We start from the raw sequence: 57,671 nt of genomic DNA, 5'->3' as shown, positions 1-57,671 counted from the left end.
GATCAATACAGGTGGTGCCCGCGCAAAGGATGTCCGTGCTCTCATTGAGCATGTGCAGGCAGAGGTGAAGCGCCAGTTTGGGGTTGAGCTGGAGCGCGAGGTTAAGCTTGTTGGCGAGTTCTAGCCAAGCATTGCTTACATGGGCTTACATGGCAAGGTAGACCATCGCAATAATGAGCGCAAAGCCTACGATCTCAATGGGAGCAAAGATCGTGCCCAGCATGAGCGCGCTCGTGAGCGTGGCAGAAATTGGCTCGATGGTTCCTAAGAGCCCCGCACGCATCGCACCAATTTCCTTAACGCCATGCATATACAAAAAGTAGGCAAGGAAGGATCCAACAACAATCAGCACCGCAAAGGCAATCCAGCCCTCGGTATCAAGGGGAGGAATTGATTCCCACGGATGTGTGATTGTTGAGACCACAAGGCCTGAGAGCACCATGGCTGTTCCGGTAACGGCTGTAGAACCATAGCGGGGAAGGATGCGCCCCGGCAAAATCGTAATGAGCGCCGCTCCTAAGGCGGTAACAAGACCCATGACGAGACCAAGGGGTGGTATGGAAAGCCGGGATGGATCGCCGCCTGTGGCAATTAAAAAGGTGCCAGTAAGGGCAAGCATAATCGCCAGAACTTCACGACGACGAGGCACTCGTTTTCCGTGTACACATGAGAACGCCATGATGAACAAAAGCTGTAGGCACTGCATGATCGTGGCAGTCCCTGGATTGGTGAGCTGGACGGTCATCAGGTAGGCGAATTGGTTCATGAGAATTGCCAGAAGCGAAAAAATAAGCATATCAAGCCAGTGCTTGCGGTCTGTCCAGAGTCCGATGAGGCGCTTTCTATCAAAAATAAGGCCAACCAGTATGAACAGTGCACCTGCGAGTACTTGACGAGCTCCCATAAGCCAGATGACATCCACATGACAACGGGTAAAAAGATAGCTCGCTGCTGTTCCAGAAAATCCCCAACAAGCACCACCAATGAGTGTCGCGGCGGCACCTGCGATGAGCTTTTTGCTTGCCTGATCATTTAAGCGCTCACGCCATCGCCGGCGTGCTGCTCGTGCGGCTTGATTGGGATTTGAACTCAAAACATTGAGGGAGGCCTTGCTGGATATGTCCTGGTCACTGAGCACACCCGCTCCCTTCTCGTATAACTCGCCAGTGCAACCTTACCGCATAGGTGCGTTTTGGGTATCCTTGATCTCATGAACACAGATCCGCCAAGCGGTCGTTATGAAGGAGTGTCCATGTCTACTGCTATAGATTCGGCTGTTGAGGCCCGTGAGCGAGCAGCCAAAATACTTCAGAAGAATATGCACAACAATGAGCCTATCGCGGGCTTTATGATTGAGCGCTCAGAGGAGGTGCCCGAGTTTGACGCCGATGCCTATGTGCTGCGCCATAAAGCATCGGGTGCTCGCCTGCTCTATCTCGCCTGCGACGATGAGAATAAGGCCTTTGCCATTGCCTTTAAGACTCCGCCCTCAGATAGCACGGGAGTCTTTCATATTCTTGAGCACTCAGTGCTTTGCGGATCAGCAAAGTTTCCGGTCAAAGAGCCCTTTGTGGATCTCATTAAAAGCTCAATGCAAACGTTTCTCAATGCCATGACGTATCCGGATAAGACGGTGTATCCGGTGGCAAGTACGAACGAGCAGGATTTACTGAATCTGATGGATGTCTATATGGACGCCGTCCTAAACCCTGCTATCTATAGCAAGCCGGCTATTTTTGAGCAGGAGGGCTGGCATCTTGAGGTTGATGCGCCCGAGGGTGGCAGTGTGAGCGATGAGGGCTCCGTGCTTCGGTATAACGGCGTGGTATATAACGAGATGAAAGGCGCACTCTCAGATCCTATGAGCGTGCTTGATGGAGCGGTTATGGCTGCGCTCTTTCCCGATACCGCGTATGCTCATGAAAGTGGCGGGGATCCGTTGCATATTCCTGAGCTCACCTATGAGCAATTTCTCGATACGCACAGACGCCACTATGCGCTTTCAAATAGCTATATCACCTTGTATGGCGATCTGAATGTAGAGCGCGCTTTGAAGTTTTTAGATGAGCACTATCTTTGCGATCGTGCGCGTGAGCGAGATGCCGAAGCGCGTCGCCTGGCAGCGCCTGTAGCCTCGCTACCAGGGACTGCAGAGCACGCAGGCCCCAATCTTTTAGAGCAGCAAGCGCCGGTTATCTGTGAGTATAACCGCCAAGAGATGCAGACTGCGCCTGAGAATGCCATGGTTGGCCTCTCGTACGTGTTGGGCGGCTCAGGAGCTCTTGATCGTAAGCGCGTTATTGGTGCTGGTGTGATGTTTGATGCCTTGTTTGGATCAAACGAAGCTCCGGTTAAAAAGGCAATTCTTGCGGCTGGCTTAGGCGGCAATGTGGTGAGTGGTGTACAGACGGCCTATTTGCAGCCAGTTGCCAGCATTATTCTCATGAATGCGGACTCAGATGTTGCTCACGATTTGAGGCGTGTAGTAGAGCAGGAGTGCGCTCGGTTGGTACAGGAGGGCATTCCGCGTGACCGCTTGGAGGCTGTGCTTTCAAGCAGTGAGTTTGATCTTCGCCAGCGCGACTTTGGCATGGCTGACGGTGTGGTTGTTGCCTGTGAGGCTCTCAATACCTGGCTCTATGATGACGCAGCGGCTACGAGCGCCTTACAGTACGGTCCGATCTTTGCAGAACTTCGGCAAGAGCTTGAAACGAGCTACTTTGAGAATCTACTCAAGGAGCTGGTGTGCGAGAGTAAGCATTTTGCCTTAGTTGAGCTTGTGCCTACCGAAGATGCGGGCAGCGCAGCCTCAATCGCTCATGAGCTTTCAGAGCGCAAGTCGGCACTTGATGGTGAAGATCTCGCTGCGCTCGCCGCGCGCGTAGAAGAGCTGCGCCGCATTCAGGAGACAGAAGATAGCCCAGAGGCTCGCGCAACGCTTCCGCGCTTGCATGTCTCGGATATTGGAGCAGCTCCTGCTGAGCCACCCGTAACGTATGATGAAACAAGTCCACTGCCTTGCTTGATGCACGATATCCCTACGCATCGCTTGGCATATATGAAGGCTTATTTTGATCTGTCGCATCTCAGCTTTACTGAGCTTGCCTATGCGGTCGTACTCGCACGCCTCATGAAGCAACTCGGTACCGCTGAGCGGAGTGCCGCAGATCTTGATACCCTCATCACCTCTGAGCTCGGTTTTCTCTCTTTTAGTACCACCGTCTTGCGCCAGGGTGATTGGCGTTTAGCTCGTCCGATTCTGCAGGTCTCCGCAGGCGCTCTTTCAGAAAAGCTTGAGGCGTTAGCGGAGATTCCGCATGAGGTCTGGGCGCGCACGGTTTTTTCTGATGAGGGGCGCATTCGCGATGTGCTGACTCAAATGAAGATCTCAATGGAACAGTCCTTTATAAATGCTGGGCATCAAGCGGCGCTCTTGCGTGCTATGAGCTACGTTTCTCCGGCGGCCGTGGCAACAGACCAGATGGAAGGCGTGGGCTTTTATCGCTTCTTACGCGAGCTCATCGAGCATTTTGATGAGCGTAAAGCCGAGCTTATTGAGCGACTCGTGGATCTGCAGCAGCGCATCTTTACCTCAACGGATCTGGTGATGAGCTTTACCGGCTCCGATGAGGACTATCAGCGTTTTTGGCGTGTGGCAGGAAACCTTGGCTTGGCTCCGCGCACGGCTGCAGCCAAAGAGCTCATGGTGCCTTTGCCTGAGCCTCGCCATGAAGCCTTTATTATTCCGAGCGATGTGTGCTTTGCAGCACGGGCAACTGATCCGCGCGCCTTACACATTGCTACCGATGGCACCTGGCAGGTTGCATCTCAGGCTTTGACCTTTGACTATCTGTGGAATGAGATCCGTGTTAAGGGCGGAGCCTATGGCTGCGGATTTAAAACTTCAGTTGACCGCCGGATTGCCTGCTATACCTACCGCGATCCTGCCATTGATCCTTCTCAGGAGCGGATTGATAGGGCTGCCACATGGCTTTCTAGCTTTGAGCCAGCTCCAGAGGAGTTTGAAGGCCTCATCGTCAGCTGTGTGGCCGCCCTTGATGCGCCGGTCAAGCCTTATGGGCTGGCAGCGCGGCAGGATATTGAGTTCTTAGAGCGCAGAAGCGCAAGCTGGCGAGCTGAGGTTCGAGATCAGGTGCTTGCAACAACACCTGAGCGTGTGCGAGAGCTTGCAGGAGATCTTGATCGCGCGCTTGCAGCGGCTCCTCTGTGTGTCTTTGGCGGCAAGGAGATTATCGAGGCGAGCAACTTGGATTTGGTGCCCGTCGATCTCTTTGGCTAAAGCTGGTAGAGATCTGAGAACTTGTCCTCGAGATAGCGGCAAAAGACACGTGGATCAAAGGTGCTCCCGCAAGCTTGGTAGATCAGCTCGGGAGCATCTTTTGCTCGACCCCAGCGCCAGATCTTCTCTTTCAGCCAACTGCGAATGGGCTCAAGGTTTCCCGAGGCACAGGCCGCATCAAGATCAATGCCAGAAGCTTCCATGGCATCTACAAACTGGGCATCGTAGGCACTGCCCAGTGCATAGGTGGGAAAGTATCCAAAAGAGCCACCGCTCCAGTGAATGTCTTGCAAAGCGCCCTCGGTATTGCTTGGGACAGCAAGACCAAGGTAGCTCTGGGTAAGCTCTGCCCAGCGCGCGGGCACGGTTTCTGCCTTGAGTTCTCCGGCAAAGAGAGCTCGCTCAATCTCATATCGGATCATGATGTGCAGCGGATAGGTGAGCTCATCTGCCTCAGTGCGAATGAGTGAAGGCGTTGCAATATTCACAGCGTGATACAGCTCGTCTTCAGAGACGCTGCCATAGACCTCTGGCGCATGGATGCGCAAAAGACGAAGCAGCGGCTCCATAAAGGCGCGAGATCTGCCTAAGGTATTCTCAAACAGACGGCTTTGACTCTCATGCATACCCATCGACGTACCGCCTTCAAGGCAGGTATAGGCATAGGCCGGATCAACATTCAGCTCATAAATGGCATGCCCGCTCTCATGGATCACCGAATAGGTGTTAGACATGAGGTTGTTCTCGTAAATATGGGTAGCAACGCGGGCGTCTCCTTGAGCAAAACCCTCTGAGAACGGATGCTCGGTAAAGGCAAGGCTGGCACTTGAGTGATCGAGCCCCACTAGTTTCATCAAGTCATATGAAAGAGCGCGCTGAGCTGCCTCAGGTACGTGAGCATTCAAATACGGGCAGCTGGGTTGTCCCTTCTTAGTAATTGCTGCTACGAGTGGCACCACGGTCTTGCGAACCGTGGTGCAAAATGCGTCAAAGTCAGCAGCAGTTAGTCCGCGTTCAAATTGGTCAAGCCACACGTCGTAAGGGTCGCGTGTGGGATCAAGATACGCTGCCTGCCGCTTGAGTGCTGAGATGATGCGATCCAGATATGGAGCAAAGCTCTCCCAGTCGCCGGTGGGCTTTGCTTTGTGCCACACAGCGTCAGCCTCACAGATGAGCTTTGTCCAGGCAACGGCTTCATCGGTAGGGATGGCGAGCGCTTCTTTCTGGTCGCGCTCGAGCACGCGAATTTCATCGGCAAACTGATCGCTGAGCTCACCCGCATCAAGGGCGGCACGTGAGCGCCGAACGATCGAGCACGAAGCCCCGCTGGTGAGCAGCTGGTGGTGTTGCTCGGCTAGATAGCCCAAGGCTTCTCCTCGAGCTGCCGCTCCTTGCTCTGGCGCAGCTGTTGATCCGTCAAAGTCTGCAAGCTTCATGAGATATTCCTGGCTCCAGAGCTCGCGCTCAAGACGGCGAAGCTCGCTTGCGACGTTCGAGAGTTCAGAGTTGAGTGATGAGCTTGATTGATGGTCAGACATGGGTGCTCCTCAAAAAGTATCGGTGTCGCGTGCGCTGTCTGTATATTGAACCACGGCGACCCGTATGTAGGAAGCAATCGTTCTCTCATGCAGAGCTAACGTAGTTATTATTTCTTTTTGTTAAACAAGCGACAAAGTATGATAATCTGCATCGAAATTTAGTGCTTCTACCCACATTGGAGTAGGGGTGGAATTCGGTATGAACGAGCACACAAGACCGGGTGCTCTTGATCAAGAAATATCTGGCAACACACGAACTCAGAACCAATACGAGGACAAGAGGTAATGATGAGGGCTACGTTGAATACCAAAGCAAATAAGCAGAGCTCATTCGCACGCATATGCAAGCGCGTCATTTTAGTGGCGCTCGCTCTGCTGGTCATTGGCCTCATCGGTATTGCTGCGGTATTGAGGCACGAGATCAAAACCGTGGTTTCAATTACTGAGGTTGATTCCCATCCGCTCTATACGATGACCTATGACGGAGACTATGGTTTTGATGACTTCTTACAAAAGGGCGCATCAAGCGATACAGAGCTCATCAATTTTGTAGTTACACGACTGATGAGGGGAGTTCCGATCAAGCTGGATTTGCCCGATCTTGCCTGCGCCACCTTCAATGCAACATCACCGACAGGAGATGCGCTCTTCGGTAGAAATTTTGACCTGACATTCTCCCCAGCAATGCTGGTGCGCACGAAGCCAGAACATGGGTATGAGTCAATCTCTATGGTGAACCTAGCCTTTTTGGGCTATGGAAAAAACAAGCTTCCCGATAATCCGCTCAAAGCCGTGACTGCGCTTGCTGCCCCATATGCTCCCCTTGATGGTATGAATGAGAAAGGTCTTGCCGTTGGCGTCTTGCTCATTGATACCGACCCGACGCATCAGCAAACAGATAAGCCCGATATTACAACTACAACTGCAATCCGCATGATGCTCGACAAGTGTGCAACGGTGGATGAGGCGGTAGAGATGCTTGGCAAATACGATATGCATGCGAGCGCCAAGCGCAGCTATCACTTCCAGATCGCTGACGCTTCAGGCAAAAGCGTGGTTGTTGAGTATCTGGGCAATGATATGAACGTTATTGATCAGGGCAACAAGTCATATCTGGCAGCAACAAACTTCTTGCTCTCACCAGGGAACTTTGATTTTGGCGGTGGGTATGACCGCTACGATATTCTCATGAGTCGCCTGAACGCTACCGATGGTGTTATGACTGAGCATGAGGCCATGGATGCCCTGCAAGCCTCTGCTCAAAATGAGCGTCTGAATAAGAAGGGTGAGCCGCATATGACGCAGTGGTCGGTTGTCTATAACCTCGATCAGCTGACGGCAACGGTAGTCTGCGGCATGCAATACGATACGGCACATACCTTCTCGCTTAAGAAGTAGCCAAGAGAGCGGCGCGCCTGATGTGCTATGCTTTCATATACTGCGTTGACGGAGAGGTTGGTTGCCGCACGCTCATAACACAGAGAGGTAGGGTCTGAGGCTGGAAGCCCACCGTTATGAGGGGAGCCACGTTCACTTCTGAGCTGTGATCTGAACCGGTGGTGTGAACTGCTGCAGTAGGAGAGCCGTCTGCCTGAACGAGATCGGGTAAAAGCGGGTCTGCCGGGAGACATCCGGTGGCCAAGCGAGGTGGTACCGCGGATACAGCCGCCCTCGCACCAAACCCACTGGGGGAGGTGCGGGGGCGGTTTTTCATGGAAAGGGAGAGTATGAGTCTGCTAGAAGATCTTGATGCATTGGCTCAAGAGGCGCGTGAGCTCATAGCTGCGGCTGATACGCAAGAAAGGCTCGAAGCGGTGCGTGTGGCGCTGTTGGGGCGCAAAGGTCGGCTCACGGCACTCATGCGGATGATGGGAAGCCTGGCTCCAGAGGAGCGACCGCAGGTTGGTAAGCGTGCCAATGAAGTGCGCTCAGCTGTGGAGGCCTTATTATCCGAGCATTTTGGTCAAATGGCTCGCGAGGCGCAAAGCCAGCGCTTGCGTGCTGAGGCTCTTGATATAACCCTGCCTGGCATTCGGCCGCACTTGGGTCACCAGCATCTCATCAACCAGATTATCGAAGAGATTGAAGACGTCTTTTGTGGCATTGGCTACACGGTCGAATCTGGTCCTCAGGTTGAGACGAGCTACTACAATTTCACCGCTTTGAATGCGCCCATGGATCACCCTAGCCGCTCAGCTCGCGACACGTTTTATGTGGTAGATGAGGCACCGGGCTCGGTGGCTCATCCAGAGGCTCATGCCCAGGGCGAGTCTGATATTTTGCTTCGCACGCAGACCTCTGGTGTGCAGATCCACACCATGGAAAGCCGCCGTCCTCCGATTTATATGATTGCTCCAGGCAGGGTCTATCGCCCTGATACGGCAGATGCAAGTCACTTGCCTCAGTTTAACCAGGTAGAAGGACTTGTTGTTGATCGTGGGATCACCTTTGCGGATCTCAAAGGTACCTTGGATCACTTCGTGCGTTCTATGTTTGGCAAGGATCGCCGAACCCGATATCGCCCACACTTCTTTCCCTTCACTGAGCCTTCCTGTGAGATTGATGTCTCTTGTGGCGTATGTGGGGGCGAAGGTTGCGCCTTTTGCAAGCATTCAGGATGGATTGAGATCTTAGGCTCGGGGATGGTTGACCCCAACGTGCTTGAGAATTGCGGTATCGACTCTGAAGAATATACCGGCTTTGCCTTTGGCGCTGGTGTTGAGCGTATCGCTGCACTTCGTTACGACCTGCCCGACTTGCGCGCACTGATGACCGGAGACATGCGCCTGCTCTCCCAGTTCTAAGCCGAGAGATCCCACTGAAAGAGGTATGACATGCGGGTTTCATATGATTGGCTGAAATCCATGGTTGATGTTCCTGCAGATCCGCGAGATCTTGCAGCTGAGTTGATACGCACCGGTACTGAGGTTGAAGCTATTGAGGTTGTGGGAGAGCGTCTGGATCGGGTCGTTACCGGCCAGATCCTCTCAAAAGAGCCTCATCCCGATTCTGATCACATGTGGCTCACCCGAGTTGATGTGGGCAGGTGGAATCTGGGAGAGGATGGAAATCCTGAGCCCTTACAAATCGTTTGCGGAGCGCAAAACTTTGAGGCGAACGACCATATTGTGGTGGCGCTCGTAGGAGCTGAGCTTCCCGGCGGCGTGAAGATTAAGAAGAGTAAGCTTCGTGGTCAGCTCTCATGCGGCATGAATTGTTCTGCTCGTGAGCTAGGGATTGGGTCTGATCAGGCGGGCATCATGATCTTGCCGAGTGATGCCCCGGTAGGCATGCCCTTTGCTGAGTATCGTGGCATGTCAGATACCGTACTTACATGTGAGATTACACCCAATCGACCGGACTGCTTATCTATGATTGGCATGGCGCGCGAGGTAGGAGCCGTGCTTGACCGCGATATTACGGTTGATCTTCCGGAGCTGACTGAGGCTGTTGGGGATCCGGTGGCAAGCCAGCTCGCGGTTGAGATTGAGGATGAGCGTCTGTGCCGTCGCTATGTTGCGCGTGTGGTGCGAGGCATTACGGTTGGCTCTTCGCCTGAGTGGTTGCTTCGCCGCCTGACCGCCTTAGGTATGCGCCCTCATAACAGCATTGTGGATATTACCAACTACGTCATGATGCTCACAGGCCAGCCCTTGCACTCCTTTGATCTCAACAGCTTTGCCGAGCGCGATGGGCACCGCTTGGTTGTGGTACGCCCAGCTCACGCAGGTGAGCATATACAAACGCTCGACGGCGTTGACCGCGAGCTTTCGTTTGGGATGGCTCTCATTACCGATGGTGTACACCCCAAGGCCTTAGCTGGCGTTATGGGCGGTGCAGATTCAGAGATCTCTGATCAAACTGTTGACGTGCTCATCGAAAGCGCCTGCTTTGACGCTGGCCTTACGAGCCGTACCAGTCGTGACCTGTCGTTAATTTCTGATGCGAGTATTCGTTTTGAGCGCCAGGTTGATGAGACGGGCTGTAGACAAGCCGCCGATATTGCCTGCGCCCTCATTCAAGAGATTGCTGGTGGCGAGGTGGCAGAAGGTGCGGTTGAGATCTATCCTTCTCCCCGCGAGATTCACCCCATTCACCTGCGCCTCACTCGCGTCGCCGCGATTGTGGGTGCAGAGATTGATGCTGCAGCAATTGAAGGTATCTTGAGCCGCCTTGGCTGCATGCTCAATGAGACTTCTGATGGCTATACGGTGCTGCCACCTTCCTTCCGACCAGATCTAGTGCGCGAAATTGATTTGATTGAGGAAGTCTTGCGTATCTGGGGCATGGATCGGGTTGAGCCGACTTTGCCTGCTGCAAGAAACCATATTGGCGGCCTAACCGAGGAGCAGCATCTGTTGCGCCGCGTGGGATCAATTCTTAGAGCCTGTGGTCTGAATGAGGCGACGAGCTTTAGTTTCGCAGCCCCTGATGATTTAAAGCGCGCACGCATGACCGAGGTTGGACGCGGAAAGCCGGTCGTGCTCATGAACCCGCTCGTAGCTGAGCAAACTGAGCTTCGCCGTTCTCTTTTGCCTGGGCTCTTGCAGTCGGTTGCCTATAATCGCGACCATGGTGCGGTGGGAGTTTTGCTTTATGAACTAGGAACCTTGTTCCGGGGGCGCAGTGGTAAGAGCTTGCCGCGTGAGCTTCGTTCGGTAGCTGGTGTGCTCTCGGGTGCGGCAGCAAAGGATAGTTGGAATCAGCGCCATGAACCGCTGCGTTTCTTTGATGCAAAGGGCGTGGTCGAAGAACTCTTGGCGCAGCTGAGAATTCCGCGTCTACGCTTCCGCGAGCCGGGTGAGGGCGAGCTTGAGCACTTGCAGCCTGGCCGTGCCGCTGAGGTTCTCTCTGGCGGCGTCTCGCTGGGTTGGGTAGGAGAGATTCATCCTGCAGCCCTTGAAGCCTTTGATATTGATGAACCGGTTGCTGGCTTTGAGCTTGATTTGGAACAGCTCATAAAGCTTGCTCAGGGACATGGGCGCTACCAGGTACTGGCAAGCTATCCAAGCGTTGAGATGGATCTGGCAATTGTGGTTGATGAGTCGGTGACCTATCTCGATTTGGCTCAGCGCATTCAAAGTGCTGGCGGAAAGCTCTTAGAGGATGTGAGGCTTTTTGACGTATACCGCGATCCCAAGCGCGTGGGTGAGGGTAAGAAGTCTATGGCCTTCTCGCTAACCTATCGCGCAGCTGACCATACGCTGACCAGCGAGGAGGTTGAACGGGCTCATGAGCGCTTGGTTGGTAAGGTGCTCAAGGCTGTTGGCGGAGAGATCCGCTCGTAAGGGGGATGTGTGCCGAGCTGGAATATCCATTTTGCCCAGACCGAGCGCCTCTTTGGTGCCGATCAAACGCTGAGGCATAACCCCAGCTCGGCTGCTGGTGCTCCCGGGGCGCTGGCGCACTTTGTGCTCGATCGCAATGCCTTTTTGTTTGGAAATATTGTGCCAGATATTTTGGTCGGCTATATGGTTCCGGGCATTGAGCAGCCACTGCCCTATGTTGAGACGCATTTTGCAGAGCATGAACCCATTCCAAAGCCGCGCGAGGATGAGTTTTGGGATCGCTATGTTGTGCCCTTACTCACAGATGATGCGTTCAAGCAGCGGCGGGAGCAGGCCAGGCCCGACCTTATCGTTTCTTGGTTAACGATTGAGGCCGAGCGCAAGGCGGTTAGTCTTGTGCACCACCCTGCTTATGTGAGCGCAAGAACTTGCGACACTGAGCTCTCACCTGAGGCAGATCCGATACATGAAGAAGCCCTGAGTCAATCCGTGCTTGATCTCGTACTGGGAGCCTGGGCTCATTTGGTTGCCGATAAGCTCTGGAACACACGGGTGAACGAATTCTTAGAGGCTCACGGCGGGCGTCCAAGCGAGAGTTTCCGCATTAAGAAACAGGCTGATTTTGATGATTTTGGGCGCTTGCATCATCTCTCAGCCTTGCCCATTGCTTCGCCTCGTTTGTTGCAAACCGCTGAGCGCTTTCCTCAATATATGCTTGAGCGCCGCTATGTTATTGCTGCGATTGGTGTAGCTCATGAGATTGTTCGTGCAAATGGCGGTGACTGGCCGCGCCCTCAGTATCGGCTCCTCACGGCTGACTTCTTTGATGAGGTCTTCAATGAGGTGATTGTTGTAACCGAAGAGCTCTTCCAAGCTCGTATGCGTACGTATGGACATATGGACCGTGTTGGCTGACACGTGTTGTTCATACCATGGTGCCGCTTGCAAACTGCTTGTAATGTCTCTGCATATGTACAGTTTTTCGAGTTAGACAAATGCCGCTTGCTATAATATGCGCGACGTCAGATCGAATGCGAAAGAAACCACCGGAGGTCTTCATGTATAAACGCACTAAGATCGTATGCACTATGGGTCCGGCATGTGACAACGAGGACATTTTACGTGAGATGATGAAGGCGGGCATGAACGTAGCCCGCTTCAATTTTTCTCATGGCTCCTACGATGAGCATCGCGGCCGCATTGAGCGCGTTCGCAAGATTGCTCACGAGCTGAATAAGCCAATCGGAATCTTGCTTGATACGAAAGGCCCTGAGGTTCGTACGGGGCTTTTGAAGGATCATCAGAAAGTCTCTGTTTCTACGGGCGATAAGATCATCGTAACCGCTCAGCCCACAACTGAAGACTTTGCAGGAACTGCCGAGCATATCTCTCTTGACTACCTGGCGTTGCCTGGTGAGGTATTCCCGGGCGCTCGCATCCTGATTGACGACGGCCTAGTTGCTTTGCAAGTCGAGTCTGTTGATGGGCAAGACATTCACTGCACCGTTATGAACAATGGTCTCATCGGCGAGCGCAAGGGTGTGAACCTGCCCAATATCAATATTTCTTTGCCGGCGATTACCGAGCGCGATCGTGAAGACATCCTCTTTGGCCTCACGCAGAGCATTGACTATATTGCAGCTTCGTTCATCCGCGATGGTGCTGCGGTTGAGGAGATTCGGAGCCTTTGCCGCGAGCATGGTGGCGATCACGTAACGATCTTCCCCAAGATTGAGTGCGCCTTAGGTGTGGACAATTTCGACGATATTCTTGAGCACTCAGACGGCATCATGGTTGCCCGTGGTGATCTGGGTATTGAGATTGCACCCGAGTTGGTGCCTCATATTCAAAAGCAGATCATCAAGAAGTGCAACGATGCATATAAGCCGGTTATTACCGCAACGCAGATGCTCGACTCCATGCAGCACAATCCGCGCCCAACCCGCGCTGAGGTAGCAGACGTTGCAAATGCAATTTATGACGGCACTGACGCAGTCATGCTTTCTGGTGAATCTGCGGCTGGTTTGTATCCGGTTGAAGCTGTGCGCATGCAGGCTCAAATTGCTCACGAGACCGAGAAGCACCTGCCAGCTCATGGCAAGCTTGAGGTTCCTGCCGGAGCCCATGGCACCCGCGTCGTCAACAACGTAGTAGGTCTTTCTGCGGTGAATATGGCAACGACGGTGGACGCCAAGTGCATCACCGTTCCTACCACCACCGGTCGTACCGCTCGCTTGATTTCTCACTTCCGCCCAAGCATGCCAATTGTTGCCTTCTCTCGCCATGAGTGGGCAGTGCAGCAGATGATCATGTACTGGGGCGTTACCCCGCATCTCGCTGCCATTACTCAGGGCACCGTAAACGGCACGATCGTGAAGGCGATCGAGACCGCCAAGGAGCTTGGCTATGTGAAGAAGGGCGACATTACGGTCGCCACGGCAGGTGATCCTCGTATGTCAGTTCAGCTCGAGGACAAGATTTCTTCAACCAACGTTGCCTACGTGGCTCAGGTTCGCTAAGAGATTTTGAGTCTGCGTTTCATATGAGCGTTGCAAGCGCGTCGTCTGGTGGCGGCGCGCTTGTTGTGTGCATCGGCGAGGAGCGTGAAAAGCCTCTGTTCATATCAGGTCTTGTTTTGGAGTCGCAGCTTGCCGATCGTGCTCTCTCGTGTACCGAAGCCAGGCTGATTTGCAACGCCTGTTGTACGTTTATGGCGGATGAACTTTGGGATAGCTTGACTCAATCAGGCAGATCACGTGATGAGCCGATGATTCGGGTAATATAGCAAGCGTGGTACGACGTCATCTAGCATGGCAGCCTTGATGGGCCCTTGCCCCTCTCCTGGGGAATTATGATCGGGCATCAATCTGCTAGGTGACCATTCACTCCAGGAGGGGAAGAACATGCAAAAAGAATACCTGTTCTCGACCGAGGATGTCCTCGCCGAGCAGGGATCTGACGCGACTCAGGGTCTGACTGCTGCTGAGGCAGCTGCTCGGCTCGCGCGCGTAGGCGCAAATAAGCTGGATGAAGAAGAGAAGACACCGCTTTGGAAGCGCTTCTTTGAGCAAATGGCCGACCCGATGGTCATCATGCTCATTGTGGCAGCCATCATCTCGGCGATAACCGGGATCGTGCAGGGCGAGGGCGACTTTGCCGATGTCGTGATTATCATGATCGTCGTCATTATTAATTCTGCCCTAGGCGTTATTCAAGAGGCAAAAAGTGAGCAGGCGCTTGCCGCTCTACAAGAGATGAGCGCTGCGCAGTCTAAGGTGATTCGCGCGGGCAAACTCATCTCACTTCCGAGCTCTGAGTTGGTGCCCGGCGATGTGGTCTTGCTTGAAGCAGGAGACTCCGTCCCTGCAGATTGCCGCGTGCTTGAGTCTGCCACGATGAAGATTGAAGAGGCAGCATTAACCGGCGAGTCAGTGCCAGTGGAAAAGCACTCACGTCCCATCGAGATTGCATCGGACGCAGATGATGTGCCCTTGGGAGACCGCAAGAATATGGCCTATATGGGCTCGGTTGTGGTCTATGGTCGCGGTCGTGCTCTGGTGGTTGGCACCGGTATGAACACCGAGATGGGAAAGATTGCAGACGCACTGACCACCGCAAAAAAGGAGCTTACTCCGCTTCAGGTCAAGCTCGCCGAGCTTTCGCGCACGCTCACCATCATGGTGGTGGCAATTTGTGCGGTGATCTTTGCGGTTGACTTTATTCGCCACGGCGGCGAGATGATCGCTCATCCCAAGATGATCTTAGACACGTTTATGGTGGCTGTTTCGCTCGCGGTTGCTGCGATTCCTGAGGGCTTGGTGGCCGTGGTAACCATCGTGCTTTCTATGGGCGTGACCAAGATGAGCCGGCGCCAGGCCATTATTCGTAAGCTAACTGCGGTAGAAACCTTAGGCTCAACCCAGATCATCTGCTCTGATAAGACGGGAACTTTAACGCAAAATAAGATGACGGTTGTCCAGCATGAGCTGGCATCTTCTGAGGAACATTTCTTAGCGGGTATGGCGCTTTGTTCAGATGCTCGCTTTGATGCTGAGTTGGGCGAAGCAGTAGGCGAGCCCACTGAGTGCGCTTTAGTAAATGATGCTGCCAAGGCTGGCTTGACTGGGCTTGACGCTGAGCATCCGCGCGTGGGAGAGATTCCTTTTGATTCTGGCCGCAAGATGATGACGGTTGTAGTAAAAATGCTCGATGGCAGCCTGGAGCAGTTTACCAAGGGTGCTCCCGATGTGGTCATTGGTCAGTGCTCTCATATCTATGAGCAGGGCGAGATTGTTGAGCTCACTGCAGAGCGCCGCTCCGAGTTGCTTTCGGCAAATAAGGCGATGGCCGACGATGCCTTGCGTGTACTTGCTCTTGCAAGCAAGCATCTTGATCAGGCTCCTTCCTCCTATACCACCGAAGCGATTGAGCATGATCTGGTATTTTGCGGACTTTCGGGCATGATTGATCCGGTTCGTCCCGAGGTAACGCAAGCGATTGTTGAGGCTCGTGAGGCTGGTATTCGCCCCATTATGATTACGGGCGACCACATTGATACTGCGGTGGCCATTGCGAAGGAATTGGGCATTGTGCATGATGCAAGCCAGGCCATAACCGGCGCTGAGCTTGATCGGATCTCAGACGAAGACTTCCACGAGTTGGTAACCTCATATAGCGTGTACGCTCGCGTGCAGCCTGAGCATAAGACACGCATTGTGGATGCTTGGAAGAGCCGAGGCAATATTGTTGCTATGACGGGCGACGGCGTAAATGATGCACCTTCCATTAAGCGCGCCGATATTGGTGTTGGTATGGGCATTACCGGTACCGATGTAACGAAAAACGTAGCCGATATGGTTTTGGCAGACGATAACTTTGCCACAATCATTCACGCTGTAGAAGAGGGTCGGCGTATCTACGACAATATCCGCAAGGTTATTCAGTTCTTGCTCTCTGCAAACTTAGCCGAGGTTTTTGCAGTATTTATTGCTACCCTCATGGGCTTCACGATCTTCCGACCGGTGCAGCTCCTCTGGATTAACCTCATTACGGACTGCTTCCCGGCCTTGGCTCTTGGTATGGAGGAGGCGGAAGGCGATGTGATGAAGCGTCGCCCGCGCGCTGCTACGGATGGCGTATTTGCCAATGGCATGGGACTTGACTGCATCGTACAAGGTATTGTGATTACCTTGTTGGTGCTGGCCTCTTTCTTTGTTGGCGTGTATCTGGACATGGGCTATATCAATATTGCAGACATGGTTGCCGGTACCGCTGATGAGGTTGGCGTGACCATGGCATTCATTACGCTTTCAATGGTAGAGATCTTCCACTGCTTCAATATGCGGAGCCGCCGTGCATCCCTGCTGAGCATGCGTCGCCAGAATTGGTGGCTTTGGGGAGCCGCGCTGTTAGCGCTCGTACTTACGGTGATTGTTGTTGAGTTTGATCCTTTAGCCGAGATGTTTGGCTTTGTGCCCCTTTCAGTTGAGGCGCTGGGTGCAGCCTTAGGTCTTGCCTTCCTGATCATTCCGTTGATGGAGATCTATAAGGCCATTATGCGTTCGGTGGAGGCTGAGTAAGTGCAGAGCGATTCGGATGTGGAGGGCGCGCAGATGCGTGCGCCCTCGGGCGCGGCTTCGGGCGTGACTTCGGGCGTAGGCGAAGCGTTGGCTGCGGACGTTGCAGGCGAGAGCGGAACTATGAGCCCTGGGTCTTCTGAGGTAGAGGCTTTGCGCGATGTTCCGACACTCGCCGACATCCGAATCGATGACCAGCAGATGGCTTCCTTTGAGGAGTTTCGAGCTACGTTTGCAGCATCGGCCGGTGAGGCAGCTGCTGAGCGACTAACCCTCGGCTGTGTTGTGCGCCTCGATCGAGGCTTTCCGCTGGTGGCACATCAAGGTGGTGTCCTGCGAGCTGAGCATGCGGTTGCTTTTGCTAAGCGCGATCGAGGTTGTGGGGACGCACTGCCTGCCATTGGGGACATTGTTGCTGTGCGTATCGACCCCGCTCATGATTTTGGCGTGATTGAGGCTGTGATGCCGCGTCGTACCTCGTTTGCGCGCTGGCGCGGTAAGAATCGCGGTGAGCGCCAAGTGCTCGCTGCCAATGTTGATCGTATTCTTGTGGTTCAGCCCTTAGGGGGTGGACGTCAGACGGGATCCTTCCTGCGTGATCGTATTGCCCGCGCTCTGGTGCTCGTGCATGATTGCGGTGCTGAGCCTGCGGTGGTATTCACGAAGTCTGACCGGGCAAGCGATGATGAGATTGCAGATGCCCTGCGCGTTGCCCAAGCCTTAGCAGGAAGCGAGGCACGCGTGCTCGTGTCTTCAGCAACTGAGCGTGAGGGCTTGGCAGAGATTCGTGCCTTAGTGCCACCGCATACCTGCGCCATGATTTTAGGAGAGAGCGGTGCAGGTAAATCCACCCTGCTCAATGCCTTATTAGGCCATGATGCCCTCACGGTGGGCGCGGTGCGCGAGCGCGACGATAAGGGCAGGCATACCACGGTCGCCCGCGTGATGTGCAAGCTCCCTGGGGCATATGGAGTCATTGCTGATGCTCCGGGGCTAAGAAGCATGACCCTGTTGGGGCATGAGGCGGGTTTGGCGCGTGCGTTTCCCGATATTGCTCAAGTGGCAGAGGCTTGCAGGTTTCGAGATTGCACGCATACCCATGAGCCAGGCTGTGCGGTTCGCGCTGCCGGTGCATCCGGAGAGATTGATCCGATCCGCATTGAAGCAGCGCTTGCTTTGGCGTCTGAGATGCGCGTGAGTGCTCAGAGTCTCGATCCAGACGTACGCCTTTAGGGTGTAGGGACCGAGCTGGCTTTCTTTGCTTGCGGCTGAGTTTGTAGCTACAGATATGATCGCTGAGGGAACCCGCTACGACCAGTTTTCTCTACTTGCGGTTTAGCTTGTAGGGACAGGCTGTATGTATTCGCTGATGTGAGCGTGCCTTTTTCGGTCGCACGCTCGCTTGCGGCTTCTCTTAAAAAATCCTATTTCACCAGGTCAAACCCAATTATGTAGAGATCTGTGAGACATCCGTAAGGGTGGCGGGCACTTTCTTTTTTCGCCTGTCCACACCGATCAGTTCCCCTTGAAAATGGTGGTAGAGCAAACAGCCTCGAGGGGAGGTTCGGTGAAACCGAAAATGAGACTATTGATTAGTTTGGCAACAGGCGCAGCAGCGGCTTTGTTTGCCTTTGGCTATGCCACCTCGGTAAAAGCTGAGGCTGCACGCACGCAGCGTGAGACTATGGAGCGCTTTGGCGGAGAGCTCGTGCAGGTACTTGTTGCCACGCGTGATATTGAGCCAGGCGAGGTCATTGATGCTGCAAATGTGGTGTTAGAAGATTGGGTAGCGTCCCTAGTTCCCGCAGATGCTCAAACGTCAATGGCTGAGACACAAGGCAAGACCGCCACATCTCGAATACCGCGCCGGGCGGTCTTATGTCCGCAGTATTTTCTCGCGCGAGAGCGTGGGGCTGAGGTGCCAGCTGGCACGGTTGCCTTAGCAGTTGCAAGTGATGCAGAGCATTCGGTGGGAGGCTCGCTTGCTCGCGGTGATGCGGTTGATGTCTATGTATCACGCGATGGAATTGCTGATCTCATCTGTTCTGCTTGCGTGCTGGATACCAGCGCACGTGCAGAGGGCAATACAAAAATATCCTGGGTGAGCCTTGCGGTTGCGCCCGAGCATGTGCGTGAGGTCTTGCTTGCTGCATCTCAGGCACCGATCTCTCTTACCTTACCGGCAGTTGCTACAGGAAAGGAGGGATGATGGCTGGAATCTGGGCTATAAGCTGCAAGCCATGTGAGCTTGCATGTGTGCGTCAAGAGGTGCACGCACGCGACGCAGAAGCGCAGTTGGTGCGCCTTGCTTCTTCGGACAACGTGCTGAGTTTGATTGAGGCAGACGCTGGAGTTCTCGCGGGCATGCTGTGCTCAACGTCAGATCTTGCCGATGATGAGGCGGTTTCTTTGATTGAGCGTGTGGCAAAGCTTGTAACATGCCCGCTCATCGTGATGTGTGATCGTTTGGATCCGGGTCTGATTGCTCGGCTTTTTTATGCAGGTGCCACGGAGGTTGTTGCGGGCGGTAGCTCTAGCTCTTGTGAGCCGGTCTCATCAAAAGAGGCGTGTGCGAAGGGGGCTTTGCGGCAGGCTACGAGTGCTGGCGCTGTCGCCCACAGCAAGGAGCCAGCAAAGAGCGCATCTGGTATGGACGCTTATGCTGAACCGGCGAGGCAAGTTCATGATAGGACTGCTTTTCATTATGCGAGCAGCATGACGACTGCGCTTGACGAGCCTGATGGGCTCGATGAGCCCGACGAGCTTGGCAGGTCTGACGAGCTTGAAGAGCCTGATGAGATTGACGGGCTTGATGAGGTGGCTTCGCGTAAAGCCATGGGTGGTCGGTCGACATCTTCTGAGCCGGGAGCTCCGGTGATCTGCGCGATTGCTGGGCGAGGGGGAGTTGGCACATCAAGCGTTGTCGGGCTCATGGCAGCAACTGCTGCGCGTATGGGTTTGCGCACAGCCGTTATTGATCTTGATTTGATGCATGGCAATTTGCCTGCCTTGATGGGGATCGATGATCCGGTCGATTTAGCGCGGCTCCTCAAAGATTCAGACTCGGTATCTGAGACGGCAATTGAAGCGACGGCGATGATGGTGAGCCCCGGCCTCACCTTATGGGGCTCGCTTGAGCGCCCGGAGCTTGCAGAGTCTATGGGCACAGCTGTTGAGCAGCTCATCTTCGCCTTGCGTGATCCCGCTGATGTGATTTTTATCGATACATCGGTTGCCTGGGGAGATGCGGTGGCTGCTGCGGTTGCAATGTGCGATCGCTGCCTGGTCGTGGGAGCACCCGGCCCCACCCAGCCAGAGTCTGCGGCGCGCATAGCTCAGCTTGCTGCTCGTTTAGGCGTGGCTCGAACCAAGATGGTGAGCGTTTTAAACCGCTGCACAGCTTCGAGCTTAAACGAGGAGTTTGCCCTTCGCTTTGAAATGGCTCTCTCTTTGCACAGCCGGGTGCGCATCCCCGATGGGGGCAGTGAGGTATCAGGCCTCCTTTCATTTGGACGTCTTGAAGATTTGGCGCGAGGAGAGAGTCGTCTGACGAGCGCTATTCAAACATGTACGAGCTCGCTTTTGAAAGAGCTGGGCTGTGCCGTGCCTGAGGGTTTTGGAAAGCCAAGCGAGCAAGACTCAGGAGGCCTCAGAATTCGGCTTCCCTGGGACAAGGCAGGTGAGCCACGATGAGCTTAGCGAAGCGCGTGCATCAAGCTGGGCTCGAGATTCAAGACCCAGAGTTTGAAAACATGCGCGCCTTAAAAGATGAGGCAAAGCGTGCCCTGCTTGAGCGCGTTGGCCTGAGCGAGGTGGCTCGCATTGCTGAAGCGGAGCCTCAGAGTGCTCGAGAAGAGCTTCGGCCAGCGGTGGAGGCGGTGCTCAATACTGCAGCTCCGAGCACGATGGAGGCGCACCAGCGAGATGAGCTGGCTGATCGAATCTTGGATGATGTGGTGGGGCTCGGCCCTTTGCAGTCCTTACTTGAAGATGATGCGATTACAGAGATTATGGTGAACGGAGCCGGTTCAGCCTTTTTTGAACGTGCTGGTACGCTGCATCCCTTAGGTGCTCTCTTTGAGTCTGAAGAACAGATCAGAATCATTATTGATCGGATTATTTCTCCTATTGGCAGGCGTATCGACGAGCGAAGCCCCTTGGTAAATGCTCGGCTTTCCAATGGCTACCGAGTCAATGCAGTCATTCCTCCTATTGCACTTGATGGCCCGCTCTTAACGATCAGGAAGTTTTCGGATCGTATTGGCACGCTTCAGGAGCTTGTAGCCCTACGAGCTCTGCCTGAGTGGTACGCCCAGCTCCTTTCATTTGCGGTCAGACTGAGACAGGATCTGGCGGTTGCTGGAGGCACTGGCTCGGGAAAAACCACGCTGCTAAATGCCCTTTCATCTGAGATTCCGCTCAAAGAGCGGATTGTGACGATTGAAGACTCAGCTGAACTCAGATTTGACCATCATCCGCATGTGGTGAGGCTTGAGTCTCGTACCGCTTCCATTGAAGGAGAGGGAGCGGTATCTATTCGAGACTTGGTGGCAAATGCCTTGCGTATGCGGCCTGATCGGATTGTTGTTGGTGAGGTGCGCGGTGCCGAGTGCATTGACATGTTGCAGGCTATGAATACCGGGCACGATGGCTCGCTCACAACGCTTCATGCAGGAAGTGCTGAAGAGACGATTGTGCGGCTCACGTTGCTTGCCCGTTATGGAATTGATCTTCCGAGTGACCTTATTGAAGAGCAAATCGCTATGGCAATTGACGGGATTGTGATGTCGCTTCGGCGTGCAGATGGACGCCGTTTTGTAGCTGGATTTTCGGGAGTGAGCCGAGCAGCTGGCGGGGGCGTGCGCCTGACCGAGTACGTTTCTTTTCATCAAGCGGATGCAAGTTGGGCTCTCATACAAGAGCCGGTCTTTATTGAAGATGCTTGTCGTGCGGGTGCCCTGAGTTGGGAGGAGGTAGAAGCATGGAGACGTTCATGCCCATCGGCGTAGGCTTGTTTGCTGGCCTGTCAGTTTTTGTAGCGCTTGTAGACTTACAGCTCACCGGCTATGGCAAGTATGGCCGCTCTGGCTTTGGTGGTCTGCGTGGGGCGGGTAAAGCTGCCGGTACAAACGCTCGCTTTGCACGATCAGCTCCCTCTGGCCTCGAGGATCGATTCGGGGGAATGCGCCATTGGTTTGCAGCGCTTGCAACGCACCTGGGTGGTTTTGCCATGCAACTGGGATGCAAATCAGATGGAGACGGATTGCTTGCTCGAGTACTTCGCGAATTGAGCGAGTTGCCGCTGGTCAGTCGGATACTTGGGAGCTCACCTGCTCGTGCGCAGGAAAAACGCCGTATGGTCGCCCCCACACATCAGGAGTTTGATATTTCGGCAAGCCGGCGTATAAGACAGGGAGCCAGTAGCGCAGCTGATCAGATTTCAGGCTCGTCCTTTGTGTCATACATCGACCAGACGGCAGGTAGCACAGCCGGAGTGGTGAATCATCTACGTCTGAGCCAAGCCCATCTCGGGCTGTTCATAGTGGGATCGCTTGCGTCGGGCATGGTGGGGGTACTCATTGCGGGAGCGCCTGTTGTCTTTCTGCCCATGGCGGCTCTTCCTGGGGTGTTGCTCATAGCTAAAGGGCGCATGCGCGCCCGCCAGCGAAATCAGGAGCTTGAGGCTGCTATGCCTGAGGCCTTTGGTGCCCTGTCTGCTGCCTTGGGTTCGGGCTGTTCGCTCTCGCAGGCCATGCGTTTTGTAGGTGGGCATGCGTCTGAGCCAATTCGTCCGGAGTTTACCCGCGTGAGCCTTGCCATTGATTGTGGGATCCCGGCCACTCAAGCTCTCGATGCCTTGCTCATACGCTTGCCTGTTGCTGGATTGAACTTGGTGACCCTCGCATTAAAGGTATCTGAACGCACCGGTGCGCCCATGCAAGATCTTTTAGGGCGTGCAACTCAGCTCGTGGGCGCTCGCATTGAGTTACGGCGGCTCTTGGATGTTAAAACCGCTCAGGCACGAATGTCTGCTCGGATGGTAGGGCTGATGCCGGTGGCCATGGCCGGAGCGCTCTCGCTGCTTTCTCAAGACTTTCGTCGTGGAATAGCTTGCCCGGTGGGTGCGTTATCCATGGTGTTTGCTCTGTCACTCAATCTGGTGGCCTGGCTCATTATCAAAAAAATTATGCAGGTGAGGCTCTGATGAACGAAGCGATGGTTATGAGCCTGGCAGCACTTATGGTGGTGGCTTGCACAGGTTTTACTTGGAGGCTTACGGGAGGAGACGGAGTAGAGCTGATGGGAGCGGTACGCCATCTTGGGCAGCAGCTTCACCGCTTCGCTCTTCCGATCTTTGAGCGCTTGCACACCTTAGCTGGAGGTCATGCTCGCGCATCTGCACCAGGCCTTGCAGATGTAACAGAAATGATTGACGTTTTGCAGCTTGGCTTGCGAGCTGGCCTTTCTTTTGATGCTGCACTTGAGGTGTTTTGCGCAGAACGTAAGAGTGTCCTTGCGCGCTTGATGGCTGAGGCAAAACTCAGCTGGCAGATGGGGCTGACTACCCGTGAGGAAGCTTTGCATCAGGTGGCGGTTCAAGCCGGAGTTAAAGCGCTTGAACCCTTTGCTGCAGCAATTGGTCGTTCGCTGCATTTGGGTGCCCCGCTTGCAGAAACGCTCGCGGCGCAGGGCAAGGAGTGCCGTGCAGCTCATCGCTCAGAAGTGGAGCGCCAGATTGAACGGGCTCCTGTGAAGCTCCTGATCCCTACCGGCACCCTCATCTTGCCGGCACTTTTGTTGTCCATATTAGGTCCGCTATTTGCAGCGGGCGGAATGAAATGAGGTATCTATGTTTGAGGGCATGAGCACGGCATTAGCAAGAGGTATGAAACGGCTGGCTCTTTTGGCACAAGAAGAGCGAGCCCAAGGCACGACTGAGTACGCCATCCTTGTTGGCGTGTTGGTGGTGATTGCCATCATTGCGATCATTGCATTTAGAGGGAAGATCACAGAGCTTTGGGATGCCATTTCATCTGGGATCAATAGCTTATGAGCGGGCGTGTTCGTGTGTGGTTGCCGCCTGCTGCGGCACTCACCTGTGCGTGCGCCATTTTGGTTTGGCTACATCCAGGGACTGGAGACGATATTCCATCTACGCTTGAGCAAGATGTTGAGCGTGTACAAGAGGCTCTTGATGCACCTGCGCGTTCCAGTTCTCAAGCGAGCTTTTTGGACGATTTAGCACAGATAGAGTCAAGGCATGCGAGCGAGGCAGTTCCGCTTGGATGGGAGGAGGCTAAAAGCCTGCCTGAAACAGCGGAAATGCTGCTCACGAGCTACCGCGATGCCGGGGGTTACACCTTAAAGACCAGTGGCTATTTGGATATTCATGGCAATATCTGGGGCGCTTTGATTCGCGCCGCTACTGGTTCAGTCGACCTAGTGATGGTGCATGCGGATGAGGCTGATGAGCTTTCGAGCGTGCGTGTGCTGCGGATTGCGTTCCAAGGAGTTGGTGTGCAATGAAAAGCGGAGGGGAGTATGCAGAATGGCGCGCTCATACCGTTGGTCACTCCGAGCGCCGTGAGTACTTCAGAGGAGGGGAGTATGCAGAATGATGTGTTCACACCGTGCTCAAAGGTGTTGCGGTGCCTTAAGGCCTTTGCTGCTGAAGAGGCGGCTCAAGGAACGCTTGAGTATGCTCTGGCAACGATGGCGATACTCTCGATTGTGCTGGGGATTGCAGCGATCTGGCGTGCAGCTGAAGCAGGCGTGCTCGCTCGCTTGGTTGAACGTGCGACTTCTCATGTGCTTGGCGGCTCAGGGCTTTTTGATATTGCCCTGTACTAAGCGATGGACCCTGCGTTTGACACAGGTTGGGATACGTTCAAGAGATGTCTTTCGCGAAGATACTGCGCAGGCAAGTGTTGAGGCGGCGCTGTTGCTGCCTGCTTTTCTCATTCTGATCTTGCTCGCGCTTCAGCCGGTTTGTTTGATGCTTACCCAATCGGTTATGGAAGCAGCAGCTGCTCAAACCGCCCGCCTCATGATTACGGCTGAGCATGAAGGCGATGAGGCGTATCGAGCCTTTGCGCTGCGTCGCCTTGCTGCTGTGCCCGATCTCGCCATCTTTCATGCAGGCGGCCCACTCGCTTGGGACATTGAGCTTTCACGTGGTGGAGAAGCAGGTGAGGTTTCTGTTGGGATTACGGGTGCGGTACGACCCTTGCCAGTTCTCGGTGCATTTGTAGCCGCCTTTGGCACGCGCAATGCTCGAGGAGACGTAGAGCTGAGTTCAGAGATTGCCTATCGCGGACGACCATCGTGGTTGGAGGGAAGCTATGGATCCTGGGTATCTGTTTGGGGTGCGTGAACGGCCGTTTTGCACGAAGGATGCCAAGCGGCGGAAGCGTCTGCGGCCGCGATGGGGCATTGACCTGTTCTTGGAGGAAGGGGCATATACGAGTCTTACCGCTGCGGTATCCATGCTCATGGTGTTTGCCCTTACTTTTTCGGTTGCAAGCGCGGCGTGGGTGCTTGCACGTTCAGGAGATGTTCAAGTTGCGGCAGATGCCACAGCGCTCTCTGGTGCCAATGTTGTCTCCTCATATCACACGGCTGCTACGGTGGTAGATGCGAGCATTTTGACCTTGGGTTTAACCGGCATGTGTACCCTTGGTGTGGGTATGGCAGGCTTGTTTATTCCGGGAGCCGCAGCTGCGGCAGAGCAGGCGGTAGAAGCAGGGCTCAGAATGATTGAGCTGAGAAATGACTTCGCCGCTTCAGCATCTAACGGGCTTTCTACGCTCGAAAAAGCCCTGCCGTATCTCGTGGCAGCTGCAGCTACACGAACCTGTGCTGCTCAATCAAGCGAACGAATCTCATATGCCGGGACAGCTCTTGCAATACCACGAGCGTCTGCTTCTGAGTTTCCTGCCCTCGATGAGGTGGGAGTGCCGACCGATTCTTTGAGGGATGCCTCTCATGATCTGGGAGAAGTTGCCCGCGCGCGAGCAGAGGCCTCAAAGGAGGCTGAGCAGGATAAACGTCGCGCCTGGGAGGCAGATTGCGGGCGATCTGGCATGTGCATGTGGGAGCGAGCGGGGCATCTCTCTGGCATTTCCGAGGATCAAAATCCACGATATGCGTCCAGTCTTACTTGGAATCCAACAGTGGGTCTGAATCGAGCTCGCGCGTATTATCGCTGGCGAAAAGACCATGATCCCGTTTTGGGCAAGAGCGTGAAAGCGCAGGCAGATGCTGCGGCTCGTCGTGCGTTTTACGCCTTTGCATCCCAGGAAATGGAGGCTTCTGAGTACCAGGAAACCGATGAAGAGGTAATTGTACGCATACCGCTCTTGCCCAGAAATATCCGCGAGCTCAAGGAGTCAACGCTCTACTCAGAGGCGATGTGGCCAAGTACATACGAGGATGGAAAGCTCACCTTGCATTATGGATCTGATTGTCCGGGTGCTCCTGGCGCCCCTGGTGCTTTGCTACCCATTTCTGCAACTGATACGAGCGAGGCGGCGATCTGCTCTATCTGCTCAATGAGTACGGTTGATTTGGGACGTGTGCCTGCAGCTTCAACGAGCATAGAAAATGGTTTTGAGTATCACTTGCGCGAATTTACCGAGGCGCTGAAAGATTACGAGACATCTCGAAATAAGGAGCTTGCATTAGAACGGCAGGCAAAAAAGGAGGCAGAAGGTGCTGCAGATGCGTTTGAAGATGCACTCTCACGCTTAGCGGGTAAGCGCCCTCGCATTGCCCCTCCTGGTCGAAAAGGTTGTGTGGCCTTGGTGGGGTCGGGTGCACTTGAGGAGCCCTCTGTGTTTTCCGACGTTTTCGCTCCTACTCCTGCCATAGGCTCGCGCGGGGCGATTGCGGCTGCGGTCTTGGCTCCAGATCCAGCTACGCGTGAAAATAATATGCTGGGCTTATTCTTTTCAAATATCGAGCGCCAAGCAGGAGCTTCTCCAGTTGTTGGAATCGTAGGTAGCGTTTTAGATCTATGGGGAGATTTGCTGATTTCCTATGGGGATATTGCTCAAGGTGCCGATGCCTTGCTTGGACGCATGATGGGTGGCCTGGATATGCTTGGAGCCGGTCCGCTTGCGCGTTGGCTGGGTGATCGTGTGCGCTCGATTATGCGAGGTATTGGGCTTGAGCCGGTTGATCTTAGCTATCGAAAACCTGTGCTTTGCGATACGTCTCTTGTGCTTGCTCATGCTGATATGCCGGGACTTTCCAATACGCAAGATCTCATTCGGTCGATTCCTTTGAGCACTACGGATCCCTCAGCAATACTTGCTGCCTTAGGATACGAGGCAGAAAAGCACCTAGCAGGTGAAGAGATTGTACTGGCTGAGCTTCCTTTACCTGGTGGTGGCTCCATTCCACTTGCCGTCCGCGTTGGAGATGTGGTGGGTGGGCAAGCATGAGCGTGAATCAGATATGGCGAGAGAACCGAGGCCAGGCAACGGTGGAGATGGCTCTTGTCGCGCCTGTCTTGATCGTGTGTGCACTCATCGTGTGGAATCTCATGATCTTTGTATCGGCGGTGGCTCGTTTTGATCGGACGGCACCCGATTTGGTACTAGCTCACGGCGCTTCACCCGTAGGTGGCGAAGGCGCGGCACCGGCAGCTTCTGCCGATGTGATTCGCTCAGAGCTTGTACGTGCAATGGATGATGAGCGTGTTGAGATTGAGGTGTCAGTGGACACAGGAGCTGGCCAGGGAGCACATCAGGCGAGCGAGAGCATACTTGCCCTTGTGGGGACACTGCGAACGTATCGTTGCACGCTGCGGTATATCCCCTGGCCACAAGAACTGTCTATTGCCGGTGTCGATCTGGGAGCTCCGGCTGTGCTTTCGCATACACGAGAGATTGTTATTGATCCGTGGAGGCCAGGAGTGGTGATATGAGCAATAAGAGAGATAGAGCATGCTTTGGTTTTGAGCCCGCTGCGCAGGTGAAAAGTCTTTCTGCGCGGCGTCGAAGGGGTTGTTTGCATGAGTGTAAGCAGCGACCTCAAAGCCAGGCTGTGCCCTCGAGCTGTCTCGTTTCTCCTGCGCTGGTGAGAGGTAGAAAGCGAGCTCATAGCCAACATGAATTGTCGGCTATTGAGAGGGGAGTTGTTGAGCAAGCGCTTGTCTGTGTTGGCTGGGAGGGCTCGCATCTCATCGTGGCGGACACATTTTTTAAGCGGCTGTTTGGCATGATTTTTCTGCTAAAATCTGACCGAGCTGTATCTGGAGTAGCTTCGATAGCTTCTTCAGTATCTAACGCGCTGTTTGTTTTAGCATTTCCCAATTGTTCCGCAGTTCATACCTGCTTTATGCGCTCTGCGCTCGATATCGCCTTCTTTGATATTCAAGGCAAGCTCCTCAGATTGGAGGCAGCAGCTCAGCCGTGGCGCTTTATGACATGTGCGGGATCTGCTTTTGTGCTCGAGCGATTTTCCATCGCTGACTAGTGCCCAAGCTGTTAGCGCTTATGTCTCGCGTCGCTATGAGCAGTACGGAGCTTCAGAGAGATAGTGCGGGAAAGAACGCAGGCGCTCCGACTGGATACGTGCATCTTGATTGAGCCTTCAATTTGGAAAGTGAGGAGGAGGGTGACGTTCGTCAGAAAGGAAAGCAAGTTTGCCTCAGAATTGTACATACACGCTGAATGATTGATAATGTTAAGCGTGATAGTACGCACAGGAAAGGAGCTGCGATGGGCGCTCTAATGGACATTGCCTCAGCTAGCAATGGCTATGTTACTTCGATGCAGGCGACCGATGCCGGTATTCCCAGGCGGAAGCTGAGAGAAGCCGTAAGCATCGGTGATCTCGTTCAGCTAGATCGCGGACTTTACGCGCTTCCGGACGTGTGGGAAGACCCTCTTTTTATCCTGCAACATAGATTTTCTCGAGGAGTTTTTTCAGACGATACAGCACTCTTTCTTCTTGGTATGACCGACCGCGCACCCTTCGCTCCTACGATGACTTTTCCTCGGAGCTATAACGCAAGCTCTGCTAGGGAAGCAGGAGTTATTTCCCGTACCTGCGTCGATGATGTTCTCGACTTGGGCCTTTGTAATGTAGAGACTGAGTACGGAAACACAGTAAGGGCATATGACGTTGAAAGGACGCTTTGCGACCTCGTCCGGGGTCAAGGCACGCCTGATCTTCAGATCGTCTCTCCTGCGATGAAAGCTTATGTGCAGAGCAGAAATTGTGATCCTATGAAGCTGGTTTCCTGCGCTCGCGCTCTTGGTGTTGAGGTAAAAATCCGAAACTATCTGGAGGTGCTGCTTTGAGAACTAAGAATGCGATGCAGCTTAAGGCTCTCATACTGGCAAAAAGAAAGCGTCTGAACGTATGCGCAAGAAGAACGTTCAATTTTTTCTGCTTGACCCTATCTCCTCCTTTGGTATAGTGTTCTGGCTGCCGTCTGACGGCGGACATGATGGCTAGGTAGCTCAGTTGGTAGAGCAGCGGACTGAAAATCCGCGTGTCAGGGGTTCGACTCCCTTCCTAGCCACCAGTTGATCTGAAGGCGCTCGGCAGGCATGCCGGGCGCTTTTTTCATGAGAAAGGTAGAGGCGTGGCTTTCCGAGTGAATATTGCAGGCCTCACGAGACCTCGTTTAGGCTCCGTTACCACTGATCGTATTCGTGGTGTAAATCTTGCTGGCTGGTTTATTCCTGAGCCTTGGGTGAGTCCCTCGCTGTTTGAGGCGACAGGTGCTTCAAATGAGATTGAGCTGCAGCGAGCAGTGGGCTGCAGCCTCTATTCTGATCGCCTACGCAAACACTACGAATCCTTTATTACTGAAGACGATTTTCGTCGCATGGCTACGATCGGTCTCAACTCGGTGCGCTTGCCGGTGCCTTGGTATGCCTTTGGCGCACAGGGGGAGTGCGGTAGCCATATTCCGGTAATTGACTATATCGATCGTGCCATAGAGTGGGCTGAGAAATACAATCTTACAGTCTTGCTTGATCTGGCAACCGTACCGGGCGGACAGGGAGATTCCAGCGATCCTCCGGCTTCTCCCTCGTTCATTGCTGAATGGCATTCGAGCACCAGTGGACGCCAGGTTGCCCTCGATACGCTTGAGCGCTTGGCGGCACGCTATGGCACGCGCGAGGGTCTTTTTGGTATTGAACTTTTGGACTCTCCAGCCATGAGTGTTCGCCGTGATCTTTTTACGGTGACCGATGGCATTCCTATTCACTACCTGCGAAATTTTTACCGCGATGCCTATCAGCTGGTGCGTATGCATATGCCTGAAGAGAAGGCTGTTGTATTTTCGTGCTCTGGTTATCCGGGTCGGTGGCGCGGCTTTATGCGTGGCGCTCGGTATGTAAATGTCATTATGGATTTACATCTGTACCACTATCGAGATGAGACTGCCTGCGATATTACGTCGCCAGGAGGAATCTCTGGGGCTGTCACTCGCAATCGTCAGCTGATCAGTCGAGCTCACGGAGCTGGCTTTCCGGTCATTGTGGGTGAATGGTCTGGGTCTGCGGTGCTTTCGAGTAGTTCAGTTACTCCAGAGGGGCGCGCTGCCTACGAACGTGTTTTTGTAGCCAATCAGCTTGCGAGTTTTGAGACGACAAAGGGCTGGTATTTCCAAACCTGGAAGACCGAAAAGCGTATTCCTGCTTGGGACGCTCGCCTTGCCTTAGGTACGCTTGAGCGTGCCATGATTGAGTAGCTATGGTAAAACCTGGTCAAACTCAGGCAGGTATCCTAGACGATCAGCCCCGGAGTGAGTCGTTGCTCAAGGCTCAGCACATATCTGCTGGTGCTCATGCACGTCTGGATGCGCGGGAGGGATCTTCTCGAGGCTGCTTAAGCGTTGTGGGTACTCCCATTGGAAACTTGAGCGATCTATCCCCTCGAGCAACAGCGAGCTTTCAGGCGGCAGAGCTCATTTGCTGTGAAGATACGCGAGTGACGGGCAAGTTACTTGCGCTGCTCAAAATCTCTCGGCCGCTTATGCGCTGCGATGAGCACACGATTGCTGAAAAGACCCCAGCTCTCATCCAGCGCATGCTCGCCGGCGCGCACATTGCCTTTGCCTCTGATGCAGGTATGCCTGCGATCTCTGATCCTGGTCAGTATCTAGTAAATGCTGCGCTTGAGGCTGATGTGAAGGTAGAGGTTATACCTGGTCCGTCTGCTTGTGTAACTGCGTTGGTGGCAAGTGGTATTGCAACAGACGGCTTTTTCTTTGGGGGCTTTTTACCTCGCCGTCCTGGCGCGCGCCTCCGGCGGTTGGCTGAGCTTGCCGCCATTCCCGGCGCGCTGATTTTTTACGAATCTCCGCATCGGCTTATCGCCTCACTTGAGGCTCTGGCAGAAGGCTTGCCTAATCGCACGTGCGCAGTTTGTCGTGAGCTTACGAAGGTGTATGAGGAGGTTATTCGGGGTTCTGCCGAAGAGCTTGTCGAGCTCTTTTCAGCTCGTGGTGAGGTGAAGGGCGAGATTGCCCTTGTTGTGTCTCCTCCTACGACAGAAGAGCTGGCGCAACGTCTGAGCGTGTCTTCCGGCATGGTGACTTCCGCTCACGCAGATGCACAGGAGTTGTTGGCGCAAGAAATTGAAGAGGCGCTTGATGCAGGCGAGTCTGCATCAGCTACAGCAAAGCGTCTCGCTCAGCGTTATTCTATAAAAAAACGCGAGGTATACGATCAGATTATTGCCGCTCAAACAGCTAGGAAAGCGCCGCTCTAAGCCACGGCCTTCTTGTGAACACCTGTTTTTCAGATAGATATGTTGGCATTCGGGAAACAATAACGTACACGTGGATGATGATCGTGATGTGCCGTATAAGGGAGAGCAGATGCTGGCCGAAGGGCGTCATAACGCAATTGTTGATGAGGTAAGCGCCGTCGGCTCGGTGAAAGTTAAAGAGCTGGCTTTGCGTTTTGGCGTAACGGAAGACTGTATTCGCAAAGACCTAACACTGCTCGAAAAGCGTGGACAGCTAAAGAAAATCTATGGCGGTGCGGTTCGACTGCGCACGCATGCGACGGATTATCGCATTTCAGATCGGCTGGGTAAGCATATTGAAGACAAACGAGCGATTGCAACAAAAGCACTCGAGCTCATCAATGACGGAGATATGGTCTTTTTAGACATGTCTACTTCAAATATTGTGCTTGCTCAAATGCTTGCTGACTCAGGGCGAAAGATCACCTTGGTTACTAATTGCATCCAGGTCATCGGTGCCGTATCAAGTGCTCGCAATATCAAATTGATTATGCTTGGCGGCGAGACGAACGATCGGCGCGATGGCTTTATTGGTGCGCTTACGATTGAGCAAATGGAGCGGTATCGCTTTGACATTGCCTTCATTGGTGCTGTGGGAGTGGATTTAGAAAACGACCGTGTATCAACCTATATTCCGCAGGATGGAAGCACGAAGCATTGCGCGATTGCTTCGAGCAAGCGCTCGTATCTCATGCTTGAAACAAGAAAGTTTCAAGAGGATGGAACCTATTTCTTCGCTCGTATGAGTGACTTTACAGGAGCCATTATGGAGCGTTCGCCGGAAAAATCCCAGATAAAGCTATTAGAAGAGTTGAACGTAGACTGGATTGCCTGATCACCTAGGCGCTGCGGACGGTACGCTGAATCTTTCGCCCGTTTAATCACGCGGGGTGCGAGCTAGGATCAGCCGAGTCGCTTAGTTGCACGATCTTCTGATAGCGCAGATAGACGGCGTTCGTAAGCAGGGTCGCTTGATCTCCTCATTGTGCAGGGAAGCGATGAGTTGGGCCATGTGACACTCAAACTGGCAGTGAGTCAGATCTGAATACGCTTAACGCGCTTATGTCTTACCAGTGCGATGTTGACGTTGCATAGACCGCCGAGCCGCTCGCTGTCTTGGTAGTAACGTTTAAAGCAGTTCAAGCAGACGCACGTCCCGACGCAGATCATCAGAAACCTAACAAAACAATAAAAAGAAGATAAAACAATTGACACCACGTCCACCATGCCTATACTTACCTATATAACTAAGAAGAAATAATAAAAGAGATAATAAACAATAGTTAACGAGGACAGGAAGATGGAAGCAATGGCAGCAGAGCGCATTCAAACACTACGAGAGCATATGCTCAACGAGCCACGCTACGCTTCAATTGAGCAGGCTAAAATCATTACGGAATCCTATCAAAAGCATCCAAATGAGCCTCGTATTTTGCAGCGCGCTCATGCGCTTGCTGCAGCTCTTGAGCAGATGGAAATCACAATCGATCCGCTTGAGCTGATTGTTGGTAATCGCACGGCTGGCGTGCGTGCTGGCGTGGTTTTTCCAGAAGCTGGTAGCTCATGGGTTGATCGAGAGCTTGAGACCCTGCCAAGTCGTCCACAAGATACCTTCAATGTGCACGAGGAAGATATTGAATACTTCCGGCGGATAATTAAGCCCTTTTGGAAAGACGCTTCGCTTGAAGATCGTATTCGCATCGACCATGGTGAAGAGCTGAAAGAGATTGGCCGCGTAGCCAAGATTAACCAGACTGATCACGCCCAAGGTCATATCAATCCAAACTGCCGTACCTGGCTTTCCAAAGGACCTCTTGGCTTGAAGACAGAGGCGCTTTCGCATCTTGAGATGGCAGACTCAGAGAAGCGGCCATTTTATCAGGCAGTGGTTCTTGTTATGGACGGGGCAATTGCCTTCATGCGCCGCTATGCTGCCCTCGCTCGTACGCTCGCAACGAGCCATCCAGAGGCTGCAGAAGATCTTATGCAGGTAGCAACGATATGCGATGCCCTCGCAGAGCGACCGGCAAAAACCTTTCATGAGGCCCTGCAAGGCCTTTGGTTTTTATTCGTAATCCTGCAGATGGAATCAAATGCTTCATCGTTTTCACCTGGTCGCCTCGATATGGTGCTGGAGCCGTACTACCGCACGAGTATTTCGGATGGTATGAGCAAGGATCGCGCCTTAGAGCTCATCGAATGCCTCTTTCTTAAGTTCAACCAAATTGTGTATATGAGAAGTGCCAGCAGCGCGCGATATTTTGCTGGCTTTCCCATTGGTTTCAATATTGCAGTTGGCGGACAAGATCGCACGGGTGCCAACGTAGAAAATGACCTGTCCTATCTCTTCTTACAAGCGCAAGAAGAGCTGGGTTTGCCGCAGCCCAATCTCTCAGTACGCCTGCATGAAAACACGACAGATAGCCTGCTTAAAAAGGCAATTCGTGTGGTGGCAAAGGGTAGTGGCATGCCGCAGTTCTTTAACGATGAGGCGGTTGTGCCAGCTCTTGAGGAGTTGGGCGTGGATCCTGCCGATGCGCTTGACTATGCCATCGTGGGCTGTGTTGAGCTTACAACTCAAGGTGACAATCTTGGGTGGAGCGATGCGGCCATGTTCAACCTCAACAAGGCACTTGAACTCACGCTGACCGGTGGCGTCGATTTAGTGACCGGACGCGTTTTGGGGCCTGATTTTGGCAGCTTGGACACGTATGCAAGCTATGAGGAGCTTGAGGCTAGCTTTGCCAAGATGATCGACTACTACATGGATCGTATGGTTGAGGCCTGCGCGTGGGTGGAAGCGGCTCATATAGATCTGTTGCCCACGGCATTTTTGTCTGCCGTGATTGATGATTGTCTTGAGCGGGGTATCGACGTTACTGCAGGTGGTGCCCACTATAACTTCTCAGGCATTCAGATGATTCAGGTTGCGAATTTGGCTGATAGCCTTGCTGCCTTAAAGATGCTGGTGTATGACGAGCAGGTTGTAAGTGCACATGAGATGCTTCAAGCGCTGCGAGATAACTTTGAGGGTCACGAAATCCTGCATGCGCGGATTTTAAACAAGGTGCCTAAGTACGGCAATGATGTTGCTTGGGTTGATGAGTTGGGATGCCGTTGGGCAGAGTACTTCCAGACGCGCTTGCGTAGTTTTACCAATTATCGAGGCGGCCCCTATCACACAGGCATGTATACCGTTTCTGCTCATGTGCCTATGGGAGAAAATGTGGGGGCAAGCCCTGATGGACGCCTCTCCCAAACGCCGTTGGCAGATGGTGGCATGAGCCCCATGTATGGACGTGATTTAGATGGCCCGACCGCCGTGCTCAAGTCAGTCGCACGCCTGGATCCTTCGCTCACCTCAAACGGCGGCTTGCTCAATATGAAATTCTTGCCCTCATTTTTCGCAACTGAGCAGGGCATTGATAAGTTCGCCCTCTTCTTGCACTCCTTTGTGGATCTCAAAATTCCGCACATCCAGTTCAATGTTGTGCGACGCGAAGATCTCATAGCTGCTCAGCAAGATCCTGAGCGCTATCGGAGCCTGACGGTGCGTGTAGCAGGCTATACGGCGTACTTTACCGAGCTTGCCGGTAAGCTGCAGGACGAGATCATTGCTCGGACTTCCTATGCGGATATGTCGTAAATGAAAGGTGTTGTGTTCGATATCCGGCGCTTCTCTACCCATGATGGGTCAGGCTTGCGCACCAGCGTGTTTTTAAAGGGCTGTCCTTTGCGCTGTGTTTGGTGCCAAAACCCTGAGGGGCTGGATCCACATCCTTCTCCCGTATGGTTTGCCGAACCTTGTATTGGTTGCGGAACCTGCATTGCTCTCAGCGCGTCTGGGGGAGTGCGCGTGAGCGGTCATGGAATTGCACTTGATCCGCATGCCGATGAAGCTTGGGATGCTCTGATGCATGCGTGCCCAACGGGTGCGTTGCGCTGGGATTCCCAGAGTATTGAGGCCAGTGAGCTCGCAGACGAGCTTGAGCGCGACCGCGTGTTTTTTCGCGATCAAGGCGGGGTGACCCTTTCTGGGGGCGAGCCGCTTATGCAGGCGGATTTTGCCGCAGAGCTCTTAGGTATTTTGCGAGCGCGCGGGATTCATACTGCGATTGAGACGAGCCTTGCTGCGCCGAGCGCCAAGGTACAGCGCGTGCTTCCTTTGGTTGATGAGATATTTTGCGACTATAAACTGGCAGATGACGAGCTTCACCGCCGTCTTGTTGGCGCGTCGAACCAGCAGATCCTGAAAAACCTCTCTTGGCTTTTACACTCTTCTTTGCGGGATCGCGTCACTGTTCGCACGCCCTTAATCCCTACCATGACTGCCACAGAAGAAAACCTTGCCGCGATTGGTTCAGACCTCGTGGCGCTGTATCCCAACGTTCGCGTTGAGCTTTTGAATTACAACCCGCTTGCCGCAGCGAAATATCGAGACGGCCAGCGTAGCTACTGTTTTTCAGATGAGGAAAACCCTCAGCTGTATTCCAAAGAAGCCATGCATGCGTTTGGAGAGGTGATGAAAGACGCTGGCGTAAGAAACCTGATTATAGAGGCGTAGTGGCAAAGCGGTGAGCTACGGGTTTCGCGAGGGTTTCTTGGGATCCCGCGTGTGTTTGCGGGTGACACAAAGTCCGAAAGCACAAGCCAAACGACATGAAATCCCGAGGTCAACGCCTTTGCAGGTGTGGCTGTATGAGCGTAGTAAGACGTCGGAAGTCCGGCGTCTTAGCAAGATAAAGGAGGAAGCTATGAAGCTCTGTATCGACGATGCTGATGTAGAAAAGATCCGAAGGATCTATGAGCGCTTTCCGGTGGATGGCGTCTCAACGAATCCCTCGATTCTTGCGGCATCTGGGAGACCGCCGTATGAGGTCTTGCATGAGATTCGTTCCATCATTGGTGATGATGGCGAGCTTTTTGTGCAGGTGATCAGTAACTCTGCTGAGGGCATGCTTGCTGAGGCGAAGCGCATATGCGCTGAGCTGGGGGCATCCACCTTAGTCAAGGTTCCGTCTACGCCTGAGGGCTTTCGTGCCATGCGTATGCTGAAAGCAGCAGGTATTCGCTTTATTGGAACGGCTATCTATACCGCTATGCAGGGATTTCTTGCTGCAAAATGCGGCGCTGAATACGCTGCTCCGTATGTAAACCGCATTGACAATATGGGTTTTGATGGCGTGAAGGTTGCCTGTGAGATTCACGATTCAATTGTTGCTGCAGGTCTGCCGAGCGGTCTTTTAGCAGCAAGTTTTAAGAATAGCCAGCAGGTTCTTGAGCTCGTGCGTTATGGAGTCAAAGGAGTAACTGTTGCTCCTGATCTGATTGAGGGCTTGGTTAAAAACGCCGCTATTGATGCAGCGGTTGATGCGTTTACACAAGACTTTGAGACGCTGGTTGGCACCGGTGCCACCATGGCTGATTGCTGAGGTGATGGTAATGGAGCTCATGACCCCAGATCTTGTGTTATTTGACCTTCAGGCTACAAGCAAAGAAGACGTCATTCGAGCGCTTGCGCATGCCATGGATGCGAGTAATCGGCTTTCAGATCTTGAGGCCTATGTAGCTGATGTATTTGCGCGCGAAGCTATGGGCACAACTGCCTTAGGCTTTCGTGTTGCCACACCGCATGCCAAGTCGGAAGCGGTGAGTGTTGCTTCCCTTGGTTTTGCCCATCTTGCTCATCCGATTGATTGGGATGGGGAGCAGGTTGATTTGGTGTTTCAGATTGCCGTTCCGCTTGCTGAGGCGGGCGATCGGCATCTGGTTATTCTGGCGCAGTTGGCTCGACAGTTAATTCATGCGGATTTTAGAGAGCGGCTCGCTTCTACGTCGGCTCCCGCTGAGGTTGTTGACCTCGTGGGGATTGCGTAGAAAGAGGCGGCGATCTTCTCAGGCGTTGCTTTTGGAGCGCGCACCCGAGAGCGGTGCCGCAGCAGATCAATTCAGGTAATGACCGAGCTAATACAAGTCTTTGAGAAAGGAAACTGTCATGAGTGATCTTATTACGACGCTCAAAGGAACTCGCCAGCATCTGATGAACGGCGTGAGCCATATGATCCCGGTTGTGGTGGCGGGAGGCATTATTTTTGCTGTTGCTACCATGCTTTCTATGTCGAGCGTTCAGCAGGGAGCCGGTGTTTCATCCGAGGGTATCATAGGCATTCTCGCGCAGATTGGTGGCACGGGTCTTGGCCTTATGGTGCCGGTGCTTTCCGCCTTTATTGCGGCCTCTATTGCCGATCGTCCCGGCATTGCCCCCGGCCTTATTGGAGGCCAGCTCGCCGTTAATGTAGGCGCGGGCTTTATTGGGGGCATTTTGGCTGGCTTGCTTGCAGGCATCTGCGCATTTTTGCTCAAGAAGCTCCCTTTGCATAAGTCCATTCGCTCACTGAAGTCGATCATTATTATTCCGATTGTCTCTTCGCTGGTTGTGGGTTTCACCATGATTTGCGTTATTGGTGGTCCGTGTGCATGGCTGCTGAACGCCATGACTGAGTGGCTCACAACAATGGATGGCACGAGCGCAATTGCAGTTGGAGCTATTACCGGTGCCATGATCTGTTTTGATCTGGGCGGCCCGCTCAATAAGGTGGCATATTCCACCGGTGCGGCTGTTGTGGGAACGATGGTTGCTGCTGGGCAAAACAGCACCTTTATGGGACCGATCTCGATTGCTATTGCAATCCCTCCAATTGCCTTAGGTATTGAGTCGATGGTACTGCGCAACAAGTTTACGAACGAGGAGCGCGAGGCAGGCATTGGAGCCATTGCCATGGGCATCTGCGGCATTACGGAGGGTGCAATCTCGTATACCACCGCAAGTCCGATTCTCATCCCTATCAATGTGGTGTCTGGAGCCATCGGCGGCGCGATTGCTGGTGCGCTCGGCGTGTGGTGCAATGCGGCCTGGGGTGGCTTGGTCGTGTTGCCGGTCACTTCGGCGCTCACCTATGTGGCGAGCTTGGCGTTAGGCATTGCGGCTCATATGGCGCTCGTGTTCTTTTTGAAGCGCGAGACAAAGCCTGCTGTTGTTGAAGAAGAGCTTGAGATCGAGTTTGAGCTCTAAGGGGCGCGGCTGGTTAGTTGTTGTGTAGTGCCTGTTCGAGCAGCTGCGTGTCTTGTATCCACGTGTTTGAAGCAGTTGGCAGCGCTGCTCGTGTGCTACTCAACACCTTGGGATGTCACAGAACAAAGGAGAGTATCTGATGAAAATTTTAGCGGTAACGGCTTGCCCTTCTGGCGTGGCTCATACCTATATGGCAGCAGAGGCCATTGATGATGCATGCAAGCGTGTGGGGATTCCCTGCAAGGTAGAAACCCAGGGTTCAATTGGAATCGAAAACGAGATCACCCCTGCAGATCTTGAGGGTGCAACGGCGGTAATCCTCACCAACGATATGCCAATTAAACATGTTGATCGCTTTGAGGGCATTCCTAAGGTAAAGGTTGGTGTAGGTGCTGCAATTAAGCAGGCAGATGCCATTGTGACTAAGATTGTTGAGAAGCTCGGCTAGCACAGGTAATAGATGGTACGTGTGCAAGAGCCTCACGTTGCGGATGGAGCGGTGAGGCTCTGGCCGTACGTTGCTCACTTCGCACATATACCCGGGGCGTATGTCTAAGGCCTTAATGTGCCCGGTTGAGGTGTTGTGAGAGCATCTGAGGCTGTGTGAACACTGCGTTGCGCGCGCTCGTGCTCAGCAGGTTTATCTATTTTGGAAGCCCCCGCTTTGGGCTCTTATGAAGACCTGAGCGAGGGCTTCAGTTGTCTCTCTCCCTGCTTGGCCTTGCATGCGCTAGACTAATTGGGCAAAGAAACGTGCGAGAAGGGACCCGCGCAGATGGGCACGAAGCCTTCCTATTACATCACCACCCCCATTTACTACGTAAATGCTGATCCACACCTAGGTACGGCCTATTCCACTATCATGGCGGACGTTCAGGCACGCTTTCGCCGGGCGAGCGGCCAAGACGTGCTCTTTCTTACGGGTATGGATGAGCATGGTCAAAAGGTTGCTGAGGCTGCAGCGGCTCATGGTATGACCCCACAGGAGTGGTGTGACTCCCAGGCTCCACATTTTGAAGCGCTCTGGCAAGAGCTTGAGATTTCAAACGATGATTTCATCCGCACCACCGAGCCGCGTCAGTATCGAGCGGTTGCGTACTTGTGGGAGCGCATGCGTGAATCTGGCTATCTGTATAAGGGAAGCTATGACGGATGGTATTGCGTGCCAGAGGAAACCTTCTTTACTGAGACTCAGGTTTCTAAATCAGATGAAGCGCATGGAACGTCCGGCGCGCATCTCTGCCCAGATTGCGGTCGTCCGCTTGAGCGCGTGCAAGAGGAGAGTTGGTTCTTCAAGCTCTCTGCCTTCCAAGATCGCCTGCTTGCATGGTATGACGAGCATCCGAACTTTGTGCAGCCCGATTTTCGTATGAATGAGGTCAGAAGTTTTGTAGCTGGCGGCCTGAATGACCTGTCCGTTTCACGAAATACCTTTGACTGGGGCATTCCGGTTCCTTTTGATGAGGATCACGTTACCTACGTATGGTTTGACGCACTGCTCAACTATATGACCGCTATTGGCTTTGGTGAGGATACCGATGCCGCCCGTGCTAAGCTGGCGTATCGCTGGCCTGCACAAGACCATATTGTGGGCAAAGACATCATCCGTTTTCACTGCGTGATCTGGCCTGCCATGCTCATGGCGATTGGCGAGGCCTTGCCTGAGCGGGTCTTTGCTCATGGATTCTTGCTGGTGAGAAATGATGAAACGGGCAAGGGCGAGAAGATGTCTAAGAGCCGGGGCAACGCCATTGCTCCGCGCGAGGTCATTGATCTGTTGGGTGTTGAGGGTTATCGCTACTACTTTATGACCGACGTTGAGCCGGGAGACGACGGAGCTATTTCTTTCTCGCGCATGCGCCAGGTCTACAACGCTGATCTTGCTAATAGCTGGGGAAATCTGATTTCTCGCTCGCTCAATATGAGTGCAAAGTATTTTGAAGGTGCCTCCCCCGAGCGACCACAAGATCTTGCAGCGTATGAAAACCCGCTTGCTCGTATTGCTGAGGGCTTGGCAGAGCGCTACGCAAAGAAGATGGAGGCTTTCGCGTATGGGGAGGCAGCGGCTGAGGTGATGGCACTTGTTCATGCCGCGAATCGCTATATTGAAGACGCCGAGCCGTGGAGTTTGGCAAAAGATCCAGCCCGTGCTGATGAGCTTGCCTTCGTGATCTATACCTTACTTGAGGCAATCCGCATTGCGGCTCATTTGTTTGCACCCTTTATGCCTGCGACTTCAGCCGAGGCTCTGCGCCGCATTGGTATCTCCGACCAGATTGCAACCGATGACCTCTTCGCTACCTGCACGTGGGGCGGATATGTCGGCGGGCTTGCGGTGGAAAAGGGCGTGGCGCTGTTCCCGCGTCTGCAGGAGGCGTAAGCGCCGTGCTCTCTCAGCAGATGCTATGACTACATCACCCCTTGCAAGTCCTGCGGCAACTCGCGTCCTGCTTGAGGCTCATGGGCTTTTTGCCAAGCATCACCTCGGTCAAAACTTTCTCGTGGATAATCACGTGATTGAGCGAATCATGCGCTTAGCTGCTCTTTCGGGTTCCGAGCGCGTGCTTGAGGTAGGGCCAGGTATCGGCACGCTCACGTTGGCATTGGTACAAGAGGCTGCTCAGGTTGTCTCGGTTGAGATGGACTCAAGCCTTGAGCCAATTTTGGCTGAGCATGCGGCTTCGCACCCAAACTTTACGTATTTGATGGGAGATGCCCTTCAGGTATCTGCTCACGAGATTGCTCAAGCCGCTGGTGGAGAACCAACAATCTTGGTGGCAAATCTGCCTTATAACGTTGCAGCAACCATTATCCTGGCGTATTTTCAGGAGCGTCCAGCGCTCAAGACCGCCGTGGTGATGGTACAAAAAGAGGTGGCAGATCGTATTGGTGCGCACCCGGGAACGAAAGCCTATGGAGCCTATACCGCAAAGCTTGCCTTGTTTGGACGGGTTGCGGGTCGCTTTGAGGTGCCGCCGCGTTGCTTTATGCCGGCTCCACATGTGGATTCTGCGGTGGTGCGCATAGAGCGCTATGAGCCACATGAAAGCCCGCTGCCTCGGGGCTTGCACGCAAGCGATGTGGCTCAGGTAATTGATGCGGGCTTTTTACAGCGGCGAAAGACCATTCGCAATTCTATGGCTGCCGCTGGTTTTGACAAAGCCCAGCTCGATTGTGCGTTTGCCGCAGCGGGCATTCACCCGGGTGCACGTGGGGAGACACTTGAGGTTTCCGATTTTATTCGCCTCACAAAAGCCCTTGCACTGGGCGCTGGCGAGCATGCAAGTTGATTTCTGTGTTTGAGGACGTAGGTGAGCTGTGTGAATAATCTCAGTTCAGAGGAGCCGCAAGAGCGCGCTGGTGATGAGCGGGCAGATAAGCCTGCTATCAACCTCGCAGTACCGCTTACCTTTGAGAAGCGCATCAAGAAGCGGATGCGTTCCTTTGAAGTGCCCACGCTCGCCGCTCCTGCTGCCGATACGCATGGACACCTCACGTGTTTTTGGGAAAAGGATCCCGTTGCGTGCTTGCTGCGCGCAGCACAGGCTGGCGTGCAGTTCATCGTGACGCTCTTTGATCCGGTGGGAGATGATATGAAGCTCGATGCCTACCAGCGTGCCTTGCGCACGTGGTTGGATACGGCTTCAACTGAGCTGGAGGTATCTTCACCGGCTGTGCCTACACCGGCTGTGCCGCAGGTGCGCTATCTCGTAGGCGTCCATCCATACGGTGCTGCTCACTACACTGAAGAGTTGCGCTCCACCATACTGCTTGCACTGAATGATCCTCAGTGTGCAGGCATTGGCGAGATTGGCCTTGATTACCATGTGGATGCCGAGGGTGAGTATGCACCTGCCCCGCGTGAGGTGCAGCTTGCTGCTCTGGCAGATCAGCTACGTATCGCTCATGAATACCAGCTTCCTGTTGAGCTGCATGTAAGAAATGATGATAGTGACCCTGAGCGCCAGGCTCACGCAGATGTCTTTCAGCTTCTGAGAGAGCTGGGCGTGCCAGAGACGGGCTGTGTGTTGCATTGCTTTGGAGAAGATCGCACGACCATGGAGCAGGCGGTTGATCTGGGCTGCTATATCGCGTACGGAGGCGCTGCAACCTTTAACAGAAACGAAGCGGTGCGCGATGCCTTTGCCGCCACGCCACTGGAACGTATCGTGTTTGAAACCGACTGCCCGTACATGGCTCCGATGCCTTTGAGAGGCACTGAGTGTGAGCCTGCCATGATTGCCTTTACGATCGACGCACTCTCAAAAGATCGTGCATTGCGCACGGGGGAAGATCCAGCAATCATCCAGTACGCCGCGTGGGAAAATGCAAATCGTCTCTTTAGCTCGGCGGCTCTTATCGCTCCTGGCAAGCTTGAGCACCGCTTCTAGCTTGTATGGGAAAGTGCATCCGAACGGCGAGCTAGGTGGCGTCATGTGAGGTATCGTCTCTTCAGTCGCTTGGGAGTGCGCAATCGGCCTCCACTTGGGAGCGTGCAATCGACCCACGAAGCCTGGCTTCTCACAAAAAGTTGCCTGCGTGGCATAATAGACGGGGAGTTTGCACAAAACGATTGACCCGGAGGGTCTCTATGGATCAAATGTCTCACCAAGTTGCTCGCGCTCCGAAGGCAAGGCATACGTTTGCCGCCTGCCTGGCGTCTGCCCTCATAGCCCTTGCATTGCTCCTTGCCCTGCCTCAAACCGCAGAAGCGACGCGTCTCGATACCGATATGGTTTTGGGACAGACAGCCTCGGCGCAAGGTATTTCAGAGGTCGACATGCCCGATCTGGAATGCCACGCAGCTATCGTGGTTGGCAAGGATGGGACAACCTATTTTGAGCGCAATGCCGATGAAGAGATTAAGATCGCATCGATCACGAAGGTCATGACTGCAATTGTTGCCCTTGAGCATGCAAAGCTCGCCGATACGATTACGGTAGATGAGGCGGCGGCAAAGGTTGGTCAGTCTTCTGCCGATCTAAAAGAAGGCGATACCATGCCGCTTTCAACCGCGCTTAAGGCACTTTTGGTGACCTCGGGTAATGATGCGGCCATGGCAATTGCTACTACTATTGGAAAAAAGATTGATCCCGCAAGTGCCAACCCATACAAAACCTTTGTGGAAGCAATGAATACCAAGGCCGCTGAGCTCGGGATGGAGCACAGTCTCTTTGAAAACCCTCATGGTCTTGATTTTGACGGCTGGGAGGGGGAGTTGCACTCTTCTGCCCGAGACGTGGCCACCATGTACGCCTATGCCATGCAAAATGAGGACTTCCGCCGCATTGATGCAGACGGCGATCCCATGATGGTTGTGAAGGGAGCAGATGGGGCAGAGCGCAGCATCAAGATCTTGGTGAGAAATGAAATCTTGGGGCAGGGAGGCAATATTGGTGGAAAAACCGGTGGTACCTATATTGCCCTTCAATGCTTTGTTGGAGCTTTCTCTCAAGATGCTGGTGGCGAGATCTATACCGTTACGCTTGGCTCAGATGGTAGCGATCAGCGCTGGGCAGATACGCGAGCGCTTGCCAATTGGTACTACGGTCATACCGTGGACTATCCCTTAGTGGCTTCTGAGCGCACAACAGCGGATGGTCGGCCGCTGATTGCGCGTGTGCCGAACCGTGCATGGTCAGACAAGACGGTGGAGGTCACAGCTACAGATCCTGATGCAGCCGTTTCGCTCTTTAATCTTGCGGGCAAGGTAGAGCTCCACCCTGAGTACCGCGCAATCGACGGTGGCGTGCGCGCCGGAGATACTGTTGGTTCTTTAGTGGTTAAGCAAGCGGGCAAGGAGCTTGGCAAGGTTGACTTGGTTTCCGCAGAAAACCAAGATGGACCAGATCCTCTTTCTTACTTGCTTGTACTCATCGATCGCGCTATCCGCTTCTTTACGGGCGAGCCTGGGCAAGCGAGCGCTGAGGAGTTTTTTGAAACCCCAGATGCTCTTGCCCTGAGTGCTCACTAGAGAAGTTTCAAGCCCTTACGCCCTGCTTACAAAGCGGTTGTATTATGAGAACGTGATGTCTGCGTAAAGGAGGCACCGTGATTTACTACGTCGAGGATGACGACAATATTCGCAAGCTTGCGCTCTATGCCTTGCGCCAGCAGGGGATGGATGCTGAAGGTTTTAGCTGCGATAGCGAGTTTAAGGCAGCGGTTGCACGGCGGGTGCCCGATGCTGTGCTGCTCGATATTATGCTTCCTGATACCGATGGCTTAGAGATCCTCGCGCGCCTGCGAGCAGATCGAGAAACTGCTCAGGTTCCGATCATGATGCTCACCGCAAAAGATGCCGAGCTCGATAAGGTGATTGCCTTAGATGGTGGAGCCGATGATTATCTCACCAAACCTTTTTCACTCATGGAGTTTACGAGCCGATGCCGCGCCTTGCTGCGCCGGGGTGGCATGAATAGTCAAAAGGATTCCGATAGCGTAGAGATTGCTGGCGTTGCCTTGTCTCCAAGTCATCGCCGGGCTACGGTTGAGGGCGAGGAGCTTAAACTCACCCTTCGTGAGTTTGATCTGCTGGCCTTTTTGATGAGAAAACCCGGCATTGTGTTTTCTCGTGAGTCGCTTTTGCAAAGTGTGTGGGGCTGGGACTTTGATGGTGGCTCTCGCACGGTTGACGTGCATGTGCAGACGCTTCGTCAAAAACTTGGCAATCATGCGCATCTCATTGAAACCGTTCGTGGTGTGGGCTACCGCTTCGCTGAGGCCTCGGAGTAGTTCATGGCTGCACGTTCGGGAGGCCAATCCCTTGCCACCCGCGTTTTTAGAACTATGTTTGCGGTGGCGCTGGTGTCTATCCTGCTGTTTTCTGTGGTAGGAACCCTCTATATGCAAGGGCGACTTGCCCAGGTTATTCGTGAGGGCTTGGCAGATGAGGCCTCAATTGCTGCAGCTGCTTTGGATGACTCTTCAGATGATGAGGGACTGCTTGCTCGCTTAAAGAGCAATGGTACGCGCATGACCTTGGTGGATCCTGACGGCACAGTTTTGTTTGATAGCGCAGAGGATGCCAAAGAGCTTGGCAATCATGCACACCGACCTGAGATCGCAGATGCCCTGCGCGAGGGAAGAGGATCTTCTCGGCGATCGAGCTCAACCTTGGGCGAGGCCATGGCGTATGAGGCTGTTCGCTTGCAAGATGGGCGTGTGGTGCGTCTTGCAAAAGAGCAAGCAGGGCTGCTTTCTATCTTTTCTACGCTCATAGGTCCTGTAACAACCCTTGCCCTTGTCGCTGCCATAGCCGCGCTTATTACTGCACGTCGTGTTGCTGATTCAATTATTGCTCCTCTCAAATTGGTGGATCTTGATCATCCGAGGAGAAGCGTTGAGGGCACCTATATTGAGATGCGTCCCATGTTGGATCGTATAGAAAAGCAGCGCCAAGAGCTAAAGCGTCAGATGGCGGTGCTTGCCGATAACGATCGCATGCGTCGTGAGTTTACGGCCAATATTACCCATGAGCTGAAAACCCCGCTTACCACGGTTTCTGGCTATGCTGAGCTGATCGCCGAGGGTATGGTGGGCTCTGAGGCAGATACCAGAAAGTTTGCAGGTAGGATTCATCGCGAAGCAGGACGCTTGACTTCATTGGTAAACGATATTCTCACCCTTTCTAATTTGGATGAATCCGAGCATGCAGGCGCTGGAATATCTGATATCGACGGCGTTTTGGGACGAAGAGAAGAGATTGATCTGCCGCATTTGGTCAGAAGCATTTGTCAGCGTCTAGAAGATGTGGCCACTAAAAACAATGTGAGCCTGGCCGCCCAAGATGTTCAGGCTGCCTCAGTTCACGGTGTGCCCCGGCTTATGGAAGAGCTGGTGTATAACCTGGTGAGCAATGCGATCCGCTATAACAAGCCCGGCGGATCGGTGACGGTGAGCTCAGGCGTGCGCTCATGCGGCGAGCCTTTTGTGCGGGTGCACGATACGGGTATTGGCATTGCTGCTGAGGAGCAAGGAAAGATCTTTGAGCGTTTCTACCGGGTGGATAAGAGCCGTTCAAAATCTCGAGGTGGTACGGGCTTGGGGCTTGCAATCGTCAAGCATGCGGCTCTCTATCATAAGGCTGAGATTGAGCTGGAAAGCGAGCTGGGAAAAGGAACAACGATCACCGTTGTTTTTCCAGCTGTTTAGCCAAGAATGGGAATGCCTCGTTTCTCAAGCTCAGAAAGAATTGACGCATTCGTTGTGTCGGTGATAATTGCAGAGAAATCATCCACTGAGGCAAAGCGATAGCCCGACTCAATAGCAAATTTATCCTGATCGGCCAGCAAAAAACGCTCTGAGGCATTGTCGATCACTTTTCGCTTCACCATGCCATCATCCATATTGAATGACATAACGGCATTGCTGGGAATATGCACGCCATGAACGCCAATAAAGGCCTTAGAAAAGAGGAGCGGCTCAAGCAGACTTATTGAAGCAGTGCCAGTAAAGCCGGTTAGCTGAGGATTGAGAAAGCCTCCGGTTGCAAGGACGGTTACCTTGGGATTTGCTGCGATCAAGCGAGGAATCTCAAGCATATTCGTGGTTACAATGAGCCGCTTGTCACCTTCTGCAATTAAGTGTGCAAGCAAGAGATTGGTCTGAGAAATATCGAGAAAGATCGCGTCGCCCTCGTTGATTTCTTCCCAAGCGCGCTCAGCGACTGCCAAGCGTCCCGTTCGGTTGTCGGTGACTTGTAGCTCGGGGCTTTGAGCATGCGCTTCTGTTTCTGTTGCTGCTGGCTTGATGCGGGTCGCTCCGCCATAAGCTCGTATGCATAAGCCGGCATCGGCAAGCTCTCGTAAATCTTTTCGAATGCTATCAACGCTGACATGGAACAGCTTCGCCAGCTCTTCAACGGTTGCATGCCCAGTTGCATTGATGATCTCGAGGATCTTCTCTCGTCTCTGTCTGCGGAACACCTAAACCCCTCTCGATCCTCTCAATTATACGCACGAGGGCAAAGCGAATGGCTCGCACGTCGGCATCGAAAATAATACCGCTTACCGAATAACTAGATTGTATGTTCCCAATCCGGACAAAACAGGAAAGAACAGGAATAGACTTGATATGTTCCGAAAGGTCGGCGGAAGTGAGAACTGACGCCAGTTCGTAGAAACAGAGGTATGACATGGCAGTGCTCGACTTCATTGTCAACATCTTGTCAACACCGGCAATACTGGTCGGTCTCCTCGCCCTCTTGGGTCTTGCGCTGCAGCGCAAACCAATTGAGGAGATCGTCATGGGAACCATCAAAACGATTGTTGGTTTCTTGGTGCTCACCGCAGGCGCTGGCTTTTTGCAGTCAGGCTCGCTTTTGGCGTTTGGCGAGATTTTCAACTATGCCTTCAATATGCAAGGTGTAGTTCCAAATAATGAGGCAGTTGTCTCAATGGCGCTGACCGATTTTGGTCAGGCCTCTGCCCTCATTATGTGCATCGGTATGATTCTCAATATCGTGCTCGCTCGTTTTTCGCGTATGCACTATATCTTCTTGACGGGTCACCACACGCTGTACATGGCGTGCATGATCGCCGTTGTGCTTTCAATTGGCGGGCTTACCGGTTGGTCGCTCTACATTGCTGGTGCCTGCGTGCTTGCTCTGATCATGGTGATCTCTCCGGCATACTGCCAGCCAACATTTCGTAAGGTAACCGGTACCGATGGTGTGGCTCTTGGTCACTTTGGCGGTATTGGATACGCACTTGCTGGAGTTGTCGGCAAGCTGTTCAAGGGCTCTCGCTCAACCGAGGATATTAACTTCCCTAAGCGCCTGATCTTCCTGCGCGATACCACCGTTTCTATCTCCATCACGATGATGGTTCTGTTTGTGATTGTGACTGGTGTGGCTGTTGGGCGCGGCATTCTTGAGGCTGACCCTTCCCAGTTCCAGCACCTGAATGTTCTCCTCAATGTTGATACCGAGACCACAACCAACTGGATCGTTTGGGCACTGACTGCAGGCATGTCTTTTGCTGGCGGCGTGTATATCGTGCTTTCAGGCGTTCGCTTGATCGTGGGCGAGATCGTACCTGCCTTCAAGGGCATCGCAGAGCGCCTGGTTCCTGGTGCGGTTCCTGCTATTGACTGCCCGGTTGCTTACTCGTATGCGCCAAACGCAGTGATCATTGGCTTTTTGACCTCATTTGTTGCAGGCATTGCTGGCCTCTTCATCCTCTCGGCAATTGACTCCAACCTCACCCCTGTTGCCCTGATTCTTCCGGGCGTTGTTCCTCACTTCTTCTGCGGAGCTACCGCTGGTGTATTTGGAAACGCTGAGGGCGGCGTTAAGGGTTGCATTGCCGGTTCTGCCATTCATGGCTTGCTCATCACCATTCTTCCGGCCATCTGCATGCCGGTCTTTACCGCTCTGGGCTTTACGTCTGCAACATTTTCAGATGCAGACTTCTCCTGGATCGGAATCTTGTTTGGCAATCTGGCACAAACCATGCCGGGTATGCCGCTGTTGGCAATCTGCGTTGTCTGCTTCTTCATTCCTATCGTGTATAACTTTGTTGCTCCGAAGCGCACTAAGGCTGAGTAGTAGCCTGAGTTCTGCGTTGGGTGCCGAAAGGCCTGGGGTGTAAAACCCAACGTAGTACGCATTTGAGCTCTGTGTCATTGGGCGGGGAGTACAGATCCCCGCCCCGCTGCGAAAGGATTCACCAATGGATATCAAAAAGATTATGTGCGCCTGTGGCTCCGGTTTGGGATCGAGCCTCATGGTTGAGATCAATATTCAAGATGTTTTGAAGAAGATGGGGGTTGAAGGTGTGCAGGTTGAGCACACCACGGTATCGGACGTAAAGCCCGGTGCTGCAGACCTCTTTGTTGTTGGTCGCGACTTGGCCGATTTTATTAAGGGCGTACCTGCTGAGCAGGTAGTTGTTCTGAATAATATTGTTGATAAGGGCGAGCTTGAAGAGAAGCTTCGCGAAAAGATCGGGTAATGATCCGGGCGTCTCGCCTCGTTCTGGGCGTCTCGCCTCATGTGATAGGCAAAAGATGAGCGGACGGTTATCCGCCCGTTCGATTTGAGAGAGGAGAGCGGATGGAGCCCAATGAGCTTTTACAGCTAAAAAAGCTTGCTACCGCGATCCGTCGTGATGTGCTGGTTATGCTCGAGCGTGTTGGGTCGGGTCATCTCGGTGGCTCGATGTCCATTGCTGATCTGATGAGCGTCTTATATGGAAAGCGCCTTGCCTATGATCCAGAAAACCCAAGCTGGGAAGGGCGGGATCGCGTCGTCTTATCCAAGGGTCACGCCGGTCCTGCTTGGTATGCCGCCTTGGCCGAGCGTGGCTTTTTTGATAAAGAGGTGCTCTTGACGCTCAATGAAGGTGGCACGAACCTTCCATCACATCCAGACCGTACCAAGACGCCTGGTGTTGATATGACCACCGGATCGCTCGGCCAGGGCACATCTGTTGCTGCAGGAATTGCAACGGCACTCAAGCTAAAAAAGAACGACGCAAAGGTGTATCTCATTGTGGGCGATGGCGAGCTCAATGAGGGCCAGTGCTGGGAGGCGTTCCAGTATCTTGCTCACTATCGCCTCAATAATTGCATCGTGATCATCGACTGGAATAAGCGCCAGCTTGATGGAGCCTGCACCGAGGTCATGAATCCCTTTGATCTTGAGGAAAAGATGCGGGCATTTGGCTTTAAGACGCTGAGTGTGAACGGCCATGACATTGAAGCCCTTGATCAGGCCTTGGAAGCTGCTTCAGCGGTCAAAGACTCAGCGGTCTGCGTGATTATGGACACCATTAAGGGTGCTGGTATTCCATTTTTTGAGACCTATCCGGGCAATCATTCCGTCAAGTTTTCTGATCCAGCCTGTCGTGTGGCGGCAGATGAGGCAATTGCTGCGTTTGAAGCGCAGCTTGCAGGGGAGTGAGTGCCTATGTTTACATGCGTCATGAATCGCACACAAAAAGGCGCTGAGCTTCGCGACGTGATGGTTGAGTCAATTGGCTCTTTGATGGATGCTGATGATCGCGTGCTGGCACTTGAAGCCGACTTGGGAGATGCGAGCCGATTTACGCGCCTGGCAAAAACCCATCCTGGCAAGTTGATTCAATGTGGCATTTCGGAAGCAAACATGGTGGGGGTTGCTGCAGGTCTTTCATCCGAGGGCTTTCATCCCTTTTTGCATACCTTTGGGCCGTTTGCCACGCGTCGGTGCTTTGATCAGATATTCCTCTCAGGTGCGTACGCAAAAAATACGCTCACAATCTATGGGTCTGACCCGGGCTTTTGTGTAGGCACCAATGGCGGCACCCATACAACCTGGGAAGATATGGCGCTCATGCGCTCAATCCCGGGCGCTTTGGTATGTGATCCGGCAGATGAGGTGCAGCTGCGCTGGTTGGTTTCAGCGGTGGCTCAGCGCGATGGCATAAGCTATATCCGAGCAAATCGTAAGGCGGTACGTAATCTGTATGAGCAAGGCTCAACCTTTGAGCTTGGTCGAGCAAATTGCTTGCGCACAGGAGATGACGTGTTGCTTGTGGCCGAAGGTCAGCTCGTGAGCGATGCGCTCGATGCAGCAGAGGAGCTCAGTGCTGCCGGAATTGGCTGCACCGTGCTTGATATGTTTTGCATTAAGCCCTTGGATGAGGCGGCGATTCTTGAGCATGCCGAGAACAAGCGCCTGGTGGTGACCTTTGAAAACCATGGCGTGATTGGTGGTATGGGAGAAGCTGTTGCTGCCGTGATGGCTGAGCATGCTCTGCCAGCTCGTTTGGTTCGTATGGGCGTGCACGAGCGCTTTGGCCAGGTAGGTAATCCCGATTGGCTGCAGGCTGCGTATGGGCTTACGGCAACCGACGTTGTAAGGACTGTAAAGGAGGCGCTTGCATGAGCATTGCTTCAGTTATTGATCACACCCTGTTAAAACCAGAGGCAACGCGTGACCAAATTGTTCAGCTGTGTACCGAGGCAATTACCCATGGCTTTGCCTCGGTATGCGTGAACTCATGCTGGGTTTCTGAGGTGAGTGAGCGCCTCGTTGCCACCGATGTTCGCACGTGCACCGTTATTGGGTTTCCCTTAGGTGCGGCTTCAACGCATGCAAAGGCGGCTGAAGCTACCTATGCCGTACAAGATGGTGCCGATGAGCTTGATATGGTCATCAATATTGGGTGGTTGCGCTCGGGTGATTATGATGCGGTTCGAGATGATATCGCAGCAGTCGTTGAAGCAGCTCAGGGGCGCTGCGTAAAGGTCATTTTAGAGACCTGCCTGTTGAGCGACGAAGAGATACGGATCGCGGGCAAGCTGGCAGTGGATGCTGGCGCTTCGTTTGTGAAAACGAGCACTGGCTTTTCTTCGGGTGGAGCAACCGTTGAAACGGTAGCACTCATGGCTCAATCTGTTGCAGGTCGCTGCCAAGTAAAAGCCTCTGGCGGTATACATACCGCTGCTGAGGCCAAAGCCATGATTGAGGCTGGAGCTACGCGCATTGGCACGAGCTCAGGGGTTGCAATCGTAGAAGGTTAAGGTGTTCGGAGTAGCTTGCCTCTGGTAGCGCAGAAGGATTGAGTTGCGCCGTAGGCTGAGGTGGTAGATTGCCCGACCTGATAAAAACGCCCGCAGGATTAATCCTGTGGGCGTTTTGCTGGCAGACACTACACACGAGGCCTACTCAAGAACATTGCCGTTTCTCGTTCACCAACGAATCTCGCGTAATCCCGTCGCAGGGGTTCTTACGAGAGCTACTCCATGGCTGCTTCTTTAGCCTTTACCAGAGCTATGACCTCTTGGGGAGTTTGAGCCTGCTCAAGCTGGGTAAAGAAGTCCTCATCATTTAAGAGCTGAACCAAGGAGCGTAAGGCATCGATATGGCTATTACTATCGGTGGCGGCAAGGGGGAAGAGGAATTTCACGGGATCGTTTATTTCACTACCGAACTCGACCGGCTCCTTGAGGGTCACCATGCCAACGGCCGTTTGCAGAGCTCCACACTCAGGGCGGGCATGGGGAAAGGCAACATGTTCAGTGATGACGATATACGGACCGAGCTCATGGATGCCGGAGATGACAGCATCGATATAGCCTTCAGTTATCTTGTTTGCATCGACCATGGGGCGCATTGAAACGCGAACGGCATCTTCCCAGTTTGATGCCTCAGCATTAAGCAGAACCAGACGCTCATCAATCAAATCGCTTAGCATGTGTTCGAGCCGCCTTTCATAACCGGTGAAAGAGAAGCGCATACAGAGTAAACGTGCGCACCGTTAGAATAGCTCAATTGAGCAGGTATCAGCTGCTCTGAGAGCATTTATTTCGACATGATTTGTATATACAAACGCCCGCTCGCCTCATATACAGGATGCTCACGAAGATTCCGATATGTATGCATGGGTTGATTTCTAACCCTTGAAGCATTGCGTTTCAATAGGCTCTAAAAATAACGAAGCGATACTAAAAAAATATGATAATGGTGAAGTTATATTTCAAAAAAATATAGAGGAATAGTGATTTTAACCATTCGCCGAAAGAAATAGGGTGCTCAACTAATCATTCGTATAATGGTGCTACGGTATGCTAAAAAATAATACTAGCAAGCGATAGCGAGTAAGGAGACACGATGAATCAAGAGAAGTGGGAAGCATGCGTTACCTTTCACGGACACGAGTGTCCTGGCTTGGCGATCGGCTACCGTGCGGCAGAGATTGCCGAAGAGTTCTTTGGTAGGAAGCTATCCCCAAAAAGCGACGAGATGATTGTATGCATAACAGAAAATGATGCATGCGGGGTTGATGCTGTTCAGGTCATGACGGGCTGCACGATCGGAAAAGGTAATCTCATTTTCCGCCCAACCGGCAAGATGGCCTTTTCGTTTTTCGATCGAGATACCGAGAAAGCAGTGAGGGTGCTGCTGAAACCCTTGAACAACGACGAAGATCGTGAAGCGAAGACCAAGCAGATCCTGGAGGATCCTGTCGACGAAGTTTTTATCGTCGAAACGCCGCACTATGGTGTTCCTGAACGGGCTCGTATCTTTCATAACGTGGTTTGCGAGCTCTGCGGTGAGACCGCTATGGAGCAAAAAATACGCATACAAGATGGTAAAAAAGTCTGCCTTGATTGCTTCAAGGACTATAGTCGCGGCTGGTAGTGATAGCTCTTAGGCGGAATAGATGCATGGGTTTGTGCCGAGTGAGGGGTAGGGGGCAATCTGCTGTGAAACGTAAGATGAAGACAAACGTACAACTGCTCAAACGAATACTTGTTGTGGGATTAGCGCTACTTGTTGCACTCGTTGCCTTGCCTGGATGTATGCCAAATAAGCAAGAGCATCCAGGATCCGGATCAGGTGGTCATGAGCAGACGAGCACACGAGTTATTACCGACGCGGCTGGGCGTGAAGTTGAACTGCCTGCTCGTGTGGAGAAAATCGTGCCACTTGGCAATACGCCCCGGATGATCGTGTATCTTGGGCTTGCAAAGAAGGCCGTTGGCATAGGTGGTTTACAGCGGGAAAATATCACCCCGCTGACTGCGTATGCCTATGCAACAAAGGATCTTTGGGCAGATCTTACCATTGTGGGTACCGATGCTGCTGGTGCGACTGATTACTATCCTGAGCAGATTATGAGCGTTCAGCCTGATGTAATCTTGTGCACCTATACTGCCGAGCTGGCAGATGAGATTCAGAGCAAAACCGGCATCCCTACCGTTGCCGTTCCTCAAGGCACGCTCTATCAGAAGGACTATGAACAGGCATTTCGTCTGATTGGCGAGGTCTGTGATGTGAAGGATCGAGCAGAAGAAGTTATTACGTATATCAGTGAGAGTCTTGCTGACCTCAATAAGCGTACATCGAACGTTCCTGATGCTGAGAAGCCTTCGGTTCTGGGAGCAGCGGCAACGTTTAAAGGGCCGCATGGTATAGATGGTGTGTACATTGATTACCCGGTGTTTACCGCTATTCATGCTAAGAGCGTGGCAGACGGCCTGAAGGTCTCAGGTTCTGCAATTGCAACTATTGTTGACAAAGAGCAGATTCTTGGATGGGATCCCGATATTCTTTTCTTAGATGCGGGCAACCTTAAGCTTGTACGAAAAGATCTAGCTGAGAATCCGGATTTCTATACCAAGCTCAGTGCATATAATTCCGGGGAAATCTATCAGTATCCCAACTCAACGTCGTATTTCTCCAATGTCGAAATTTCTATTGCGAACAGCTATTACGTAGGATCCATTATCTATCCTGAGCAGTTTAGAGACGTTGATGTCAAAAAGAAGGCGAGTGAGATATTTGAATTCTTCCTAGGGGATCCAGATTATCTCTCTAAGCTCAAAGAAGCAGGTTATGGCTATGGCAAGGTTGAGCTGTAGTGACCGTAAAGTCTGATCAGCGCTCTGAGTATTTGAGCGAATATAACCGCTTCATTCAGCGCAAACGCTTGGCGTTGATACTTGCCGCCGGAGCTACCATTGTGGTGGCTCTGGTGGCAGTGAGCGCTGGCTCCTTGAATATTCCCATCCCAGAAGTTGTGCAAGCATTTCTTGGTAGTGGCAACCCCATCTATCAGACGGCAGTGCTGAATATCAGGTTGCCACGCGTGCTGGCTGCAATACTAATAGGCGCAATACTTGCAGCTTCAGGCTCGGTCATGCAGTGTGTGCTTCAAAATCCGCTTGCCTCTGCATCAACGCTCGGGGTATCGCAGGGCGCTGCCTTTGGAGCGGCAGTGGGATTGGTGGTATTTGGGGGAGGCATGGTCAATTCTGACTCTGCTGCCACAGCCATATCGATTAATAATCCGTATATCGTTACAACCTGTGCTTTCATCTTTGGCTCCCTCTCAACTGCAGTCATTATTGTGTTGTCGCAGTTCAGAAAAGATCTTGGCCCGACAGGTCTGGTGTTGGCGGGCGTGGCACTGAGCTCTCTGTTTGGAGGAGGGCTTACCTTGCTGCAGTACTTTGCAGACGAAACCAAGATCAGCTCCATTGTTTTTTGGACATTTGGCAATCTTGGATCTGCAGGCTGGATAGAAATAGGCATTCTGGTAGTTGTGCTTGCGGTAGCGCTCATTTACTACCTGGCTAATCGCTGGAACTACAATGCCATGGAAGGTGGGGTTGATACAGCAAAAAGCCTTGGCGTAAATTCTTGGGCAGTGATGCTCACAAGCCTTGCCATCTGTTCGCTTTCTGCAGCTGTTGCCGTTTCCTTCGTGGGCATTATTAGCTTTGTGGGCTTAATTGCTCCTCATATTATGCGCCGATTTGTAGGGAGCGACTTTCGGTATCTCTTGCCCGCCTCGGCAATCGCAGGCTCTTTGTTGCTGGTTCTTGCCGATACCTTTGGCAGACTGGTGATCGCGCCGGTCATTTTGCCCATCGGAGCGATTACATCGTTTCTTGGGGCACCAATGTTTTTGTTCCTGCTGCTTCGAGGACTCAAGTCACATGTTTGAAGTAGATGCACTCAGCTTCTCGTATGGACGAGAATCACAACGGATTTTGGACGAGATCAGCTTTTCGGTTCGCAAGAACGAATGCGTAGCGGTTCTGGGCAATAACGGTGCGGGCAAAAGCACCTTGCTGAAATGCATTGACCGCATATACCCTGCCGATGAGGGCATGGTTCGGGTGGATGGACAGAATCTCTACGATATGTCGAAGCGAGCCATGGCTCAGCATATTGCCTACGTGCCCCAAACAGCTGCAACCTCGGGTTCTATGACCGTTTTTGACACGGTTTTGCTTGGCAGGAGACCATATATTACTTGGGATGCGACTACTCAAGATAAAGAGATCGCCATTGATGTTATTGAGAAAATGGGCATGAGCTCCTTTTTACTGCGCAATGTTTCTGAGTTGTCTGGCGGAGAGACGCAAAAAGTTATGCTCGCACGAGCTCTGGCGCAAGAGCCAAAGATCTTGCTGCTTGATGAGCCAACCAGCAATCTTGACCCATGCAACCAGCATGAGGTGCTCCATCTTGTTCGAAGGATCGCCAAAGAGCATGACACCTGTGTGATCATTATCATTCACGACTTGAACCTAGCAATTCGATACTGCGATAAGTTTTTATTCCTAAAAGACTCAGGCGTTTACGCGTTTGGGGGAGTCGAGACCATGACTCCAGAAGCTATTGAGCAGGTATATGGGATTTGCGCTGACATTATTGAGCACAAGGGGATGCCGGTCGTTGTTCCCTATATCGGGTAGCGCTGTGCCGCAGATGTCCGAGCTGCGTCTGAGTGCCTATTCGCTGGCTTGACTGCGCTTCGCGTACTCCCAGCAGTGTCAGAACGCATATACGCTGGCTTGGCAACGTCTCATGCACGCCAAGCAGAGACGGAGCGCCTATACGCTGGCGCGGCTGCGTCTCGTGTGTGCCACGCCGCGTCAGGACATCTTTACGCTGGTTGAGCCTCGCCAAATAATTTCACAATCGAGGGCTTGTTGGTGCGTGCCGGGAATCTCGCTACGTTCCGCAGGGCTTCTGTGAGGAGAGCCTGAGCCGTGTTTGCCGGCATCGCCTTGAGCCTCGTTGCTCCGCGTACTGCTTCGATGTGCTGTGTCGCTCTCGGCTGGGGTAGTGCTTTCATCAATGTGTTTCTCGGAGGCATCTCCCTGCTGTTTGAGAATATTGAGCAGCATCTTACATGCCTGAGCGCCTTCGAGATTTACCGGTTCAGCTATAACGCTGACGGGAGGATCAACCAAATCAGTCCACTCGGTGCAGTTCAGCCCGATGAGTCCAATTTGCTTTGGCATGAGGTGCGCCATAGGCTTGAGCGCCTTATAGATACGGGGAAGCGCCCATTGGTTTTGAACAAAAATGAGGCTGCGACGTGCGGGGTTTAGCTTGTACTGAAAGTATTCTCTGAGTTTTGCCACCGAAGGTGTGTCATGCGTTATAGAAAGCATTTTGTATGTGCGCCTGCGCGCCGAGAGTGCATCGACAAAGCCTTGGAAGCGCTCAATGCGCGAGCGGATCGTCGTTGTATCGGCAGCAACGCAGATAAAGTCCTCGTATCCCGCGTCAATAAGCTCGGTTGTTGCTCGATAAAACCCGTCATACAGATTCGTTTTTATCCACGTTCCTTGCAGGTCATACGCAGCGAAGTCAAAACAGACCAGAGG

The 57,671-nt window shown here is 53.2% G+C and carries 51 protein-coding genes and 1 tRNA gene (2 of these 52 cut by a window edge); 47 read left to right on the top strand and 5 right to left on the bottom strand.

Annotated elements, in window-relative coordinates:
* A protein-coding gene (gene murB / locus K6V98_RS02530; RefSeq protein ID WP_222198968.1) for a UDP-N-acetylmuramate dehydrogenase crosses the window boundary here: on the top strand, positions 1-124 show its 3' end. Its footprint begins 821 nt before the window's first position; only the last 124 of its 945 coding nucleotides appear in the window; its start codon lies beyond the left edge, outside the window; it ends in the stop codon at positions 122-124.
* 21 nt (positions 125-145) lie between these two features.
* Here the strand turns inward: murB and K6V98_RS02525 are convergent, their stop codons facing one another.
* Complete coding sequence (locus K6V98_RS02525; RefSeq protein WP_222198967.1) at positions 146-1,138, bottom strand: DMT family transporter; 993 nt, start codon at positions 1,136-1,138, stop codon at positions 146-148.
* Positions 1,139-1,252: 114 nt separating this feature from the next.
* Here K6V98_RS02525 and K6V98_RS02520 point away from each other — a divergent pair, with 114 nt between their 5' ends.
* Complete coding sequence (locus K6V98_RS02520; RefSeq protein ID WP_222198966.1) at positions 1,253-4,300, top strand: insulinase family protein; 3,048 nt, start codon at positions 1,253-1,255, stop codon at positions 4,298-4,300.
* Here the strand turns inward: K6V98_RS02520 and K6V98_RS02515 are convergent.
* Positions 4,297-5,838, bottom strand: a complete 1,542-nt coding sequence (locus K6V98_RS02515) for a carboxypeptidase M32 (RefSeq protein WP_222198965.1) — start codon at positions 5,836-5,838, stop codon at positions 4,297-4,299. The genes K6V98_RS02520 and K6V98_RS02515 overlap by 4 nt on opposite strands.
* Positions 5,839-6,126: 288 nt before the next feature.
* Here K6V98_RS02515 and K6V98_RS02510 point away from each other — a divergent pair, with 288 nt between their 5' ends.
* The 36 genes from K6V98_RS02510 (at position 6,127) to K6V98_RS02335 (ending at position 46,706) form a co-directional block, all read left to right on the top strand.
* On the top strand, positions 6,127-7,236 hold the full coding sequence (locus K6V98_RS02510; protein ID WP_306792677.1) for a C45 family autoproteolytic acyltransferase/hydrolase: 1,110 nt from the start codon (positions 6,127-6,129) through the stop codon (positions 7,234-7,236).
* 329 nt (positions 7,237-7,565) lie between these two features.
* A complete protein-coding gene (pheS, locus tag K6V98_RS02505) occupies positions 7,566-8,642 on the top strand; it encodes a phenylalanine--tRNA ligase subunit alpha (protein WP_222198963.1) in 1,077 nt (358 codons plus the stop codon).
* Between the two features lie 30 nt (positions 8,643-8,672).
* Entirely contained in the window at positions 8,673-11,126 is a 2,454-nt protein-coding gene (pheT, locus tag K6V98_RS02500) for a phenylalanine--tRNA ligase subunit beta (RefSeq protein WP_222198962.1), read from the top strand.
* Between the two features lie 9 nt (positions 11,127-11,135).
* Complete coding sequence (locus K6V98_RS02495; protein ID WP_222198961.1) at positions 11,136-12,041, top strand: hypothetical protein; 906 nt, start codon at positions 11,136-11,138, stop codon at positions 12,039-12,041.
* A gap of 143 nt (positions 12,042-12,184) precedes the next feature.
* On the top strand, positions 12,185-13,645 hold the full coding sequence (gene pyk, locus K6V98_RS02490) for a pyruvate kinase (protein ID WP_222198960.1): 1,461 nt from the start codon (positions 12,185-12,187) through the stop codon (positions 13,643-13,645).
* A 384-nt stretch (positions 13,646-14,029) separates the two neighbouring features.
* Positions 14,030-16,705, top strand: coding sequence for a cation-translocating P-type ATPase (locus K6V98_RS02485; RefSeq protein ID WP_222198959.1), 2,676 nt, complete (start codon positions 14,030-14,032; stop codon positions 16,703-16,705).
* Positions 16,706-17,935, top strand: a complete 1,230-nt coding sequence (rsgA, locus tag K6V98_RS02480; RefSeq protein ID WP_371734504.1) for a ribosome small subunit-dependent GTPase A — start codon at positions 16,706-16,708, stop codon at positions 17,933-17,935.
* Between the two features lie 334 nt (positions 17,936-18,269).
* Positions 18,270-18,911: a Flp pilus assembly protein CpaB gene (gene cpaB / locus K6V98_RS02475; RefSeq protein ID WP_222198958.1), complete on the top strand. Its 642-nt coding sequence runs from the start codon at positions 18,270-18,272 to the stop codon at positions 18,909-18,911.
* Complete coding sequence (locus K6V98_RS02470) at positions 18,911-20,395, top strand: CpaE/TadZ family protein (RefSeq protein WP_222198957.1); 1,485 nt, start codon at positions 18,911-18,913, stop codon at positions 20,393-20,395. Before cpaB ends, K6V98_RS02470 begins: the two co-directional genes overlap by 1 nt.
* Positions 20,392-21,711: a TadA family conjugal transfer-associated ATPase gene (locus tag K6V98_RS02465; protein WP_222198956.1), complete on the top strand. Its 1,320-nt coding sequence runs from the start codon at positions 20,392-20,394 to the stop codon at positions 21,709-21,711. Before K6V98_RS02470 ends, K6V98_RS02465 begins: the two co-directional genes overlap by 4 nt.
* Positions 21,684-22,907, top strand: a complete 1,224-nt coding sequence (locus K6V98_RS02460) for a type II secretion system F family protein (RefSeq protein ID WP_306792676.1) — start codon at positions 21,684-21,686, stop codon at positions 22,905-22,907. The genes K6V98_RS02465 and K6V98_RS02460 overlap by 28 nt, the downstream gene beginning before the upstream one ends.
* Positions 22,907-23,545: a type II secretion system F family protein gene (locus tag K6V98_RS02455; RefSeq protein ID WP_306792675.1), complete on the top strand. Its 639-nt coding sequence runs from the start codon at positions 22,907-22,909 to the stop codon at positions 23,543-23,545. The genes K6V98_RS02460 and K6V98_RS02455 overlap by 1 nt, the downstream gene beginning before the upstream one ends.
* Before the next feature lie 43 nt (positions 23,546-23,588).
* Positions 23,589-23,756: a hypothetical protein gene (locus K6V98_RS02450; protein ID WP_306792674.1), complete on the top strand. Its 168-nt coding sequence runs from the start codon at positions 23,589-23,591 to the stop codon at positions 23,754-23,756.
* Positions 23,753-24,229: a hypothetical protein gene (locus tag K6V98_RS02445; protein WP_222198955.1), complete on the top strand. Its 477-nt coding sequence runs from the start codon at positions 23,753-23,755 to the stop codon at positions 24,227-24,229. Before K6V98_RS02450 ends, K6V98_RS02445 begins: the two co-directional genes overlap by 4 nt.
* Positions 24,230-24,310: 81 nt before the next feature.
* Positions 24,311-24,553, top strand: a complete 243-nt coding sequence (locus K6V98_RS02440) for a hypothetical protein (protein ID WP_222198954.1) — start codon at positions 24,311-24,313, stop codon at positions 24,551-24,553.
* Between the two features lie 16 nt (positions 24,554-24,569).
* Positions 24,570-25,076 (top strand): TadE/TadG family type IV pilus assembly protein, encoded by a 507-nt coding sequence (locus K6V98_RS02435; protein ID WP_306792673.1) that lies wholly within the window; start codon positions 24,570-24,572, stop codon positions 25,074-25,076.
* Complete coding sequence (locus K6V98_RS02430) at positions 25,045-27,147, top strand: hypothetical protein (protein ID WP_306792672.1); 2,103 nt, start codon at positions 25,045-25,047, stop codon at positions 27,145-27,147. The genes K6V98_RS02435 and K6V98_RS02430 overlap by 32 nt, the downstream gene beginning before the upstream one ends.
* Positions 27,144-27,632: a TadE/TadG family type IV pilus assembly protein gene (locus K6V98_RS02425; RefSeq protein WP_222198952.1), complete on the top strand. Its 489-nt coding sequence runs from the start codon at positions 27,144-27,146 to the stop codon at positions 27,630-27,632. Before K6V98_RS02430 ends, K6V98_RS02425 begins: the two co-directional genes overlap by 4 nt.
* An 83-nt stretch (positions 27,633-27,715) precedes the next feature.
* Positions 27,716-28,183, top strand: coding sequence for a DUF192 domain-containing protein (locus K6V98_RS02420; protein WP_306792671.1), 468 nt, complete (start codon positions 27,716-27,718; stop codon positions 28,181-28,183).
* Positions 28,184-28,428: 245 nt separating this feature from the next.
* Complete coding sequence (locus K6V98_RS02415) at positions 28,429-29,013, top strand: type IV toxin-antitoxin system AbiEi family antitoxin domain-containing protein (protein WP_222198950.1); 585 nt, start codon at positions 28,429-28,431, stop codon at positions 29,011-29,013.
* Between the two features lie 151 nt (positions 29,014-29,164).
* Positions 29,165-29,240 (top strand) — tRNA-Phe (locus K6V98_RS02410).
* A gap of 60 nt (positions 29,241-29,300) precedes the next feature.
* On the top strand, positions 29,301-30,419 hold the full coding sequence (locus K6V98_RS02405) for a glycoside hydrolase family 5 protein (RefSeq protein WP_371734503.1): 1,119 nt from the start codon (positions 29,301-29,303) through the stop codon (positions 30,417-30,419).
* 2 nt (positions 30,420-30,421) lie between these two features.
* Positions 30,422-31,441 (top strand): 16S rRNA (cytidine(1402)-2'-O)-methyltransferase, encoded by a 1,020-nt coding sequence (gene rsmI / locus K6V98_RS02400; protein ID WP_222198949.1) that lies wholly within the window; start codon positions 30,422-30,424, stop codon positions 31,439-31,441.
* A 70-nt stretch (positions 31,442-31,511) separates the two neighbouring features.
* Entirely contained in the window at positions 31,512-32,315 is an 804-nt protein-coding gene (locus K6V98_RS02395) for a DeoR/GlpR family DNA-binding transcription regulator (protein WP_222198948.1), read from the top strand.
* A 465-nt stretch (positions 32,316-32,780) separates the two neighbouring features.
* On the top strand, positions 32,781-35,126 hold the full coding sequence (locus K6V98_RS02390; protein WP_222198947.1) for a glycyl radical protein: 2,346 nt from the start codon (positions 32,781-32,783) through the stop codon (positions 35,124-35,126).
* The gene (locus K6V98_RS02385) at positions 35,127-36,044 is read left to right on the top strand and encodes a glycyl-radical enzyme activating protein (protein WP_222198946.1); all 918 of its coding nucleotides are present in this window, start codon (positions 35,127-35,129) and stop codon (positions 36,042-36,044) included.
* 190 nt (positions 36,045-36,234) lie between these two features.
* Positions 36,235-36,912, top strand: coding sequence for a transaldolase family protein (locus K6V98_RS02380; protein ID WP_222198945.1), 678 nt, complete (start codon positions 36,235-36,237; stop codon positions 36,910-36,912).
* Between the two features lie 10 nt (positions 36,913-36,922).
* Entirely contained in the window at positions 36,923-37,357 is a 435-nt protein-coding gene (locus tag K6V98_RS02375; RefSeq protein ID WP_222198944.1) for a PTS sugar transporter subunit IIA, read from the top strand.
* A 118-nt stretch (positions 37,358-37,475) separates the two neighbouring features.
* Positions 37,476-38,552, top strand: coding sequence for a PTS fructose transporter subunit IIC (locus K6V98_RS02370; RefSeq protein WP_222198943.1), 1,077 nt, complete (start codon positions 37,476-37,478; stop codon positions 38,550-38,552).
* A 139-nt stretch (positions 38,553-38,691) separates the two neighbouring features.
* Positions 38,692-39,000 (top strand): PTS fructose-like transporter subunit IIB, encoded by a 309-nt coding sequence (locus tag K6V98_RS02365; RefSeq protein ID WP_306792670.1) that lies wholly within the window; start codon positions 38,692-38,694, stop codon positions 38,998-39,000.
* A 327-nt stretch (positions 39,001-39,327) separates the two neighbouring features.
* The gene (metG, locus tag K6V98_RS02360) at positions 39,328-40,932 is read left to right on the top strand and encodes a methionine--tRNA ligase (RefSeq protein ID WP_222198942.1); all 1,605 of its coding nucleotides are present in this window, start codon (positions 39,328-39,330) and stop codon (positions 40,930-40,932) included.
* Between the two features lie 25 nt (positions 40,933-40,957).
* The gene (gene rsmA / locus K6V98_RS02355) at positions 40,958-41,842 is read left to right on the top strand and encodes a 16S rRNA (adenine(1518)-N(6)/adenine(1519)-N(6))-dimethyltransferase RsmA (RefSeq protein WP_222198941.1); all 885 of its coding nucleotides are present in this window, start codon (positions 40,958-40,960) and stop codon (positions 41,840-41,842) included.
* Between the two features lie 30 nt (positions 41,843-41,872).
* Complete coding sequence (locus tag K6V98_RS02350) at positions 41,873-42,943, top strand: TatD family hydrolase (protein WP_371734502.1); 1,071 nt, start codon at positions 41,873-41,875, stop codon at positions 42,941-42,943.
* Between the two features lie 200 nt (positions 42,944-43,143).
* Complete coding sequence (locus tag K6V98_RS02345) at positions 43,144-44,526, top strand: D-alanyl-D-alanine carboxypeptidase family protein (RefSeq protein WP_306792669.1); 1,383 nt, start codon at positions 43,144-43,146, stop codon at positions 44,524-44,526.
* Positions 44,527-44,603: 77 nt separating this feature from the next.
* A complete protein-coding gene (locus tag K6V98_RS02340) occupies positions 44,604-45,287 on the top strand; it encodes a winged helix-turn-helix domain-containing protein (protein WP_222198940.1) in 684 nt (227 codons plus the stop codon).
* Between the two features lie 3 nt (positions 45,288-45,290).
* Positions 45,291-46,706 carry a sensor histidine kinase gene (locus tag K6V98_RS02335; protein ID WP_222198939.1) on the top strand — a complete coding sequence of 472 codons (1,416 nt, stop codon included), beginning with the start codon at positions 45,291-45,293 and terminating at the stop codon, positions 46,704-46,706.
* On the opposite strand, the gene K6V98_RS02330 is transcribed toward K6V98_RS02335, so the two are convergent.
* Positions 46,703-47,479, bottom strand: coding sequence for a DeoR/GlpR family DNA-binding transcription regulator (locus tag K6V98_RS02330; RefSeq protein WP_222198938.1), 777 nt, complete (start codon positions 47,477-47,479; stop codon positions 46,703-46,705). The two genes, K6V98_RS02335 and K6V98_RS02330, sit on opposite strands and share 4 nt — an antisense overlap.
* 209 nt (positions 47,480-47,688) lie before the next feature.
* Here K6V98_RS02330 and ulaA point away from each other — a divergent pair, with 209 nt between their 5' ends.
* From ulaA to deoC, 5 genes are all read left to right on the top strand, one after another.
* Entirely contained in the window at positions 47,689-49,101 is a 1,413-nt protein-coding gene (gene ulaA / locus K6V98_RS02325; RefSeq protein WP_222198937.1) for a PTS ascorbate transporter subunit IIC, read from the top strand.
* Between the two features lie 124 nt (positions 49,102-49,225).
* Complete coding sequence (locus K6V98_RS02320) at positions 49,226-49,507, top strand: PTS sugar transporter subunit IIB (RefSeq protein ID WP_306792668.1); 282 nt, start codon at positions 49,226-49,228, stop codon at positions 49,505-49,507.
* Between the two features lie 101 nt (positions 49,508-49,608).
* Positions 49,609-50,457 carry a transketolase gene (locus K6V98_RS02315; protein WP_222198936.1) on the top strand — a complete coding sequence of 283 codons (849 nt, stop codon included), beginning with the start codon at positions 49,609-49,611 and terminating at the stop codon, positions 50,455-50,457.
* Positions 50,458-50,463: 6 nt separating this feature from the next.
* A complete protein-coding gene (locus tag K6V98_RS02310) occupies positions 50,464-51,423 on the top strand; it encodes a transketolase family protein (RefSeq protein ID WP_222198935.1) in 960 nt (319 codons plus the stop codon).
* Positions 51,420-52,061, top strand: coding sequence for a deoxyribose-phosphate aldolase (gene deoC, locus K6V98_RS02305; RefSeq protein WP_222198934.1), 642 nt, complete (start codon positions 51,420-51,422; stop codon positions 52,059-52,061). The genes K6V98_RS02310 and deoC overlap by 4 nt, the downstream gene beginning before the upstream one ends.
* Before the next feature lie 215 nt (positions 52,062-52,276).
* Here deoC and K6V98_RS02300 read toward each other — a convergent pair whose 3' ends face one another.
* On the bottom strand, positions 52,277-52,735 hold the full coding sequence (locus K6V98_RS02300; protein WP_222198933.1) for a PTS sugar transporter subunit IIA: 459 nt from the start codon (positions 52,733-52,735) through the stop codon (positions 52,277-52,279).
* Between the two features lie 416 nt (positions 52,736-53,151).
* On the opposite strand from K6V98_RS02300, the gene K6V98_RS02295 reads away from it, so the two are divergent.
* The 4 genes from K6V98_RS02295 (at position 53,152) to K6V98_RS02280 (ending at position 56,750) form a co-directional block, all read left to right on the top strand.
* Entirely contained in the window at positions 53,152-53,682 is a 531-nt protein-coding gene (locus K6V98_RS02295; protein WP_222198932.1) for an FmdE family protein, read from the top strand.
* Between the two features lie 65 nt (positions 53,683-53,747).
* A complete protein-coding gene (locus K6V98_RS02290; protein WP_222198931.1) occupies positions 53,748-54,905 on the top strand; it encodes an ABC transporter substrate-binding protein in 1,158 nt (385 codons plus the stop codon).
* Entirely contained in the window at positions 54,905-55,993 is a 1,089-nt protein-coding gene (locus tag K6V98_RS02285; protein ID WP_222198930.1) for a FecCD family ABC transporter permease, read from the top strand. The genes K6V98_RS02290 and K6V98_RS02285 overlap by 1 nt, the downstream gene beginning before the upstream one ends.
* Positions 55,986-56,750, top strand: coding sequence for an ABC transporter ATP-binding protein (locus tag K6V98_RS02280; protein WP_222198929.1), 765 nt, complete (start codon positions 55,986-55,988; stop codon positions 56,748-56,750). The genes K6V98_RS02285 and K6V98_RS02280 overlap by 8 nt, the downstream gene beginning before the upstream one ends.
* A gap of 180 nt (positions 56,751-56,930) precedes the next feature.
* Here K6V98_RS02280 and K6V98_RS02275 read toward each other — a convergent pair whose 3' ends face one another.
* On the bottom strand, positions 56,931-57,671 hold the 3' portion of the coding sequence (locus K6V98_RS02275) for a LacI family DNA-binding transcriptional regulator (RefSeq protein WP_222198928.1). It continues 450 nt past the right edge of the window; only the last 741 of its 1,191 coding nucleotides appear in the window; the start codon falls outside the window, past its right edge; its stop codon occupies positions 56,931-56,933.

The organism is Collinsella ureilytica (genome assembly GCF_019795105.1).
Classification (GTDB): Bacteria; Actinomycetota; Coriobacteriia; order Coriobacteriales; family Coriobacteriaceae; genus Collinsella; species Collinsella ureilytica.
This window is presented reverse-complemented; position numbering and strand designations above follow the sequence as displayed.

Bases quoted from the DNA above. Each gene is read 5' to 3' on its own strand.
- K6V98_RS02520 (WP_222198966.1), top strand. From the start codon at position 1,253: ATGTCTACTGCTATAGATTCGGCTGTTGAGGCCCGTGAGCGAGCAGCC.
- K6V98_RS02515 (WP_222198965.1), bottom strand. From the start codon at position 5,838: ATGTCTGACCATCAATCAAGCTCATCACTCAACTCTGAACTCTCGAAC.
- K6V98_RS02510 (WP_306792677.1), top strand. From the start codon at position 6,127: ATGAGGGCTACGTTGAATACCAAAGCAAATAAGCAGAGCTCATTCGCA.
- pheS (WP_222198963.1), top strand. From the start codon at position 7,566: ATGAGTCTGCTAGAAGATCTTGATGCATTGGCTCAAGAGGCGCGTGAG.
- pheT (WP_222198962.1), top strand. From the start codon at position 8,673: ATGCGGGTTTCATATGATTGGCTGAAATCCATGGTTGATGTTCCTGCA.
- pyk (WP_222198960.1), top strand. From the start codon at position 12,185: ATGTATAAACGCACTAAGATCGTATGCACTATGGGTCCGGCATGTGAC.
- K6V98_RS02485 (WP_222198959.1), top strand. From the start codon at position 14,030: ATGCAAAAAGAATACCTGTTCTCGACCGAGGATGTCCTCGCCGAGCAG.
- K6V98_RS02470 (WP_222198957.1), top strand. From the start codon at position 18,911: ATGGCTGGAATCTGGGCTATAAGCTGCAAGCCATGTGAGCTTGCATGT.
- K6V98_RS02465 (WP_222198956.1), top strand. From the start codon at position 20,392: ATGAGCTTAGCGAAGCGCGTGCATCAAGCTGGGCTCGAGATTCAAGAC.
- K6V98_RS02460 (WP_306792676.1), top strand. From the start codon at position 21,684: ATGGAGACGTTCATGCCCATCGGCGTAGGCTTGTTTGCTGGCCTGTCA.
- K6V98_RS02455 (WP_306792675.1), top strand. From the start codon at position 22,907: ATGAACGAAGCGATGGTTATGAGCCTGGCAGCACTTATGGTGGTGGCT.
- K6V98_RS02450 (WP_306792674.1), top strand. From the start codon at position 23,589: ATGAAACGGCTGGCTCTTTTGGCACAAGAAGAGCGAGCCCAAGGCACG.
- K6V98_RS02445 (WP_222198955.1), top strand. From the start codon at position 23,753: ATGAGCGGGCGTGTTCGTGTGTGGTTGCCGCCTGCTGCGGCACTCACC.
- K6V98_RS02440 (WP_222198954.1), top strand. From the start codon at position 24,311: ATGCAGAATGATGTGTTCACACCGTGCTCAAAGGTGTTGCGGTGCCTT.
- K6V98_RS02430 (WP_306792672.1), top strand. From the start codon at position 25,045: ATGGATCCTGGGTATCTGTTTGGGGTGCGTGAACGGCCGTTTTGCACG.
- K6V98_RS02425 (WP_222198952.1), top strand. From the start codon at position 27,144: ATGAGCGTGAATCAGATATGGCGAGAGAACCGAGGCCAGGCAACGGTG.
- K6V98_RS02415 (WP_222198950.1), top strand. From the start codon at position 28,429: ATGGGCGCTCTAATGGACATTGCCTCAGCTAGCAATGGCTATGTTACT.
- rsmI (WP_222198949.1), top strand. From the start codon at position 30,422: ATGGTAAAACCTGGTCAAACTCAGGCAGGTATCCTAGACGATCAGCCC.
- K6V98_RS02390 (WP_222198947.1), top strand. From the start codon at position 32,781: ATGGAAGCAATGGCAGCAGAGCGCATTCAAACACTACGAGAGCATATG.
- K6V98_RS02385 (WP_222198946.1), top strand. From the start codon at position 35,127: ATGAAAGGTGTTGTGTTCGATATCCGGCGCTTCTCTACCCATGATGGG.
- K6V98_RS02380 (WP_222198945.1), top strand. From the start codon at position 36,235: ATGAAGCTCTGTATCGACGATGCTGATGTAGAAAAGATCCGAAGGATC.
- K6V98_RS02375 (WP_222198944.1), top strand. From the start codon at position 36,923: ATGGAGCTCATGACCCCAGATCTTGTGTTATTTGACCTTCAGGCTACA.
- K6V98_RS02370 (WP_222198943.1), top strand. From the start codon at position 37,476: ATGAGTGATCTTATTACGACGCTCAAAGGAACTCGCCAGCATCTGATG.
- K6V98_RS02365 (WP_306792670.1), top strand. From the start codon at position 38,692: ATGAAAATTTTAGCGGTAACGGCTTGCCCTTCTGGCGTGGCTCATACC.
- metG (WP_222198942.1), top strand. From the start codon at position 39,328: ATGGGCACGAAGCCTTCCTATTACATCACCACCCCCATTTACTACGTA.
- rsmA (WP_222198941.1), top strand. From the start codon at position 40,958: ATGACTACATCACCCCTTGCAAGTCCTGCGGCAACTCGCGTCCTGCTT.
- K6V98_RS02345 (WP_306792669.1), top strand. From the start codon at position 43,144: ATGGATCAAATGTCTCACCAAGTTGCTCGCGCTCCGAAGGCAAGGCAT.
- K6V98_RS02335 (WP_222198939.1), top strand. From the start codon at position 45,291: ATGGCTGCACGTTCGGGAGGCCAATCCCTTGCCACCCGCGTTTTTAGA.
- ulaA (WP_222198937.1), top strand. From the start codon at position 47,689: ATGGCAGTGCTCGACTTCATTGTCAACATCTTGTCAACACCGGCAATA.
- K6V98_RS02320 (WP_306792668.1), top strand. From the start codon at position 49,226: ATGGATATCAAAAAGATTATGTGCGCCTGTGGCTCCGGTTTGGGATCG.
- K6V98_RS02315 (WP_222198936.1), top strand. From the start codon at position 49,609: ATGGAGCCCAATGAGCTTTTACAGCTAAAAAAGCTTGCTACCGCGATC.
- K6V98_RS02310 (WP_222198935.1), top strand. From the start codon at position 50,464: ATGTTTACATGCGTCATGAATCGCACACAAAAAGGCGCTGAGCTTCGC.
- deoC (WP_222198934.1), top strand. From the start codon at position 51,420: ATGAGCATTGCTTCAGTTATTGATCACACCCTGTTAAAACCAGAGGCA.
- K6V98_RS02300 (WP_222198933.1), bottom strand. From the start codon at position 52,735: ATGCTAAGCGATTTGATTGATGAGCGTCTGGTTCTGCTTAATGCTGAG.
- K6V98_RS02295 (WP_222198932.1), top strand. From the start codon at position 53,152: ATGAATCAAGAGAAGTGGGAAGCATGCGTTACCTTTCACGGACACGAG.
- K6V98_RS02280 (WP_222198929.1), top strand. From the start codon at position 55,986: ATGTTTGAAGTAGATGCACTCAGCTTCTCGTATGGACGAGAATCACAA.